The sequence below is a fragment of the Lacticaseibacillus suibinensis genome, assembly GCF_003946175.1.
In the GTDB taxonomy this organism is placed as follows: domain Bacteria; phylum Bacillota; class Bacilli; order Lactobacillales; family Lactobacillaceae; genus Lacticaseibacillus; species Lacticaseibacillus suibinensis.
Map to the genome: position 1 here is coordinate 1 of NZ_RHOK01000018.1, position 54,991 is coordinate 54,991.

62 protein-coding genes, 9 tRNA genes, 2 rRNA genes and 1 pseudogene are annotated in these 54,991 nt (G+C 50.0%); 7 read left to right on the forward strand and 67 right to left on the reverse strand.

The genetic code is table 11. The annotated features are described in order from the left end of the window. From EKM90_RS09320 to EKM90_RS09335, 4 genes and pseudogenes are all read right to left on the reverse strand, one after another. Positions 1–151 (reverse strand): annotated as a pseudogene (locus EKM90_RS09320) (IS66 family transposase); the annotation flags it as partial. Between the two features lie 138 nt (positions 152–289). Continuing rightward, entirely contained in the window at positions 290–496 is a 207-nt protein-coding gene (locus tag EKM90_RS09325) for a hypothetical protein (RefSeq protein WP_125581986.1), read from the reverse strand. Next, on the reverse strand, positions 493–1,251 hold the full coding sequence (gene istB, locus EKM90_RS09330) for an IS21-like element helper ATPase IstB (protein WP_125581988.1): 759 nt from the start codon (positions 1,249–1,251) through the stop codon (positions 493–495). The genes EKM90_RS09325 and istB overlap by 4 nt, the downstream gene beginning before the upstream one ends. Next, the gene (locus EKM90_RS09335; RefSeq protein ID WP_191987476.1) at positions 1,248–1,838 is read right to left on the reverse strand and encodes a Mu transposase domain-containing protein; all 591 of its coding nucleotides are present in this window, start codon (positions 1,836–1,838) and stop codon (positions 1,248–1,250) included. The genes istB and EKM90_RS09335 overlap by 4 nt, the downstream gene beginning before the upstream one ends. Before the next feature lie 241 nt (positions 1,839–2,079). On the opposite strand from EKM90_RS09335, the gene EKM90_RS09340 reads away from it, so the two are divergent. After that, positions 2,080–3,039: an IS30 family transposase gene (locus tag EKM90_RS09340; RefSeq protein WP_125581990.1), complete on the forward strand. Its 960-nt coding sequence runs from the start codon at positions 2,080–2,082 to the stop codon at positions 3,037–3,039. Between the two features lie 4 nt (positions 3,040–3,043). Here the strand turns inward: EKM90_RS09340 and EKM90_RS13245 are convergent, their stop codons facing one another. The 9 genes from EKM90_RS13245 to EKM90_RS09385 all read right to left on the reverse strand — a co-directional run bounded on the left by EKM90_RS13245 (position 3,044) and on the right by EKM90_RS09385 (position 14,714). Beyond that, entirely contained in the window at positions 3,044–3,376 is a 333-nt protein-coding gene (locus tag EKM90_RS13245; protein ID WP_125582096.1) for a transposase, read from the reverse strand. Positions 3,377–3,387: 11 nt separating this feature from the next. Beyond that, a complete protein-coding gene (locus tag EKM90_RS09350; protein ID WP_125581992.1) occupies positions 3,388–4,059 on the reverse strand; it encodes an ABC transporter ATP-binding protein in 672 nt (223 codons plus the stop codon). 4 nt (positions 4,060–4,063) lie between these two features. Further along, complete coding sequence (locus EKM90_RS09355; protein ID WP_125581994.1) at positions 4,064–5,110, reverse strand: ABC transporter permease; 1,047 nt, start codon at positions 5,108–5,110, stop codon at positions 4,064–4,066. Beyond that, complete coding sequence (locus EKM90_RS09360; protein WP_125581996.1) at positions 5,101–5,493, reverse strand: dsDNA nuclease domain-containing protein; 393 nt, start codon at positions 5,491–5,493, stop codon at positions 5,101–5,103. Before EKM90_RS09360 ends, EKM90_RS09355 begins: the two co-directional genes overlap by 10 nt. Positions 5,494–5,541: 48 nt before the next feature. Then, positions 5,542–8,514, reverse strand: coding sequence for a restriction endonuclease (locus tag EKM90_RS09365; protein WP_125581998.1), 2,973 nt, complete (start codon positions 8,512–8,514; stop codon positions 5,542–5,544). Positions 8,515–8,526: 12 nt separating this feature from the next. Continuing rightward, positions 8,527–10,395 (reverse strand): site-specific DNA-methyltransferase, encoded by a 1,869-nt coding sequence (locus EKM90_RS09370; protein WP_225422812.1) that lies wholly within the window; start codon positions 10,393–10,395, stop codon positions 8,527–8,529. A gap of 13 nt (positions 10,396–10,408) precedes the next feature. Next, positions 10,409–11,113, reverse strand: a complete 705-nt coding sequence (locus EKM90_RS09375) for a DUF4391 domain-containing protein (RefSeq protein WP_125582000.1) — start codon at positions 11,111–11,113, stop codon at positions 10,409–10,411. After that, positions 11,100–14,384, reverse strand: a complete 3,285-nt coding sequence (locus tag EKM90_RS09380; protein WP_125582002.1) for a helicase-related protein — start codon at positions 14,382–14,384, stop codon at positions 11,100–11,102. The genes EKM90_RS09375 and EKM90_RS09380 overlap by 14 nt, the downstream gene beginning before the upstream one ends. Before the next feature lie 117 nt (positions 14,385–14,501). Beyond that, positions 14,502–14,714 carry a helix-turn-helix domain-containing protein gene (locus EKM90_RS09385; RefSeq protein ID WP_025012558.1) on the reverse strand — a complete coding sequence of 71 codons (213 nt, stop codon included), beginning with the start codon at positions 14,712–14,714 and terminating at the stop codon, positions 14,502–14,504. Positions 14,715–15,177: 463 nt separating this feature from the next. Here EKM90_RS09385 and EKM90_RS09390 point away from each other — a divergent pair, with 463 nt between their 5' ends. From EKM90_RS09390 to EKM90_RS09405, 4 genes are all read left to right on the forward strand, one after another. Continuing rightward, positions 15,178–15,576: a sigma factor-like helix-turn-helix DNA-binding protein gene (locus tag EKM90_RS09390; protein WP_025012557.1), complete on the forward strand. Its 399-nt coding sequence runs from the start codon at positions 15,178–15,180 to the stop codon at positions 15,574–15,576. A 20-nt stretch (positions 15,577–15,596) separates the two neighbouring features. Continuing rightward, the gene (locus EKM90_RS09395) at positions 15,597–15,869 is read left to right on the forward strand and encodes a helix-turn-helix domain-containing protein (RefSeq protein ID WP_125582004.1); all 273 of its coding nucleotides are present in this window, start codon (positions 15,597–15,599) and stop codon (positions 15,867–15,869) included. 344 nt (positions 15,870–16,213) lie between these two features. Beyond that, the gene (locus tag EKM90_RS09400; protein WP_032958427.1) at positions 16,214–16,474 is read left to right on the forward strand and encodes a helix-turn-helix transcriptional regulator; all 261 of its coding nucleotides are present in this window, start codon (positions 16,214–16,216) and stop codon (positions 16,472–16,474) included. A gap of 61 nt (positions 16,475–16,535) precedes the next feature. Further along, on the forward strand, positions 16,536–17,804 hold the full coding sequence (locus tag EKM90_RS09405) for a site-specific integrase (protein ID WP_125582006.1): 1,269 nt from the start codon (positions 16,536–16,538) through the stop codon (positions 17,802–17,804). 209 nt (positions 17,805–18,013) lie between these two features. Here the strand turns inward: EKM90_RS09405 and rpsI are convergent, their stop codons facing one another. From rpsI to rpsJ, 36 genes are all read right to left on the reverse strand, one after another. Further along, positions 18,014–18,406 carry a 30S ribosomal protein S9 gene (gene rpsI, locus EKM90_RS09410; RefSeq protein WP_125582008.1) on the reverse strand — a complete coding sequence of 131 codons (393 nt, stop codon included), beginning with the start codon at positions 18,404–18,406 and terminating at the stop codon, positions 18,014–18,016. A gap of 13 nt (positions 18,407–18,419) precedes the next feature. After that, on the reverse strand, positions 18,420–18,866 hold the full coding sequence (gene rplM, locus EKM90_RS09415) for a 50S ribosomal protein L13 (protein ID WP_125582010.1): 447 nt from the start codon (positions 18,864–18,866) through the stop codon (positions 18,420–18,422). 174 nt (positions 18,867–19,040) lie between these two features. Then, complete coding sequence (locus EKM90_RS09420; protein ID WP_125582012.1) at positions 19,041–20,252, reverse strand: MFS transporter; 1,212 nt, start codon at positions 20,250–20,252, stop codon at positions 19,041–19,043. A 106-nt stretch (positions 20,253–20,358) separates the two neighbouring features. Beyond that, positions 20,359–21,102, reverse strand: coding sequence for a tRNA pseudouridine(38-40) synthase TruA (truA, locus tag EKM90_RS09425; RefSeq protein WP_125582014.1), 744 nt, complete (start codon positions 21,100–21,102; stop codon positions 20,359–20,361). A gap of 48 nt (positions 21,103–21,150) precedes the next feature. Beyond that, on the reverse strand, positions 21,151–21,945 hold the full coding sequence (locus EKM90_RS09430; RefSeq protein ID WP_125582016.1) for an energy-coupling factor transporter transmembrane component T family protein: 795 nt from the start codon (positions 21,943–21,945) through the stop codon (positions 21,151–21,153). Next, complete coding sequence (locus EKM90_RS09435) at positions 21,938–22,804, reverse strand: energy-coupling factor ABC transporter ATP-binding protein (RefSeq protein WP_125582018.1); 867 nt, start codon at positions 22,802–22,804, stop codon at positions 21,938–21,940. Before EKM90_RS09435 ends, EKM90_RS09430 begins: the two co-directional genes overlap by 8 nt. After that, entirely contained in the window at positions 22,780–23,613 is an 834-nt protein-coding gene (locus tag EKM90_RS09440) for an energy-coupling factor ABC transporter ATP-binding protein (protein ID WP_225422813.1), read from the reverse strand. Before EKM90_RS09440 ends, EKM90_RS09435 begins: the two co-directional genes overlap by 25 nt. A 322-nt stretch (positions 23,614–23,935) precedes the next feature. Further along, entirely contained in the window at positions 23,936–24,316 is a 381-nt protein-coding gene (rplQ, locus tag EKM90_RS09445) for a 50S ribosomal protein L17 (RefSeq protein ID WP_125582023.1), read from the reverse strand. Positions 24,317–24,337: 21 nt separating this feature from the next. After that, positions 24,338–25,276 carry a DNA-directed RNA polymerase subunit alpha gene (locus tag EKM90_RS09450; protein ID WP_125582025.1) on the reverse strand — a complete coding sequence of 313 codons (939 nt, stop codon included), beginning with the start codon at positions 25,274–25,276 and terminating at the stop codon, positions 24,338–24,340. A 113-nt stretch (positions 25,277–25,389) separates the two neighbouring features. Further along, positions 25,390–25,779 carry a 30S ribosomal protein S11 gene (rpsK, locus tag EKM90_RS09455; protein WP_125582027.1) on the reverse strand — a complete coding sequence of 130 codons (390 nt, stop codon included), beginning with the start codon at positions 25,777–25,779 and terminating at the stop codon, positions 25,390–25,392. Between the two features lie 21 nt (positions 25,780–25,800). Further along, positions 25,801–26,166 carry a 30S ribosomal protein S13 gene (rpsM, locus tag EKM90_RS09460; RefSeq protein WP_125582029.1) on the reverse strand — a complete coding sequence of 122 codons (366 nt, stop codon included), beginning with the start codon at positions 26,164–26,166 and terminating at the stop codon, positions 25,801–25,803. A gap of 24 nt (positions 26,167–26,190) precedes the next feature. After that, positions 26,191–26,310 carry a 50S ribosomal protein L36 gene (gene rpmJ, locus EKM90_RS09465; protein ID WP_125582031.1) on the reverse strand — a complete coding sequence of 40 codons (120 nt, stop codon included), beginning with the start codon at positions 26,308–26,310 and terminating at the stop codon, positions 26,191–26,193. 54 nt (positions 26,311–26,364) lie between these two features. Next, positions 26,365–26,583, reverse strand: coding sequence for a translation initiation factor IF-1 (gene infA / locus EKM90_RS09470; protein WP_054717703.1), 219 nt, complete (start codon positions 26,581–26,583; stop codon positions 26,365–26,367). A 131-nt stretch (positions 26,584–26,714) separates the two neighbouring features. After that, the gene (locus tag EKM90_RS09475; RefSeq protein WP_125582033.1) at positions 26,715–27,371 is read right to left on the reverse strand and encodes an adenylate kinase; all 657 of its coding nucleotides are present in this window, start codon (positions 27,369–27,371) and stop codon (positions 26,715–26,717) included. A 25-nt stretch (positions 27,372–27,396) separates the two neighbouring features. Continuing rightward, entirely contained in the window at positions 27,397–28,710 is a 1,314-nt protein-coding gene (gene secY / locus EKM90_RS09480; RefSeq protein ID WP_125582035.1) for a preprotein translocase subunit SecY, read from the reverse strand. After that, a complete protein-coding gene (gene rplO / locus EKM90_RS09485; protein ID WP_125582037.1) occupies positions 28,710–29,150 on the reverse strand; it encodes a 50S ribosomal protein L15 in 441 nt (146 codons plus the stop codon). The genes secY and rplO overlap by 1 nt, the downstream gene beginning before the upstream one ends. Before the next feature lie 30 nt (positions 29,151–29,180). Further along, positions 29,181–29,366: a 50S ribosomal protein L30 gene (rpmD, locus tag EKM90_RS09490; protein WP_125582039.1), complete on the reverse strand. Its 186-nt coding sequence runs from the start codon at positions 29,364–29,366 to the stop codon at positions 29,181–29,183. A gap of 11 nt (positions 29,367–29,377) precedes the next feature. Beyond that, positions 29,378–29,887 (reverse strand): 30S ribosomal protein S5, encoded by a 510-nt coding sequence (gene rpsE / locus EKM90_RS09495; RefSeq protein ID WP_125582041.1) that lies wholly within the window; start codon positions 29,885–29,887, stop codon positions 29,378–29,380. A 21-nt stretch (positions 29,888–29,908) separates the two neighbouring features. Next, positions 29,909–30,268 carry a 50S ribosomal protein L18 gene (gene rplR, locus EKM90_RS09500; RefSeq protein WP_125582043.1) on the reverse strand — a complete coding sequence of 120 codons (360 nt, stop codon included), beginning with the start codon at positions 30,266–30,268 and terminating at the stop codon, positions 29,909–29,911. A 92-nt stretch (positions 30,269–30,360) separates the two neighbouring features. Beyond that, complete coding sequence (rplF, locus tag EKM90_RS09505; protein WP_125582045.1) at positions 30,361–30,891, reverse strand: 50S ribosomal protein L6; 531 nt, start codon at positions 30,889–30,891, stop codon at positions 30,361–30,363. 27 nt (positions 30,892–30,918) lie between these two features. Next, complete coding sequence (gene rpsH / locus EKM90_RS09510) at positions 30,919–31,317, reverse strand: 30S ribosomal protein S8 (RefSeq protein ID WP_125582047.1); 399 nt, start codon at positions 31,315–31,317, stop codon at positions 30,919–30,921. Between the two features lie 30 nt (positions 31,318–31,347). Further along, positions 31,348–31,533, reverse strand: coding sequence for a type Z 30S ribosomal protein S14 (locus EKM90_RS09515; protein ID WP_125582049.1), 186 nt, complete (start codon positions 31,531–31,533; stop codon positions 31,348–31,350). A gap of 12 nt (positions 31,534–31,545) precedes the next feature. Then, positions 31,546–32,088, reverse strand: a complete 543-nt coding sequence (gene rplE / locus EKM90_RS09520; RefSeq protein WP_125582051.1) for a 50S ribosomal protein L5 — start codon at positions 32,086–32,088, stop codon at positions 31,546–31,548. 6 nt (positions 32,089–32,094) lie between these two features. Further along, positions 32,095–32,436, reverse strand: coding sequence for a 50S ribosomal protein L24 (gene rplX / locus EKM90_RS09525; protein WP_125582053.1), 342 nt, complete (start codon positions 32,434–32,436; stop codon positions 32,095–32,097). A gap of 26 nt (positions 32,437–32,462) precedes the next feature. Then, the gene (rplN, locus tag EKM90_RS09530; protein WP_125582055.1) at positions 32,463–32,831 is read right to left on the reverse strand and encodes a 50S ribosomal protein L14; all 369 of its coding nucleotides are present in this window, start codon (positions 32,829–32,831) and stop codon (positions 32,463–32,465) included. A 30-nt stretch (positions 32,832–32,861) separates the two neighbouring features. Further along, entirely contained in the window at positions 32,862–33,125 is a 264-nt protein-coding gene (rpsQ, locus tag EKM90_RS09535; protein ID WP_125582057.1) for a 30S ribosomal protein S17, read from the reverse strand. Positions 33,126–33,145: 20 nt separating this feature from the next. Then, entirely contained in the window at positions 33,146–33,340 is a 195-nt protein-coding gene (rpmC, locus tag EKM90_RS09540; RefSeq protein WP_125582100.1) for a 50S ribosomal protein L29, read from the reverse strand. After that, on the reverse strand, positions 33,330–33,764 hold the full coding sequence (gene rplP, locus EKM90_RS09545; protein ID WP_125582059.1) for a 50S ribosomal protein L16: 435 nt from the start codon (positions 33,762–33,764) through the stop codon (positions 33,330–33,332). The genes rpmC and rplP overlap by 11 nt, the downstream gene beginning before the upstream one ends. A gap of 3 nt (positions 33,765–33,767) precedes the next feature. Next, the gene (gene rpsC, locus EKM90_RS09550) at positions 33,768–34,430 is read right to left on the reverse strand and encodes a 30S ribosomal protein S3 (protein WP_125582061.1); all 663 of its coding nucleotides are present in this window, start codon (positions 34,428–34,430) and stop codon (positions 33,768–33,770) included. A gap of 3 nt (positions 34,431–34,433) precedes the next feature. Beyond that, complete coding sequence (rplV, locus tag EKM90_RS09555) at positions 34,434–34,796, reverse strand: 50S ribosomal protein L22 (RefSeq protein WP_125582063.1); 363 nt, start codon at positions 34,794–34,796, stop codon at positions 34,434–34,436. 18 nt (positions 34,797–34,814) lie between these two features. After that, complete coding sequence (rpsS, locus tag EKM90_RS09560) at positions 34,815–35,096, reverse strand: 30S ribosomal protein S19 (protein WP_125582065.1); 282 nt, start codon at positions 35,094–35,096, stop codon at positions 34,815–34,817. 39 nt (positions 35,097–35,135) lie between these two features. Next, the gene (gene rplB, locus EKM90_RS09565) at positions 35,136–35,975 is read right to left on the reverse strand and encodes a 50S ribosomal protein L2 (protein ID WP_125582067.1); all 840 of its coding nucleotides are present in this window, start codon (positions 35,973–35,975) and stop codon (positions 35,136–35,138) included. Positions 35,976–36,006: 31 nt separating this feature from the next. Continuing rightward, positions 36,007–36,294: a 50S ribosomal protein L23 gene (gene rplW, locus EKM90_RS09570; RefSeq protein WP_125582069.1), complete on the reverse strand. Its 288-nt coding sequence runs from the start codon at positions 36,292–36,294 to the stop codon at positions 36,007–36,009. Next, positions 36,294–36,917 carry a 50S ribosomal protein L4 gene (gene rplD / locus EKM90_RS09575; RefSeq protein WP_125582071.1) on the reverse strand — a complete coding sequence of 208 codons (624 nt, stop codon included), beginning with the start codon at positions 36,915–36,917 and terminating at the stop codon, positions 36,294–36,296. The genes rplW and rplD overlap by 1 nt, the downstream gene beginning before the upstream one ends. 22 nt (positions 36,918–36,939) lie before the next feature. After that, complete coding sequence (rplC, locus tag EKM90_RS09580; protein ID WP_125582073.1) at positions 36,940–37,575, reverse strand: 50S ribosomal protein L3; 636 nt, start codon at positions 37,573–37,575, stop codon at positions 36,940–36,942. Between the two features lie 25 nt (positions 37,576–37,600). Beyond that, a complete protein-coding gene (gene rpsJ / locus EKM90_RS09585; protein ID WP_125582075.1) occupies positions 37,601–37,909 on the reverse strand; it encodes a 30S ribosomal protein S10 in 309 nt (102 codons plus the stop codon). A 371-nt stretch (positions 37,910–38,280) separates the two neighbouring features. Here rpsJ and EKM90_RS09590 point away from each other — a divergent pair, with 371 nt between their 5' ends. Continuing rightward, positions 38,281–38,829, forward strand: coding sequence for a cysteine hydrolase family protein (locus EKM90_RS09590; RefSeq protein ID WP_125582078.1), 549 nt, complete (start codon positions 38,281–38,283; stop codon positions 38,827–38,829). 112 nt (positions 38,830–38,941) lie between these two features. Here the strand turns inward: EKM90_RS09590 and fusA are convergent, their stop codons facing one another. From fusA to rpsL, 3 genes are all read right to left on the reverse strand, one after another. Continuing rightward, entirely contained in the window at positions 38,942–41,032 is a 2,091-nt protein-coding gene (fusA, locus tag EKM90_RS09595; RefSeq protein WP_125582079.1) for an elongation factor G, read from the reverse strand. A gap of 101 nt (positions 41,033–41,133) precedes the next feature. Next, positions 41,134–41,604, reverse strand: coding sequence for a 30S ribosomal protein S7 (rpsG, locus tag EKM90_RS09600; RefSeq protein ID WP_125582081.1), 471 nt, complete (start codon positions 41,602–41,604; stop codon positions 41,134–41,136). Positions 41,605–41,654: 50 nt separating this feature from the next. Then, the gene (rpsL, locus tag EKM90_RS09605; RefSeq protein ID WP_125582083.1) at positions 41,655–42,068 is read right to left on the reverse strand and encodes a 30S ribosomal protein S12; all 414 of its coding nucleotides are present in this window, start codon (positions 42,066–42,068) and stop codon (positions 41,655–41,657) included. A 263-nt stretch (positions 42,069–42,331) separates the two neighbouring features. Between rpsL and EKM90_RS09610 the strand changes: the two genes are divergently transcribed. Continuing rightward, positions 42,332–42,814: a hypothetical protein gene (locus EKM90_RS09610; protein ID WP_125582086.1), complete on the forward strand. Its 483-nt coding sequence runs from the start codon at positions 42,332–42,334 to the stop codon at positions 42,812–42,814. Between the two features lie 257 nt (positions 42,815–43,071). Here the strand turns inward: EKM90_RS09610 and rpoC are convergent, their stop codons facing one another. The 15 genes from rpoC to EKM90_RS09685 all read right to left on the reverse strand — a co-directional run. Beyond that, positions 43,072–46,734: a DNA-directed RNA polymerase subunit beta' gene (gene rpoC / locus EKM90_RS09615; RefSeq protein WP_125582088.1), complete on the reverse strand. Its 3,663-nt coding sequence runs from the start codon at positions 46,732–46,734 to the stop codon at positions 43,072–43,074. A 12-nt stretch (positions 46,735–46,746) separates the two neighbouring features. Then, positions 46,747–50,358: a DNA-directed RNA polymerase subunit beta gene (rpoB, locus tag EKM90_RS09620; RefSeq protein ID WP_318530985.1), complete on the reverse strand. Its 3,612-nt coding sequence runs from the start codon at positions 50,356–50,358 to the stop codon at positions 46,747–46,749. Between the two features lie 245 nt (positions 50,359–50,603). Next, positions 50,604–53,087, reverse strand: a complete 2,484-nt coding sequence (locus EKM90_RS09625; RefSeq protein WP_125582092.1) for an ATP-dependent Clp protease ATP-binding subunit — start codon at positions 53,085–53,087, stop codon at positions 50,604–50,606. Between the two features lie 53 nt (positions 53,088–53,140). Continuing rightward, positions 53,141–53,608, reverse strand: coding sequence for a CtsR family transcriptional regulator (locus EKM90_RS09630; protein ID WP_125582094.1), 468 nt, complete (start codon positions 53,606–53,608; stop codon positions 53,141–53,143). A 152-nt stretch (positions 53,609–53,760) separates the two neighbouring features. After that, positions 53,761–53,834: transfer RNA gene (locus tag EKM90_RS09635), tRNA-Pro, on the reverse strand. Between the two features lie 4 nt (positions 53,835–53,838). Next, a tRNA-Gly gene (locus EKM90_RS09640) sits at positions 53,839–53,910 on the reverse strand. A gap of 24 nt (positions 53,911–53,934) precedes the next feature. Then, a tRNA-Arg gene (locus tag EKM90_RS09645) sits at positions 53,935–54,008 on the reverse strand. A gap of 10 nt (positions 54,009–54,018) precedes the next feature. Continuing rightward, positions 54,019–54,104: transfer RNA gene (locus EKM90_RS09650), tRNA-Leu, on the reverse strand. A 10-nt stretch (positions 54,105–54,114) separates the two neighbouring features. Next, positions 54,115–54,186, reverse strand: a tRNA-Gly gene (locus tag EKM90_RS09655). A gap of 16 nt (positions 54,187–54,202) precedes the next feature. Then, a tRNA-Thr gene (locus tag EKM90_RS09660) sits at positions 54,203–54,275 on the reverse strand. Between the two features lie 4 nt (positions 54,276–54,279). Further along, positions 54,280–54,361: transfer RNA gene (locus EKM90_RS09665), tRNA-Leu, on the reverse strand. A gap of 32 nt (positions 54,362–54,393) precedes the next feature. After that, positions 54,394–54,466, reverse strand: a tRNA-Lys gene (locus EKM90_RS09670). 2 nt (positions 54,467–54,468) lie between these two features. After that, a tRNA-Val gene (locus tag EKM90_RS09675) sits at positions 54,469–54,541 on the reverse strand. 8 nt (positions 54,542–54,549) lie between these two features. Next, positions 54,550–54,666: ribosomal RNA gene (gene rrf / locus EKM90_RS09680) — 5S ribosomal RNA — on the reverse strand. 181 nt (positions 54,667–54,847) lie between these two features. Continuing rightward, positions 54,848–54,991: ribosomal RNA gene (locus EKM90_RS09685) — 23S ribosomal RNA — on the reverse strand; the annotation flags it as partial.

Consider the following 54,991-nt stretch of genomic DNA (forward strand, 5'->3'; position numbering starts at 1 on the left):
CACGGTTGAGCATTTGGCGCTGATTCAAGGCGTAGGTCAAAGCGACGCCCAATCGCGACTTTGGCGCTGGAGCGGCTTGTTCACACCATGCCCAGAACTGATCGATCAGCGGTTTCAGGTCGGTCTGTCGACACTTCAGACGCTCCTCTTGAAGGCGGCGAAGCCAATTGCCCAACCCGGCGATTTTTTTACCCCACTCGGTGCTAAAATTGACACCACTCGGCGAAAGAATTGACCAAGAATTTCAAAAGTGGCACCGCTGAACGTTTTCAGCGGTGCCACTTCAGTTTTATGGGAGCTTATCACCTCGACCTTTTCCTAGATATTTCAAGATGACTTCCTTTCCGTATTCGAAGAGCTCGTCATCTGTCAATTTATCGTCATGTTCCCAGATGATATCCACCAATGCGTCGCCAAGCACATTCTCCCAGTCTTCCATTGCGTCTGTATGTGCGTAGAACATCGCTAATCTTTGTTCCAGTTCAACTGAAATCATGCAAATTCGCCTCCAATCCCATACCGCTCGCGCATCGATTTATCGCCTTGGATAAGGAGCTTGTAGGAATCATGGACGATCCGATCAAGGATCGCATCCGCAATCTGTGGGTTTCCCAGCTTACTATGCCAGCCTTCCGGCGCGAATTGAGTACAAAAGATCGTTGAACCACGCTGGCTTCGATACTCAATCAACTCAAGAATGGTTTGGGATTGTTCATCGTTGACTGGCGTCAATAGCCATTCATCGATAATCAAAAGTTCGATTTTCTTGTATCGTTCAATAATCTTATGAAAGTCTCCGTTGGCCTCATGCTTCGCCACAATCAGGTCATCAATTAGTTCGGGCAGACGTACATATTTAACTTTATGGAACTGATGACAAGCCTCAATTCCCAAGGCTGTCGCTAACCATGTTTTCCCATTGCCTGAAGCACCCATCAAGATGACGTTATGATGCTCTTGAATGTACGTCCCAGTCGCAAGTCGTTGAATCAAACCCCGATCCAATTTACGATCGGGTAGGTAATTGATATCTGCTACACATGGTTCATTCGTTCGAAAATTTGCACTTTTGATCAATCGATTCAGCTTATTCGATTGAAGACTTGCGTATGCCGCATCGACGAGTAGCTTAAACCGATCGTCAAAATTCATTGATCGATATTCGGCGTTACTTTCTTGCACCTCTAGGGCATCCGACATCGCAGTAAGTCGCGTCTTACGTAGTTTGCGTTGCGTTTCATCATTTGTCATTGATCGTTTCCTCCAAAGTAGGCTGCCCCGCGGGTGAATCCATAGTCTGGTTCATTGGTCGGCTTCTGTACTGGAATCTTCTGACTCCTTAGTACTCGCTCAACTACCGACACCGTCGGTGCGGTCGCAATCTTCATTACGGTCGTACATGCGGCTTCGATTTCAATGCCTGCGTATTTTCGATCTAGGCCTTTGAATCGAAAGGCCGCGCTTAGTCCTTGTTTTTCGCTTGCGGCAGACTGGAGAAGATACCGCATTACACCAAGCGTGTTGATGCCAACCGCTTCCGCCCAAGCTAATGCATTCTCTGGTGTATGATCAACGAACAGTTTATGTTCTGCTGGCAAATGGTCATGATTGGTTGAAAATTGCCCGAATTTACCACTTAGTCGTTTATGAGAGGCAATCCGATTACCTTTATAGAAAACCTCTACGATATCTTTCGTCACCTTGATATCCACTTTGGATGAGATATACTCGTAAGGAACAGAGTAAAACTGACTTTCCACGTTGATGTGGTAGTCTAATTGTACGGTGGCAGTCCGCCAACTGGCCATCGTGTAAGCTTGAACTGGTAGTGGTCGCAAGGCAAAGCTTTCTTCATCCTGAAACGCCGAAAGGCGACTACCTTGTTTGTATTTCTTCGTAAACGGTCGTTCGTTGAACTCCTTGAGTTTGATACGAACGGCCTTATTTAATTCCTCGAGGTCAAAGAACGTTTCATTCCCTCAATTTTCAAGTCAAGTGCAACACCTTAGCGACTAGACCAAAAAGGCCATGAAGACCTATTCTTGTTAGTGCTAGCTAAACAAGAAAGCAGGAATCTTCATGACCCACTCTCAGACTAACACCCACAAGCATTACCAACAACTCAGTTTTAGCGACCGTGCTACAATTCAGGCCCTTCGGGCTGCTGGTGACACCGCGACCGTGATTGCACAGAAGCTTCATCGCAGTCGTCACTCGCATCAAGTCTATCTTGCGGAAACTGCCCAAGCCATGCACGACCGTAAACGCGATAGAACCGGTCACTACGCCTTTCTTAAGACCGGCCGTGCGTTCTTCAAGGCTCTCGCCAGGGAGCTTACTCGTAAGCCGCGCGTACACAGCGTTGATAGCTTCGTACACTTCTATCGCGACCAGGGCAAGGCTTGCCCTTCAACGACAACTGTGTATCGCTACATCGACGCCGGGCTGCTTGAGCTAGACAACATGACACTTCCCAAGAAGCTCCGACGCCGCATCAAAGGCTATAAGAACGCCCACAAGCGCAAGAATAAGAAGATATACGGCGACTCAATCGAGTTGCGTCCTGCGGCCGTGAATGACCGCACAGGCGTGGGACATTGGGAAGGCGACTTGGTCAAAGGTATTCGCTTAGCTGATGAGCCAGCATTAATGACGCTCACAGAACGGTACAGCCGGACTGAGATCATCGTCAAGATTCCTGACTATCATGCGGGCACCTGCCTTAAAGCCTTGCAGGACACGATCGACGACTACGGGGCCAAGGAATTTGAGAGTATCACTTTTGACAATGGTTCCGAGTTTGCCAAGTTATCAGAGATTGTTGGAACCCAGATTTACTTCGCACATCCGTACTCGCCTTGGGAGCGTGGCACAAACGAGAACGCCAATGGACTGCTTAGGGAGTACTTCCCGAAGGGAAAGTCTCTCAGGGACGTTACGCTGGTTGAGATCCAAGCAGTCCAATCCGCACTGAACCATCGTCCCAGACGTATTCTGAACTATCTTCGACCATGCGATTACTACCGACGCATGGCTTAACAACCTAGACCACTATCAAGGATTCGTTATCATCGTTGCACTTGACTTGAAAATTGAGGGAAGATTTTTTCTTTTGCAAGTAGTAGTCTGCGATGTGGCACTGATGGTAGTGACTAGCTGAAGCCATTTGGCCAATGGTTCGGTATAAGATTTTACGAGCCATTGTATTACCGCGTTTACTAATATGGTCAGCCGTAATAAATTGTCCGGATTCATAATGACGCAAATCCACTCCAACAAAAGCATTTAAGGCATTCGGGTTCCGAAAGCGTCGAATGTCACCTAAGGTGCCTAAGAGTAAGACAGCGGTTGTGTTTGAGATTCCTGGAAGTAAAATTAAGACAGTAGCTAATTTATCATTTGCATCTTACCATCAATTATCTGATAAACTTTGTCTGCCGTATTTTTTAACCTTAAGTCATGAGTAACTACAATAATAATTTTATTTCTCTTATGTGCTAAATCTCTGAGTAACTCGATTACTTTCATAGATCTATCCGTATCTAAGGCGGCTGTGGGTTCATCCGCTAAGATATAGTCAGGATCAGTGTATAATGCTCTAGCAATTGCCACACGTTGCTTTTGTCCACCAGAGAGTTGATTAGGATATTTTTTTAGGAGTTCTAAAAGTCCTAAATTAGATAGAAGTTCATGCATTTTTTGCTCAGTTAAATTTTGTTTTTTTAGTTTATCTACTAATTTAAACTGTTCTTCGACCGTTAAAAATGGAACTAAGTTATAAGATTGTAAAACAAATCCTATTTTTTCCAATCTTAATTTTGTTTGCTGTTTTTTGGATAAACTTTTAATTGTGCTGTCATTTATTTTTACGTCACCCTCAGTTGGTGTCTGCAGCCCGCCGGCTATAGTCAAAAATGTAGTTTTTCCTGATCCTGATGGCCCTACAACTAAAATAAGCTGACCACTTTCTGCTTTAAAATTAATATTTTCCAGCGCTACGTACCTACTACTCCCTTCTCCGAAAACTTTTGTCACCGATTCAAAAATTAGATTTGACATGCAATTAACCTCCAATAATTTTGTAAGGATCAACTTTGGCGATTTGACGAATAGGTATCAGTGCACCTAACAAGGACATAACGATAATACCAACTCCAGTTACAAAAACGTTACTTTTGTCAATCACAATTGGAACCTCGCTTGGTAATGTAAGAGCCGTTATTTCACCCAACATAATGGCTATGATAACGCCAACAATCGACATGACAAATGATTGAAATAACGTACTCAAAATAAGATATTGCGTTGAGACTCCTTGCGCCTTCAAGACACCTAAGTTGGGTAATTTTTGAACAGTCAGAATATACAAGAAAATTGAAATAACAATTAGAATAATAATATACAAAAAAGCAATCATGAAGTCGAATGTGAGTTGTTGTGCGCTATATCCAGGTAATTTCTTAATAAATGAGCTAATGCTCAATTGATTGGTCCCTTTTGGTATTTTTGAATTCTTTAACTTATTCTTGAATACCACAGCATTTGTTACACCTTTATTCAATGGTTGAATAGTATCTTGTGAAATATAAACCACGGGAAGAGCACTTAAAGTTGCCCTGGGTGTAAAACCTGTAATTTTAATCTTCAATGATGAATTAGCAACTAACAAGTAGTCACCAATTTTGAATCCATCATTTTTGAATTTATCCGATACAACACTGTTATTATTTCTGATATTTTTACTACCACTTGTTATTTTCAATTTTTTAAATATGAATGATTTGGAATCAAGAGCTACTAATTGAGCATTCTCTTTTAATCCGTTTTCTGATTTTACAAGGGTACTATACTGTGAAATTCGGGTTCCATTATTTGGTAAACTAACAACCGTATCCTGTGAAAGAAAAGATTGTGGTAAACGTCCTTCAGAATCACTATTTAAGACAATACTTGAAGCATTCCACTCGTTAATTGCCGCTTTGTTTAGGTCAGCTAAACCAGTAGCTAAACCAGTAAGAATAATCAGAAGATAACTTACTAAAAATATAAGTGCCACTATTAGGCTATAACGCAATTTTTCATGTAACATTTCTTTAATAGCTAAAAACATAATGATCTCCTGTTATTAATTATATTTATTATTGACGAATCAAAGACGCTTTCTGAAGTCTTACCAGAAGGTTTACTTGTATTTGTTACGATGGCCAGTTCAGGAATTTCATTGTTTATTTGCCCAGATTCAAGGTCGTTTGAGAGCACTCTAATTGCGTCTCTTACTGAACTTGCTGGGATTTGAGCGGCTATATTCTTTACCTCCTTAACCTGAAAGTAATGCATTGAGCCATCCTCGTATCTTATATCTATATCATCTTGGCCCTCCACGTTGATCCACTCAACTTCCTTTATCCTTAAAATTAGCAAATACAGCGCAGCAAAGTCTTGATAATGAAAGCCTCTCTGAGTCCCCGAAGCGTTTGTACTGCCCACACTCATTCCGCCACCTCCAATCCGTAATGACAATTGACTTAAGCCAGGCGCTTTCTATCTTGCCAACCCTCGTTCGTCTCTTAACACCTTAAACGTCACCCCTGTATCCAGAGCCTCAAAATGCGCCTTCCCAGACCGAAGCTGCAACCGCTCGCGACCACGCAATGCTTCCTCATCAGAATTGGCTTTAGTATCCGCAACAAAATAAAGCCGCGTTCCGGCATCTTCCTCATACAAGATCGCCCAGTCAGGATTGTATGTTCCAAGCGGTGTCTTCACCTTGAACCAGTCAGGCATCTTAATATAGAACCTGACATTATCATCCTGCTCACAGTCCCGCGCGAATTGCTTTTCAGTGTCGGAGTCAGTGACGATGTAATTATAGACGGTTTTCCCGCCATCAACGGCCACGGCGTTACCTTCTTGTCCGTCGTGGTCCAAATAAGCATAAAGCGTCTCTGCCGTGAATAAGCGCTGTTCGTACTCGTCTCCGGTCTTTCGGTATTCAATCCCGTCAACCATGAGCTGACGTTTCTCCCAGTTAATCAACTTGGCAGCCTGCGTCATGTAGCTTTGTGGGTTCGCCTCAAACGCAGCTAAACTATCAACTCCGTTCAATATTTTGGCTAATGTTCGCCGAGTCAATTGTGTCTCATTCTGCAGGAATGTAAGAATATCAGGAAGCTCATATGGCGTCTGATCACTGCTCGATAGGCGTCGTTCGTGCGGATCATGTACTTCCATCCCGGCAGCAGTATTTTGAATCAGTGCCTTGGAGTAAGTGAAGTTTCCTTTGTGAGTCGTGATATTATTTAGTTTTTTCACTGCGCGATCAATCAGAGCTTCTGTGTCAAAATGCACACGATAAGTCGTCTTTTCCTTTATCCGGTCCCAAAGAGCAAGAAAATCATCACTCAGTGCTTCCTTATTCACATCCACCTCATGCCGATCAGCGCGATTCCGAATTTCTAGAGACTTGACGTGTTTCTCTGCAATCGCCAGGACGGGTGCCTCAAATGGTGCATATTCTTCTGGTAGTTCTATTTGCTTATTCTTAATCGCACTTCTTAGCTTATCAGTGGCCTTGTGAGCGGTGTTCAAAAAGCCATCGTCTGTTAAGGCTTGCACTAGAGCTTTGGAACGTTTTTTACCGAGCACTTCTTGTTCACCAGTAAATTCGTCTTTACTCAGAACAATCGTTGCAAATGTGTCTGGCCCAAATACGCCGAACTTAACACCATCGTCGGCATATTCTTTCTGTAAGGTCTCGGCAAAGTCTTTATAGCTCTCGTTCGCCATCACCGTCAGCGTATTGACTTCGAAACCAGGGATTCGCCGCCCGGATTGATCAACAGCAATGCGCAGACCACGACCCACTTTTTGTCGCTTAGTCATCGTGTCCTTCGTGTCCGCCAACGTACAGATCTGAAAAATATTAGGATTATCCCAGCCTTCACGAAGCGCGGAGTGAGAAAAGACGAAACGTAATTTGTTAACGCTTGCCACCGCCCCAGTATCGGGATCGTATGCTGTCAGCAACCCCTCTTTGTCTTTCATAATCATACTGTACGTTGATTCATCCGCTGCCGTATCTCCACGCGTATTTTTGAAGCGTTTCTTACCGTCACGCGAAAAATATCCATCATGTACTTCTGAGACTGGCACCTTGGCATCACGGAGGCCGCTAAATTTTTTGGAATGAATTAAGGCGTTATATTCTTCTTCGAAGATCTTCGCATACTTACCAAGACTCGTGGTGCCATCATCGTTGTATTCACGGTAGTTCTCGACCTTATCCAAGAAAAACAGGCTGAGCACCTTTACTGGAATCTTGGCCTTCTGAAAGCGCAGTTCCTTCTCTAAGTGTTCCTGGATTGTCTGTTTGATTTGGTCGCGTTTCAAAGCTTCATCTTCTGCATTCGAAGAGGCTAAGGTTATCTCACTTGGCTCGCCAGAAAAATAGACGGTTTCAGCCCCCGGAGTCGTATCTATATCAGTGACAAATCCAACTTTACTGTATGTCTGAAGTTTAGTCTTGCTGGCAATATCCGTATCCTTCTTCACGGTTATGATTGCCTTATCAGCGTCTTGTTTAGTCTTCTTATAGACCTCAATTCGGGCAGAGATAGCGCCTTTCTTATTGTTCGTACTTACGAGACGCAAATATGCTCGATTGCCGTCCTCATCCATCTGGACACCAGCAACCTCAATTTGTTTAACCAATTGTTGGTCGTACGCCTCTACCGGCCCTAGTCGGTAAATAGTTGGATAACTTTCCTTGTGAGTGGCTGAGTACCTGAAACCAATACAAGGATTGAGCCTATTAATCGCAGCCTTCGCATTGGGAGTCCCATCTACCGACTGTGGTTCGTCAATAATCAATATAGGCCTGGTCTGTGCCAGAAAGTCAATCGGACGATCACCACCCAGCTTGTCGTTCTCCTGATTCATGACGTTAGTATCCTTATTGAACGCTTGAATGGTCGTGATCATGATTTGAATGTTGCTCGAGCTTGCAAACTCCCTCACTCGGTTGAGATCATTGCTGGAATAGACAAATGAGTCATAGATTGCACCATTGTATTGCGATGATAGATAACCACGCGTTATCTCGATAGACTTCTGCACCCCTTCACGTATGGCCACTGAGGGTACCACAATGATAAACTTCAAGAAGCCGTATTGTTTATTGAGCTCAAGAATCGTCTTCAAATAAACCAGCGTCTTCCCTGTGCCAGTCTCCATTTCAATATTGAAAGACGGGAATTGTTTATTCTCGCCCGTCAGTTCATCATCTGGGGCAATTCCGTTGCTAATCTGAATCTGCTGCATGTTCTTAATTAATTCAGCACGAGTAATATTGACGCTGTTGCCGACCCCAACCCCGTCTTCAGAAAAGAATGCGCCTTGTGCGTTTGAATTCGACAAAGTGAAATTAGCTTGCCGAACCGTTTGACCTTTGAATAATAGGGTGGCAGCTTGGACTGCCTGAAGCTGGTACTCCAGCTCATCAAACTTAATCTTCATTACAAGCACCCCCTATATCGACTGAATATCTGCATATTGAAAACCCGCATCGTTTAAAATTTCAATCGCGTTTAGTTTTTCACTATCGTCTTTGAAACCATTGTCTTGAAATACAACCGTAGCCCGTTCCATGTTAGAACGGCGAAAGTCGTCAGCGACTGCAGCGGCAGTAGATAACGTAATTGTTTGATTACCGAGAACAACATAAAGTACACCACCTGCGACAATGTACAGGTCAGCCCCATCAATGTGTCGCGTCTCAACCGGATAACTAAGATCAAGGCCTTGTTTAAGTATGACTTCAGTTAAAATGTCTTCACTAGAGCGACCTGTCACGAAATTTTCTTCTAAGAAGTCGATGCTGAAAACGGATGACTTTGCATTCCAACGAACAAGATTTGAATTTGCCACGGAATAAACCCTTACGCCACAATCAAAGGTTACCTCAGGATGTTCTTTAGCAATCGCCTCTCCAGCCAACTGAATACGTTTTTCGCCGATCTCCGTCAATTTACGATATCCATCTTTGTAGGCTTCACTTTTCTCACCTAGTTCTTCCGGTAACTGGACAAGAATATAACGCCTTGTCCCAGCATCTGCAGCATTCAGACGCATTGTTGCCTCCGCCGTAGTAGCTGAACCCGAGAAAAAGTCCATCACAATGGAGTCCGGATTTGAGTACAGTTGGAGCATTCGCTCAATGAGCTCAACCGGTTTGGGATAACTAAAGTAGGCTTTACCCGAAAATAGCTTTTTCAAATCTTGACTTGCTTTTTGCGAATGGCCAACGTCCTCATATTTCCAAATAGTCATTGGTGTTATGCTATCTTTAACTTCTGATAAAAAACGCTTGATTGCGGGAACATTTGAGCCGTCGGTTCCAAACCATATACGATTGTCCCGAACAAACTCTTCGAATCGGTTCTGTGACAAGCGCCAGCTATATCCACTAGGAGGAAACACTTTACGACCGCTCGGTGTGGTAATTGGGTAAATATTGCTATCGATAGCCGGTCCAACGGATGCATCACTTGGCTTCCACGGCCCACGGGGGTCATCGTCAATATTCTGATATCTGGAATTAGCATCTGCAGTTCTTGGAATTCCATGACTTTCAACCTTGCCTGCCGCCCGGGCATAGACCAAAATATAATCATGACTCTCCGAAAAATTCTTTTTTAAATTGACAGGTGAATACGCACGCTCCCAGATAACCTGTGCAAGAAAGTTCTGCTCGCCGAAGATTTCATCCATCATCTTCTTTAAATTTGCTTGTTCGCTGTCATCAATACTGACAAAAATCACACCGTCATCTCTCAAAAAAGTCTGCGCCAATTTCAACCGGCTATACATCATATTTAACCAATCAGTGTGGAACTTCCCGTTTGATTCTGTATTGGTTGCGTAATGTGAACCCAAAGAATCAGTCTGGTTAGTCTCAGCCAAATAAGAATCTGTATCAGTGGAAAAATCATCGTGATACACAAAATCTTTGCCCGTGTTGTAGGGTGGATCAATATAGATTACCTTCACCTTGTGAGCGTAACTCTTCTGAATAATCTTTAGAGCGTCTAAGTTATCTCCCTCAATGTAGATATTGCCTGTATTTTCCCAGTCTAACGACGATTGTTTATGCGGTAGAAGTGTCTTCATCGTTGGCTGTTGGGCGGTTTGCATTGAGGCAAGCTTCCCATGCCACGTAAACTTGTACTTCTCTTCAGATTCATCCACTTCTTCACCGAGAATCGTTTTCAACACGTCAAAATCAATCTTTCCCTCAGTAACAACCTCCGGGAAGAGGGTCTTTAATTGACTAATATTCTCTGCTGTGAGATTAGATGAAGTTCCCTCCATCGGCTTAAAGCTACGATCTTTTGTCATAATTTGCTCCCTTTTAGTTTGACAATAATTGATTAAGTAATTTTTTCTTCTCAGCAATCTGTAACTGCAATTCGACTCTCAGATTAAGCTGGTTCTCTTTTATAACTTCGGTTTGAAGCGTTTCGACCTCAGACTGTAAGCGCAAAATTTCAGAGTAACCCTTAATATCGATGTCCATCGGTGATTTATTAAAATTGGCTTGAAGCGTCACCGATAAGACCCGATTTTGAATTCCCTTATAATATTCAAAGAGCGTTGTTCCAGGTTCTTTTGTAGGGACCAGCATTGAATCCATAAAATGATTACTCAGGATGCTTGAAATCACGACTCGTTCTATGCCCATCTCATGAGCCTTGCCATAACTATATTCTGCAACACCAACTGTGATTCGATTGTCAAGGTCAAAGAAAATGATTAGTGGATACGGAATAGCAGAATTAATCTGGCGAAATATTGCTTCTTCTCTGTCACTGTTCCTGACCCGGACGTAGAACACTTCGATTTCTTCAAATGATGTCTCGCCATCATTAGTAACCGTAAATCCGCTATTATTCGGACGCACACTACTCAACCAATAGACTGTGTCTACATCTTTCTGTATTAGTCCTTGCCCCTTTGATGATGACAAATGTTCATAAAACTGACGCTTAGGAACGTTTCGGTTGATTATTGTTGGCTGCGGAAGGCGCAATATCTTAATTAGATCACTTGTTTCCATCGATGGCCCCCTCAACAATCAAAAATGAAATCAGTTCAAAGTCGCTTTCCTGTGCAACTGCTTCGGCAGCATCCATAGCAGTCCCACCTGGGCTAAAGAGCGAATTAATGCCCACCTCAATTTTCTTTCCTTTAATTGACTGGATTGCCTCATTCAGCAGTTCAGAGTAGTGACTCATATCGCGCCCACCATTGGTCCCGGCATTAAAACGCGTAACTGCGTCCTCTAAAATACTAGTTTGGCCCAGACACAAACGTTTAAAGTAATCAAGAATCTGCTTTGCATACATGTAATTTAACTTCACTTTTCCGTCCGTCGACATGTATACCAGCAAGAATGGGGCAAGACTATTATCCTGACGTTGAATTTCACCAGATTGACGCAACACAAGAATCACCCCGGTTACAGCCTCATTTAACAGGCTTGCAGAGGTGACGGCGTACATCCCCTTGGGGGCGCGGTTTAACTCCGCTTCGTGTTCCTTTAAGGCCCCCGTCAAGTCCTGTTTGAACTCATTGAAAGTTAAATCTGTGATCGAGATGGAGCCATTCATGTCTTCGAGATCCACCACTTCATTCTGCAATTGTTGCAGCTGCTCTCGCCGATAATCGAGGTCCGTATGTTCGCGTTCAGTCTGCAGAACATTATCGTCCCCTGTCGCAGACACATCCAGCAGCGTCATTCTGCTCCGTACTCTGTCTTCCAAATCAAGATAGACGTCAAGATCCACATCTGGCCAGAAATTAACAAGTTGGATTTGAGAATTCTTAGATCCGATTCGATCGATTCGACCAAATCGCTGAATGATTCGCACCGGGTTCCAATGAATGTCATAGTTCACGAGGTAGTCCGCGTCCTGCAAATTTTGGCCTTCCGAGATAGCATCGGTAGCAATCAGGACATCGATTTCTTCCGGCGCACGCCTGTCGTCGGCATCGCGCTGCTTCGCTAACGGAGCAAAGTTAAGCAGTATGTCGTTCATGTCCGCCACTTTCACGCCAGTCATATTCGTCTTATTCTTCGACTGACCACCTGTAATCAGTGCTGTGTTAAGTCCGTACTTTGATTTGATAGTTGTCGCTAAATTATCGTACAAATAAGCAGCCGTATCCGCGAAAGCCGTAAAAATAATAATCTTCTTATTATTGACGTTGAGCGGGTGCAGCCATTTTTCTTCCATCAGTCCGTATAAATCGGCGAGTTTTGCATCGTTCTCTGGTTTAACTGCGGTTGCATCGTTTGCAAGGTTTCGAAGAATGTCACGATCATCCTCGAGATCCTGACGCCAGCGAATTCTATCAATATCGCCTATTAAGATTTTGACCTTTTTACCTACCGCTTCAGCATCAAACGCATCCGCGATATCGTCATCATCTTCGAAAGCCGTAATACTAGCCAGTTCGTCAACGTTCTGGTTAGCCTCATCAATTTTTCTGATTGCATCGTCAACGGAATCCAGCATTCTCTGAAGTGTCAGTCCGAATGAATTGACTGAGCTTTCAAGCCGCTTCAGCAAGTTAGTGCGAATTAAACCCGTTAAGGCCTGCTCACGATCTTCTTGCCGGAATGTGGCATTGCCTCTTCCAGTCTTAGTATCGTAAAGAGCGGCATACTTAGCCTTTTTATTCGGCATAACGTATGCCATTGGCTGAAATAATGCTAACCGCAACCGTCCAATCGATTCGTACGTATCGTTGAGTGGCGGGAACTGTCCTGATAAATCGATTTGAGACTTGATGGTCTTTGGTCGTAGTCGTATTGGAAAGCTGCCGAGTGCGGAAGAATCATAGAATTTTTCAATATGCTTCCGACTACGGGCAATCGTAAATCTATCTAGTATCTCAAAATAGCCAGGATTAACCATGTCTAGGAAACGCTGGGTGGTGCGCTTGCTCGGCTGAAGTAGTGACCACTCGTTAAAACGCGTTTGAGCGCGACGCAACTCCTCGTCGATATTTGCAACCCCGTACTTACGTAGTGCATGCTCGTCGCCCTCTGTAATGAAGTTAATCTGGTTTTTAATGTCATTCATGCGATTGTTGACCGGTGTTGCTGATAGCATCAGTACCTTCGTCTTTGTGCCTTGCTTGATGATGTCTTCCATCAAACGCTCGTAGCGACTCTGACGGCCATCGTAATGATTATTGTTACGGAAATTATGTGACTCATCAATCACGACAAGATCATAATTCGCCCAGTTCAACGTGGACAAATTGATATCCCCAGAATAACCCGAGGTGCGACTTAAATCGGTATGATTCAGAACGTCAAAACCAAATCGGTCAGCAGCAAGGAAGTTCGTCTTAGTGTTCTGCGTCCACGTCACCCAGTTCTCGCGTAAACGTTTCGGTGCCAGTACCAAGACGCGATCGTTTCTCAATTCGTAATACTTAATAACTGCTAGGGCTGAGAAGGTCTTCCCCAAGCCAACCGAATCCGCTAACAGTGCACCGTTGTACTTCTCTAGTTTTTCAATCAGGCCAACAACACCATCTCGCTGAAATGGATACAGGGCATTCCACACCTTTGTCTCTTTGAAACCGGTACCCTTTCGAATGATATTGTCTTCGTCTAATTCGTCAAGGCGATCGTTAAATAAATGGTAGAGCGACACGAAATAGAGCCACTCCGGGCTCTTCTCCTGTGCCATTTTTTGAATCCTATCGATGACGGACTGGTCAACTGAGACAGTTTTGCTTTTGTCGTTCCAGGCTGCATTAAACGAGTCTGTCATGCTCGCATTCACCTCAGACAGATTCATTAATGCTGTCATTGGCGTAAGATTGCTCGACTCCGTTAAACCGATGCCATCACCCGTAAAGCTAAAAGTGCTCTGAATGACAAAGGAGCTTGCACCCTCTGTATTACCATTGAGAATCAACATCGGGGCCATTGTCGTTTGCCCTTTAATCTTCTTGAACTCAATCTTTCGTTTAATCATCTTTGAAATATCTTTAGCGATAGACGCATTCATCATCTGATTGCGAAGTCGAATCTCATAATTATTGCCAGCAATCTGATTCCGTTTCTGGGCAATCTCATAACGCCGTAAATAATCAGATACTGGTTGTTCAAAAATATCTTCGGTGAGGATGATCCTAACCCGACTCAAATTTCTAAGCTGATCCATCAACGCATTTAAGGCGAAGATAGAAAAGGCTGGCGTTACAATGTCTAGGGAGCTCCCTGAGGCAATACTGGTCTGCAACAAATGTAGAACAGTATTGTCACCTTGATTTGTAATAACTTTAACTGGGTTACTCTCTGACATACGCTTACCTCTTTCCGACTAATTTCTACTTGTTGGTGTAAACACTAATATGTGCTCGGTACGCGACCCATTGAATATCGGGAAGTACAATTCACAACAGAATGCAAACCCGAGTATTTATTTTCGGTTCTCGGACTTAATACTAACGATGTCGCCGATATCAACATTTAGAGCTTCACCAATTTTAATGAGTGACTCCATCGAAACAGGCTGATCTTTTCCTAACTTTGCGATGACATTTGCGCTCACACCAGCTTGCTCTTTCAACTGTGTTTTATTGATGTCTTGGTCAATTAAGGTCTTCCAGAGTCCTTTATATGAAATCGTCATCATGCCACCTCACTTATCATTTTAGTATATCATTAACTAGCAATATTAGCTCACGGATTCGTGATGTAACCTTTTATTTTATGTAGAAATATTTGCATATTGGATTCCCATGTACCTCATCCGATTTAGAATCGATTAAATCTATAAAAATATTCAGCTCGGCTGCGCTGTGACCATGAATCCAAGCGCACATTTAGCTCACTGTAACGTGTTACCAACAGGAACACCGTTTTAGTAAATGGGGCGCATTGAATTGGATCCTCACCAATGCTGGCTCTATCGCAGTATCTGTTACGCTGTATCTCAACCCGGTTCTATAGGTTACGCACTCAAACCATCGGCATTTTTACCGATGGTTTTTATTTTGTGTCATTTACACAAAAATATATTGAAACCGGTTTCACATCTCGATTTTTTTTCGTCTGTTATTAAGAAGAGCTCAAAATATTAGGAGGTTATCACGATGAGTAGCGAACGTGAAGTGTCAAAGATGTTCATCAGGTATGTTCAAGACGGGTTAAGAAACGAACGCATCGATCGATACCGCGCCGGTCTTAGACTGATTAATACAACACCGCTTGAAGACTGGCTACTTGAAGAAATCCGGGAGCCTTACCATCTCCAAGATTTCACCTTGACCCTTGAGGAAATTGCAGAGTTGGAGAATTTTGTTGACGACGAGCGGTTGTCAAAGGCCGTCGCAACTCTTTCAACAGCTGATAAGATGGTTTTGTATCAGTATTACTACGATGAACTCAACGACGTGGAAATCGGTAGTCAGGTAGGTATAACTAGCCAAGGAGCAAATAAGCGCAGGCGGCGCGCATTGCAAAGGATTAAGGCAGCATACGAAAATATGTAGCGCGTGCGGAGGAGTATTCAATGCATTACACACAGATCGATAACCTGATCCCGGTTATCTTGGCAGCGCAGGGTGGAGATGATGAGGCAATGTCCCAACTACTAATAATGTTCAATCACGACTTCAACCGTGAGGCGGCATTTGGAAAAAGCTATGTCGATCCGGATTTGAAGCAAGAACTTCAAATTAAATTTGTGTACATCGTCAAACACTTCGACGTTGAAAAGCATTTGGCAGAGTCGCCCACAAACTCAAGTCGGAAACTCAAGTTCACGTCATTAAATAATAATTAATTTCGGATATGGTTTCATTTCCGAACTCACCTGTCGTCTGATATATCAGAGGCAGGTTTTTATTTGGCCCGCCATGTCCTTTGATAACTTAATAGCATCATTCAGCAACGAAGGCTCCGCAACGCCATGACCTCTCACGAGCGAGCGACTAACCCAGTGAGCCGGATACTTGTACGTCACCCTGACGAAACGAGGGAAAGAGGCTCTCTTTGAGATTCTCGATAGCCGATTGGAATCGGGCTGAATGATGAACTGTTCTTCACAACATCAGTTTCGCCAACACTGCGAAGAAGGAGGTGTGTCATATTTCAGCGCAAGCAATAGAAGCGCCAATCGATTTTCCAATGGACGATCAGAACGTGATTGCGATTCGTAACGCTCTGTCTACCTTGTTTCTCGATGAAGTTAACAGGGCTCGCGAAGAACAATCACAGCATGATCGGTACCTGTTGAAGATGGAGTTGTGCGCGTACTTGAAGATTTCTAACAATACCTTGGACAAGTGGATTGAGCTTGGCCTACCAAGAATCAACATCTGTGGTGTTGTTCGCTATGATCGCGACGCAGTTGATGGATGGCTTCGCAAACGCGTTGAAGGATGGTAATATGTCGATGTAGCTTTACATCCTGTTCAAGCTCGTTGACAAACAACAGGAGGTAAATATCATGTCTATTACTAAAACTGATGCAGGCACTTACTTTGTGGAGGTGTTCTACCCTAAAGATATTCGCGGCATTCTTGGCGTGAAAGTTCCACGTTACCGTAAAACCGTAGCGACAAAGTTGGAAGCCAGAACGCTGCAAAAACAGGTCGATGAGAAAATTAAGGAGGCTCAAAAAACACAATCAGCAAGTGCTATCAAGAAGAACGGGGAAATGCTATTCAAGAACTTTTACCGCGAAGTCTGGTGGCCGCTATACGCTGCTGGCGCAACCGGACGTATTCGTATTATTCCTTCAGAGGAAACTCAAGCGAATACACGCAATATTTTCCGACTTCACCTGCTTCCAATGTTCGGCGAGTATTCAATGACTTACTTAAATCTCAATAAGCAGTTCGTCATGCAAGAACTGGCAATTCTGTCAGAGAAGTACGCAAACATTCGCACAGTCAAGTCTTACGTCAGTCAGATGTTTGATACCGCCGAAATGGTGGACTTCATCGATGTGAACCGGCTAGAAAAAGCTATTTCCTCCATCGGCAGTCCCAAAAAGGAACGGCTCGCCACTCGTCGCAAGATGACTGGCGAATCACTTTCCGCTGATGAAATGGTGGCTTGGCTCGACGCTGCCAACACAGATCACGAAAACGGCAAGTTAAGTGATCAAGATTATCTGTTACTTCTCCTTACACTCCACCTCGGAGATCGCAAGGGTGAATCATACGGATTGCAATGGAAGCACGTTGACTTCAACACCGGCTATGTTCTGATTATTCAAGCACTCAAGAAAAGCGGTAAGGTCGGTCCAACCAAGGCCAAGAAGGAAACCTCCCACGCTTTACCGCCGATTTTGATCCCGATGTTGAGAGAATGGCACGACAAACAAGCCATTGAACTCGCAGAAGTAAACCTAGAGTCTGGGCCAAACCAGTTTCTGTTTACCTACACGAACTTCCAAGGTGGGATCAACCAACCGTTACATGCCGACTATCTCAACTATCGTCTGAATTCAATCTATAAGCGCCACCCTGACCTCGTTCGGGTCACACCGCACAAGTTGCGGCATACGTTCTCAACACTTGCACGTCAAGGTGGTGCCAGCTTACAGCTGATCTCCGAAGCACTGTCACATTCCAGCATCAAGACCACGCGCGTGTATGTCAACACGCCTGATATTGTTGGTCTGGATGTTCATGATAAGTTCGCTGAACGAATCGCACAAGCAAGAGCTAACTCACTCGCACAGGAAATGAAACTCAACGAAATTCATTAAAATTGACGCACAAAAGAACGTAAGACTAGGACACGCGCCCCAAAAATTCTTGGAGCCAGGATTTCTCAAGCGAAAGACGCGCACAAATTACGCCCTAATTGAGGGGTCAAAAAAAGTGGCTCGCCCTAATTGGGAGAACCACTTTCCGAGTCCGAGATATGCTTGAAACGTTGTCGTAGCAACGTTTCCATCTCGATAGCATAACACTATTACCGTTTGCTAAATTGTGATGCTTTACGTGCCTTCTTGAGACCGTACTTCTTACGTTCCTTCATCCGTGGGTCACGGGTGAGCATGCCGGCACGCTTCAGTGGGCCGCGGAAGTCCGGGTCTACATTGAGCAATGCACGAGCGATGCCGTGACGGGTTGCGCCGGCCTGGCCGGTGAAACCGCCGCCGTTAACGTTAACCAGAACATCGTAGGCGCCAGTCGTTTCGGTGATACCGAATGGCTGGGTCAAATCGAGGATCAGGTTTTCGTATGGAAGGTAATCGTGAACGTCTTTGCCGTTCATCGTAATCTTACCGGTGCCAGGAACCAAGCGGACCCGGGCAACCGAATTTTTGCGGCGACCTGTGCCGCTGTATGCTACTTCTGCCACAGTTGTGTCCTCCTTAAATTAGGTTCGTGATGTCGAGTACTTCTGGCTTCTGCGCGGTGTGTGGGTGTTCCTCACCTGCATACACGTGAAGCTTCAAGAACTGCTGGTGACCAAGCGTGTTCTTGGTTGGCAGCATCTTCTTAACGGCGTATTCGACCAAGCGAGTTGGGTTGTCCTTCAACAGGTCACCCGCAACTTCATGCTTCAAACCACCTGGATGTTGACTGTGGTGATAGTAGATCTTGTCGGTCGCCTTGCGGCCGGTAAGCTTCAGCTTGCCTGCATTGATCACAATCACGTTGTCACCAACGTCAGTATGAGGGGTGTAGGTTGGCTTGTTCTTACCGCGTAAAACGGTCGCAACAACTGAGGCCAGACGACCAAGACTGATATCAGTCGCGTCGATCAGGACCCATTTACGTTCGATTTCATCTGGCTTAGCCATAAATGTTGTACGCACGATTTGTTTCCTCCAATATTCTGTGCTGTTTGACACCTATAAGTTTCCGGGGCTTATGTGGGGCAAACAATACCAGGTACTAATCTATCAAAAATACCCTTGAAAGTCAATCTTCCAAGGGCAACGATTTCAGAAAAACACGAGCGCGCTGCTTCAACAACCACCGGTGGCAATTTAGTCGAGCTGCTTGCCCATCGTTTCCTGACCTAAACCAAACACCGCCGCCACAGCAATCAAAATCGCCACGGTGAAAATGGTGAAAATCACCGACAACGCCACATGGCCAATCAAGCTACCCACCAACAGCGGCCCAACAATCCCCCCGATCCGACCAATCCCGGCTGACAAGCCAGAACCACTGCTGCGAATGACACTCGGGTATTGCTCTGGCGAATACGCGTACAAAGCCCCCCATGCCCCCAGGTTGAAAAACGAAAGTAGCATGCCTGACGCCAACAGCATCGGTAAACTCGTCGCCAAGCCAAAACCTAACGCGGCCAGCGCCGTGCCGAACAAAAAGCCGCCCAGCACGGGCTTGCGCCCCCACTTTTCAATCAACCACGCCGCCACAAAGTAACCTGGCAGCTGGGCCAGCGTCATCACGAGCACATAGCCGAAAGAATTAATCAGGGAAAAGCCCTTTAGCACCATCACGCTGGGCAGCCACAGGAACATGCCATAGTAGGAGAAGACCACCATGAACCATACCACCCACAGCATGAGCGTCGCCCGCCGATACGGTGGCCGCCACAACTTCAAGAAGGTGGGCCAAAAGCGCGGCTTAGCCTGGATATTTTTGGTCAGGTACACCGGCGACTCCTTAATCCCTTCCCGAAAGTAGAACGCATAAACGGCGGCCAAGCCAGTGATTACCATGGCGACCCGCCAGCCCCAGTGCGGAATGACAAAATAGGACAGCAGCGCCGCCAGCAGCCACCCAGCGGCCCAAAAGCTTTCCAATAGCACCACACTGCGCCCACGATGCTCAGGGGCGACGCTTTCCGACACCAGCGTCGACGCCACTGGCAACTCGCCGCCCAGCCCCATGCCAATCAATAGCCGCAGCACCATGAAAAACGCGTACCCCGTGGCCAGCGCTGACAAAGCCGACCCCAGTGAGAAAATCAGCAGTGTGACGATTAACACGGTTTTGCGGCCGATCCGGTCCGCCAGCATGCCGAAGACAATCGCTCCGAGCGCCATGCCAATGCTACCGATACTGCCGATCCAGCCCATTTGCACCGGATTCAGCTGCCACTCTTCATGCACCGCCGCAATCACGAACGAAAGCATCCCCACATCCATGGCATCAAACAGCCAGGCTACCCCGACCCCAGTAATCAAACGCGCATGGGCCCGAAGCCCTGCCGGTTTGGTTGTTTCCATCAGCAAAAATCCCCCTTTTAATCAAAAAGCGCCAGTGTCAAGACACTAGCGCTGATGGGACTTATTTTGCCGGATAGGGGGTGTCTTGTCAATAGAAAACTGCCGGCTAGTAATAGACTTCCTTCAGATAAAGTCCTGACGCCGGCGCGGTGCCGCGGGCTTGCTGGCGGTCTTTGACCTGATACAGCCGCTGAAAATCATGGACGTCCCGCCGCCCGTTGCCAATTTCCAAAAGCGTCGCCACCAGAATGCGCACCATGTTGTACAAAAAACCATTGCCGTAAAACTCGAAGCGAATTTCATTGTGGGCAGGGTCGTCCTGCACCGTCGCTTCATAGATTGTGCGCACCTTGTCTTCAATCACGCCACCGCTGGCCGCAAAGCTGGTAAAGTCATGGGTGCCCACGACATCTTTCAGCGCCGCTTGAATGCGGTCCAAGTCCAGTGGATACGGATAGTGCCCAGTATACAGGCGGTTGAACGGATCGGTGAACCGGCCGCGCGCCACACGGTACACATAGCGCTTGCCTTTGGCGCTGTACCGAGCATGAAAAGTTGCCGGCACAATTTCCGCCTTCAAGATTTCCACGTCCAGCGGCATCAAGGAATTCATCGCCAGCATCATTGAGCGTTCAGGAATATTACCCGGGTAATCAAACGAAATCACCTGGCCCAAGGCATGCACGCCAGAATCAGTGCGGCCGGAACCATCGACATGGATATGATCGACCTTGGCCATTTTGCCTAACGCTTTTTCCAGCACGCCTTGCACCGTCCGCTGGCGGGGCTGAATTTGATAGCCCGCAAACTTGGTGCCGTCATAGGCCAAGGTTAATTTGTAATGTGTCATTGTTTCCCCTCTAAAAAGACGTGAGGGCTGCCCCTCACGTCAAAATGATCAAGCTCTTAAGAACACGAGTCCCACGGTCAGCAGCACCATCGCCAGACCCGCCACGATATCGGGCTGGTGATACTGCAAAATCCGGAATTTGGTCCGACCATCACCGCCTTGGTACCCTCGCGCATCCATCGCCGTCGCCAAATCTTCAGCAATGCCAAAGCTATCCACGAACAACGGAATCAGCAGCGGCACCACCGCCTTCATCTGCTGGAACAAGTTACCGGAGCCAAAATCGACCCCACGCGCGCGCTGCGCATTCATAATCTTGGTGGTTTGATCCATCAAGGTCGGCACAAAGCGCAAGGCAATCTGCAGCACCAGTGCCAGCTCGGTTACCGGCACGCCGATCCGGCGCAAGGGCTTGAGCAGCGACTCCACCGCATCCGCTAAGGACAGCGGCTGGGTGGTCAAGGTCAAAAGCGTCGACACGAAAATAATCAGCACGAAGCGCATGAAGATGAACGCCCCGTTGGTCAGGCCATACTGGGTAATCGCCAGCCAGCCCCAAGACCAATACACCGTGCCGCCTTTGGTAAAGAAGATCTGCAAGGCCACCGTGAACAAAATCAGCCAGATCATCGGGCGCACGCCGCGCAAGAAGAAACCGAGCTTGATTTTGGACAACGCCACCATCACCATGGTGGCCACGAACATCAGCAAATAGGATTGCCAGTTATTGGCCAGAAAGATAATGCCAATGTAGTAAAAGCTGGCCATTAACTTGGTGCGCGGATCCAGGCGGTGCACCCAAGAATCACCAGGCAGATAGCGCCCGAGCAGCAGCTTAGTCATGCGCGCCACCTCCGATTTGCGGCAGCAGCTGCTGCGCGAGTTCTTCGGTGGTCAGCGGCTGCGGGTCAAACTGGAAGCCTTTAGCGGTCAACGCCTGCGCCATTTGGGCCGTTTTCGGCAAGCCCAACTGGTGCGCCGTCAGCCACGCCGGATCAGCAAAAATCGCCCGGGGACTGCCAGTTTTGATCAGCTGGCCTTGGTCCATCACCAGCACCTGATCCGCAAAATCGGCGACATCATCCATCAAATGCGTCACCAGCACAATGGTCAGGCCTTGCGTTTCATGGAGCTGCTGAAACATCGCCATCATTTCATTACGCCCTGCCGGATCTAAGCCGGCAGTCGGCTCATCCAGCACTAACACCTCTGGCTGCATCGCCAGCACACCGGCAATCGCCACCCGGCGCATTTGGCCACCTGACAAATCAAACGGGGACTGTTCGAGCACGGAATCCGGCAAGCCCACCAGTTTGACCATCTGCGCCGCCAGCTTCAAGGCCTCTTCTTCACTCACACCGAAGTTCTTTGGCCCAAACGCGATATCCTTGGCCACGGTTTGTTCAAACAGCTGATTTTCCGCGAATTGGAACACCATGCCAACTTTTTGCCGCAACGGCTTGAGGTTTTTGTTGGAGGTTTCATTGGTGATTTTGAAATCCCCAATGGTGACGGTGCCACTGGTGGGTTTAAGCAAGGCATTCAAGTGCTGCAGCAACGTGCTTTTCCCACTCCCGGTATGACCGATGATGGCCGTGTAGCTACCATCTTTGATGGTGACGGAAACATCTTTCAACCCATCACCAGCAAAAGGGGTCCCTGCCTGATAGGTAAAGCTTACATGGTCGAATGTAATGTCCACAGGTAGTTCACCAGCCCTTCTTCATCGAGATAGTCCTTCGGCATCGTGGCCCCAGCGCGGCGCAAAGCGGCCTTAAGCCGTTCTGGATAAGGCACGTCCAATCCTAACGCAAGCAGTTCCTCACCATGGGTAAAGATCTCAGCCGGGGTGCCAGACTCCACAATTTCACCATCGTTTAACAGCACAACCCGGTCCGCCGAGGCGGCTTCGTCGACATCATGGGTGATCGACAGCACGGTCATATTGGTTTGCGCCCGCAATTGTTGGATCAAAGTCAGCACTTCCGCCCGCCCCGCCGGATCCAGCATCGAGGTGGCTTCATCCAAAATAATGATCTCCGGCCGCTGCGCAATGATGCCAGCGATCGCCACCCGCTGTTTTTGCCCACCAGAAAGGCGCGCAGGCTCCCGCGTGGCAAAGTCCAACATGTTCACTTGCGCCAAGGCATCGTGAACGCGCGTGACCATTTCTGGTCGCGGCACCGCCCGGTTTTCCAAACCAAAGGCGACATCATCTTGAACCGTGGCACCGACGAACTGGTTATCGGGATTTTGGAACACAATGCCAACTTTTTCGCGAATCGCCCAGACGTTGGCTTCGGTCAACGGTAACCCGGCCACGGTCACCTGCCCCGAAGCTGGGGCGAGCAGGCCATTGATATTCTTGGCCAAGGTACTTTTACCGGAGCCGTTATGGCCAATGATGGCCACCCACTCTCCGGCGTTCACCTGCAGCGAGACATCGCGTAAGGCCGGTTTGGTTTGATCCGGATAAGCAAAATTCAGATGTTCGATGTCGATCAAAGCCACGGCGCTGCCTCCTTGAGCGGTTTGCAAACAATCACAACTGTCAATCATGATACCATATTTTAACGCTGCTCGCTGGGCCTGGAAACGTTCGGCCACTAAAAAAGCTGAGGCATCTGCCCCAGCCGATTCTATGTATAAAAAAATCATTTGAGATGGAGACACCGGTTGCCCGGTGCTCGCAAGCTAGACTCGGCAGGGTCGCCCCTGGGACAAATGTCCATACCCTTCGGTAGCCAACATCGTAACGCTCCATCGATCAAATGATCAAAGTGAACCGGCCACTAGGGTCGATTCGGTTTTGAAATTCGGTTCATCAAATGGTTTAAACCATTTCGATAATCACCAGTTGTGCGCCATCACCGCGGCGAGCACCCATCTTCAAGATGCGGGTGTAGCCACCGTTGCGTTCAGCATAACGTGGGGCAACATCACTGAACAGTTTCTGCAAAGCAGACTGAACAACAACATTGTCACCGTCTTCCTTCACGTCAGCAATCTTGTTGCGAAGGAATGCAGCCGCCTGACGACGAGCATGGAGATCGCCACGCTTGCCCAGTGTGACCATCTTATCAAAGGTGGAACGAATTTCCTTGGCGCGGGCTTCGGTCGTGGTGATACGTTCGTTCACGATCAGATCCGTCGTCAAGTCGCGCAGCAACGCTTTACGTTGTGAGCTTGTGCGCCCTAATTTCCGGTAACTCATGGATTGGCCTCCTTTTGTGTATTAGTCTTCCTTACGTAGGCTCAGACCCAGATCAGACAGCTTGTTTTTAACTTCTTCAAGCGACTTGCGGCCCAAGTTCCGTACTTTCATCATATCGGCTTCGGTCTTGTTGGTTAACTCTTGAACCGTGTTGATACCAGCACGCTTCAAGCAGTTGTAAGAACGAACAGACAAGTCGAGCTCTTCGATGGTCATCTCGAGCATCTTTTCCTTGTGGGTCTCTTCTTTTTCGACCATGATCTCGGCGTTCTTGGCTTCATCAGTCAAGTTAACAAAAATGTCGAGATGTTCGGTCAAAATCTTAGCCGCCAAGCTGATGGCTTCACGCGGAGAGATCGAACCGTTCGTCCAAACATCCAACGTCAGCTTATCGAAGTCATTCCGGCGACCGACGCGGGTGCTTTCAACTTGATAATTGACCCGGCTAATTGGGGTAAAAATCGAGTCGATTGGGAGCACGCCGATCGGCATGTTTTCGGTCTTGTTTTGATCTGCAGCCACGTAGCCGCGACCCGTACGAACGGTCATGCGGACATGGAAGTGGCCCCCTTCGGCAACGGTACAAATGTACTGTTCGGGGTTCAATACCTCAACATCACTGTCTGTGACGATATCGGCGGCGGTCACGGTAGCCGGACCTTCAACGTCGATCTCGACGGTCTTATCTTCATCCGAATGCATCTTCAAAGCAAGCTTCTTGATGTTCAGGATGATCTGCGTAACGTCTTCCAGCACCCCGTCAATCGTGGAGAACTCATGGAGCACGCCATCGATTTGGATGTTAGAAACCGCAGCACCTGGCAAAGAAGAGAGCAGAATCCGCCGCAGCGAGTTGCCCAATGTGGTGCCGTAGCCGCGTTCTAGCGGTTCGACCACAAACTTGCCGTAGTTGGTGCTTTCGTCAACCTTTGTGATGTTCGGCTTTTCAAATTCGATCATCTAGTCTGTACCCCTTTCAAAACGAGAAGTGAACCTTGTTTCCCAGCACGTGGCAAACCGGTGCGGTTTGCCGCAATTTTGGCGACCAAGCGTTGCCAAAATAGGGTAAACAATTACACACGACGACGCTTCGGAGGACGAGAACCGTTATGAGGCACTGGGGTCACATCGCGGATCGCGGTCACTTCAAGACCGGTTGCCTGGAGCGAACGAATCGCAGCTTCACGACCGGAGCCTGGGCCCTTGACGGCAACTTCAACAGACTTCATGCCATGTTCCATGGATTCCTTAGCCGCCGCTTCAGCAGCCATTTGCGCAGCAAATGGCGTGGACTTACGGGAGCCTTTGAAACCGAGGGCACCAGCAGAAGACCAAGCAATCGCGTTACCGCGAGGATCTGTGATCATGACCAACGTGTTGTTGAACGTTGAGTGGATGTGCGCAACGCCACTTTCAATGTTCTTACGAACGCGGCGCTTGCGTGTGGTTTTTCTTACAGCCATCGATACTTACCTCCTTTTTAATTATTTCTTCTTCCCGGCGATGGTAATCTTCTTACCTTTACGGGTCCGGGCGTTGTTCTTGGTGTTTTGACCACGAACAGGCAGACCGCGACGGTGACGCATGCCACGGTATGAGCCGATTTCTTGAAGCCGCTTGATGTTCAGGCTAACTTCACGGCGCAGATCGCCTTCAACTTTAACGTTGTCGACGGCTGCACGGATCTTGTCTTCCTGGTCGGGAGTCAAGTCTTCTTCGCGGACGTCTTCAGGAACGCCTGCTTCTTTCAGAATCTTCTTGGCGGTCGTGTTGCCGATCCCAAAAATGTAGGTCAGCGCAATGACGATTTGCTTACCACGTGGTAAGTCAACACCTGCGATACGAGCCATATGATGACACCTCCTATTAGTGAATTATGAACCTTGGCGTTGCTTGTGTTTCGGGTTAGCAGAGCAGATGATCATGACGCGGCCTTTGCGGCGGATGACCTTGCAATGCTCGCACATCTTTTTAACAGATGGACGTACTTTCATGATTAGTAGCCTCCTCTTGGAAACGTGCTTGCAGAATGCATGCACTCTGGCAAATTACTTGAAACGGTAAGTGATCCGGCCTTTGGTCAGATCATATGGCGACAATTCTACAGTCACACGATCCCCAGGCAAAATGCGGATGTAGTGCATCCGAATCTTCCCTGACACATGCGCAAGAATCGTCGCGCCATTTTCAAGCTCGACTTTGAACATCGCGTTCGGTAAAGTATCGACCACGGTGCCCTGAATTTCGATCACATCGTCTTTTGCCACGAAATATATTCCTCCTAATTGTTTGGATCACACGCGAAAACGTTGAAGCCACATCTGGCCTCAGCGCATACCGCGATATTGTAACATAATTCGACCACTTTGAAAACAGTCAGGCCGTGGCCAAAAGACGATTACTGGGCGATCGTCTCCAGGATCTTTTTGATCTCGGCGAAAACCAGATCGATGTCTTGGTCGCCGTTGACGTTGAACAACAGGTGCCGCTGATCATAAAAATCAAGCAGCGGCGTGTTCATTTCGATGTTCACCTTCAACCGATTTTTCACGGTTTCAGGCTTGTCATCGTCACGCTGGAAGAACTCGTGGTGACCACAACGATCACAGGTGTCAGCCACCTTGGTCGGGTTGTACAGCTTATGGTAGGTCGCGCCACAGTTTTTGCAAATGTAGCGGCCAGATAAGCGTTCAACCAGGACATCCGGCTTAACGTCAATATTGATCACCGCGTCGATCGGCTTGGCCAATGTTTTGGTGATGGTTTCAAGTGCTTCAGCTTGTGCAATGGTCCGTGGGAACCCATCCAGCATGTAGCCTTCATCGGTATCCTTCTCACCAAGGCGGTCCTTGACGATGCCATCAACGACTTCATCAGGTACCAGTTGACCCTGGTCGATAAATGCTTTGGCTTGCTTGCCCATTTCGGTGCCAGCAGCCATCGCGGCGCGGAACATGTCCCCCGTACTGATGTGGGCAACGGGATAGGCGTCCTCAATGCGTTCGGCCTGCGTCCCTTTACCTGCACCTGGAAGTCCCATTAAAATGAGATTCACGTTGCTTCCTCCTATTAATATGACACTAGTCCTTCACGAGATCGTCGCGGATAAACCCGACGTATTCCCGCTTCATCAACAACCCATCCAACTGGCGGACCAGTTCAATCGCAGTCATGACCACGATGAGAAGACTTGTCCCGCCCAGACCGATTGATTGTGGCAGACCCCAAATGTTGGCTGCCAGCTGTGGCAGCAAGGCCACGAAGCCGAGGAACAAAGCCCCAACTGTGGACAAGCGCATCAGCAGGCCAGAAAGATACTTTTCAGTTTCTTTCCCTGGCCAAACCCCAGGAATATAACTGCCTTGCTTGATCAAGTTTTCCTGTACCTTTTCCGGGTTAACCTGGACGAAAGCATAGAAGAACGTGAACAAAACGATCAAGATTGTGTACAAGGCCGTCCCGGCTGGCTTTTGCATGTTGAAGACGCTCGTCAAGGCGTTATACCAGCCGGCATCTTGAAACTTGTTCGCAAAAGCCATCAAAATGGTTTGCGGCGTGATGATGAAGGACGATGCGAAGATTACCGGAATAACCCCGGCAACGTTAACCTTGAGCGGCAGGTAGGAATTGCTACCGGCTGCCGTCACGCGGCGTGTATATTGAATCGGAATCTTCCGGTTCGCTTGTTGGACCCAGGTAACAAACGTGATGACCAGCACCAAAATGATGGCCAATGCAACCAGGAACAGCACCCCTTGCCAGCGATCACTGGCATTGTTGTTGGCGATGTTGTCTTGCCACAGCTGCTGGATGCCGCTTGGGAGGCGGGCGATGATCCCGGCAAAGATGATCATGGACACGCCATTACCGATCCCTTTGTCAGTGATCTGTTCACCCATCCAAGTGAGCAACATCGTGCCACCGGTTAAGATAATGCCGATGACCACGTAAGTCTGGACGGTTGGGTTTTTCACCAACCCCAACGCGGAAAGCTGCTGGAAGCCAGCAGTAATCCCGACGGCCTGGAAGAAACCGAGGAAGATGGTCAAATAGCGGGTGACTTGGTTCAGCTTGCGCCGACCAACTTCACCTTGTTTGCTCCATTCAACGAATTTCGGCACAATGTCCATTTGCAATAACTGGACCACAATTTGTGCCGTAATGTACGGTGAGACCCCCATTGAGAAGATCGAATAGTTCGCTAATCCACCACCGCTGACGGTGTCCAGCAAGGAGATCAAGCCGGTCGAGCCGACCTGTGTCAACGCTTTGGCGTCGACCCCCGGTACTGCGATTTGCGCCCCTAGACGATAAACCAATAAAACGCCTAAAGTAAAAAGAATCTTGTTGCGGATGTCTTTGACTTTGAATGCGTTAACGAGGGTTTTCAGCATTACATCACCTCAAGCGAACCGCCTGCTGCTTCAACTGCGCTCTTAGCAGCTTCGGAAGCCTTGTTGACTTTAACGGTCAGCTTCTTGTCGAGCTTGCCGTTAGCAAGCAACTTGATGCCGTCCTTTTCGTTCTTAACCAAGCCGGATTCAACCAGCACGGTTGGCGTTACTTCGGTCCCATCATCGAACCGGTTCAGGTCTTGCACGTTGATCACGGCAAAGACTTTACGGTTGATGTTCTTGAACCCACGTTTTGGCATGCGCCGGAACAGTGGCATCTGGCCACCTTCGAACCCAAGCCGGGTCTTGCCGCCTTGGCGAGCTAATTGACCCTTCGTCCCTTTACCAGCCGTCTTACCTTGACCGCTGGAAGTTCCGCGGCCGAGTCGCTTACGGCTTGAGCGTGCACCGTCGTTAGGCTTTAATTCATGCAACTTCATACGTTAGGCACCTCCGTTTCTTTAGTGTTTTTAGTCCTTAACTTCCTCAACGGAAACTAAGTGAGAAATCTGGAAAATCGCACCCCGAGTGGCTGCGTTGTCAGGCTTTACAACAGAGCTGTTCACCCGACCAAGACCGAGTTCCTTCACAATTTTACGTTGCTTAGGCAACCGGTGAGCAGCACTGCGAGTCAGAGTAATTTTTAACTGAGCCATTATGTGCCCTCCTAGTCTTGTTCTTGTAAGTGAGAAACGGACACGCCGCGCAAGTCAGCAACTTCTTGAGCCGTCTTGAGCTGGGTCAAGCCGTCCATCGTTGCGCGAATCATGTTGATTGGGGTGTTACGGCCGAGTGACTTGGAGGTCACATCAGCGATCCCAGCCAGTTCCATAACGGCACGAACGGCGCCGCCGGCTGCGACCCCGGACCCTTCAACGGCTGGCTTAAGCAGAACTTCACCAGCGCCGAAGTGACCGATCACATCATGAGGGATCGTGGTGCCAACGATCGGCACTTCGATCAGGTTCTTCTTCGCGTCTTCAACCGCTTTGCGAATCGCTTCAGGCACTTCCTGCGCCTTACCGGTCCCAAAGCCGACGTGACCATGCTTGTCGCCGACGATCGCAATCGTTGCAAAACGCAGACGACGGCCACCTTTGACAACTTTGGTGACCCGGTTGATCGACACAACGCGGTCTTCCAAGTCTAGTTGGTTTGGATCAATGTATGATGCCATGTGTTGGTTATCCTCCTTTGATTAGAATTCAAGGCCGTTTTCACGTGCGGCTTCAGCTAAAGCTTGCACGCGACCATGATAGAGATAACCACCACGGTCAAAGACCACTACTTTGTGACCAGCAGCAACGGCACGCTTGGCTACCAATGCGCCAACTGCCTTTGCTTGCTCAGTCTTGTTGTCATCAGCAGAAACTTCTTTATCAAGAGTGGAGGCACTTGCTAGCGTCACACCCGCTACGTCATCAATTAATTGCGCGTAGATGTTTTTGTTAGAACGGAAAATGTTCAAGCGTGGGCGCTCGCTCGTACCAGAAATCTTACCCCGGACGCGCGCGTGACGCCGTTGCCGAGTTTTGTTTTTATCTGGCTTTGAAATCACAATGTTCACTCCTTTAATAGACTGCGTTAACGGGCCTGATGAGGCCCAGATACAATTGCCGCAGCCAGTTACCTAGTTGCAGCTTAGTAAGACTATTTACCAGTCTTACCTTCCTTACGCCGAACGTATTCGTCGACGTAACGAATCCCTTTACCTTTATAAGGTTCTGGGCTGCGGACCGCGCGGATCTCGGCAGCAAATTGGCCGACGACCTGCTTGGAAATGCCGCTGACGTTGATTTCGGTGTTGCTTGGCACGTCAATCGAAACGCCTTTTGGTGCTTGCATCTCAACTGGGTGAGAGTAGCCGACGTTCAAGACCAGCTTTTCGCCTTGCTTTTGCGCACGGTAGCCGACCCCGACAAGCTTCAATTGCTTGACGTAGCCTTCGGTCACACCAACGACCATGTTGTTCAAGTTAGCGCGCATGGTACCATGCAAAGCCTTGAACGAGTCATCTGGGCGGCTGAAAGAAATTTCAGTGCCTTCTTGCTTCATTTCGATCTCAGGGGCAAAAGCACGAGTCAATTCGCCCTTGGGGCCCTTAACGGTGATGTTGTCGCCATCCTTGGTGACGGTCACACCTGCAGGCACGGTGATTGTTTTATAACCAATACGACTCACAGTTGCACCTCCTTTTGTTTAAATTGATTACCAGACGTAGGCGAGAACTTCGCCGCCGACGTTCTTGGCGCGTGCTTCTTTATCCGTGATGACACCTTCCGGAGTCGACAGGATGGCAATGCCCAGGCCGTTCAAGACCTTCGGCACAGCATCTGCCTTCACGTAGGAGCGCAAGCCTGGCTTGGAAATGCGCTTCAAGCCGGCAATAACGCGTTCGTTGTTCTTCCCGTATTTCAGGAACAGACGGATCACGCCTTGCTTGTCGTCTTCGATCACTTCATAGTCGCGAATGAAACCTTCGCGCTTGAGGATCTCGGAAATGTTGATTTTCATCTTTGATGCAGGTACGACCAGAGATTCGTGACGCACCATGTTGGCGTTACGAATGCGGGTCAAGTAATCTGCGATTGGATCGGTCAAGACCATTGATTTAACCTCCTTTGACTGGGTTTCGATTTACCAGCTAGCTTTGCGCATACCAGGAATTTGACCGGCATGAGCTAATTCACGAAGGCAAATCCGGCAGAGTTTGAACTTACGGTAAACTGAATGTGGACGACCACAACGTTGGCAGCGTGTGTATTCTTGCACTGCGTACTTTGCAGGCCGACTGTTTTTCACGATCATAGACTTCTTAGCCAAGTGTGACCCTCCTTATTTTGCGAAAGGCATGCCGAGTTGACTGAGCAACTCGCGCCCTTCTTCATCCGTGTTAGCAGTGGTGACAATAACAATGTCCAAACCGCGTACGCGGTTAACCTTGTCATAATCGATTTCTGGGAAGATAACCTGTTCCTTAAGGCCCAAGGTGTAGTTGCCTCGGCCATCGAAGGACTTCGCAGAAATACCGTGGAAGTCACGCACCCGCGGCAAGGAGACGTTGATCAGCTTGTCCAGGAAGTCATACATGCGTTCGCCGCGCAAGGTCACCTTGGCGCCGATGGACATGCCTTCACGCAGGCGGAAGTTCGCGATACTCTTCTTGGCCTTGGTGATCAGTGGCTGCTGACCAGCAATCAATGCCAATTCAGCAACGGCTTCGTCCAGGTTCTTGGCGTTTTGCGTTGCATCACCGACACCCATGTTCAGCACGATTTTTTCAACGTGTGGGGTCTGCATGGTGCTCTTGTAGTCAAACTTCTTAACCATCGCTGGCGCGATTTCTTTGTTAAAACGTTCTTGTAAACGATTAGCCATCTGGAATTAGTCCTCCTTTCCGTCGGTTTTTGGTGCCGCTGCGGTTAATTCTTTGCCGGACTTTTTGGCAATGCGAATCTTCTTGCCATCTTTGATCTCGGCGCCGACGCGCGTTGGCTTGTTGGTTTCTGGATCCAGCAGCATTACGTTAGAAACGGCAATGGCTGCTTCTTTGTCGACAACGCCACCTTGTGGGTAGTCGTTATTCGGCTTTTGGTGTTTCTTGATCATGTTGACGCCTTCGACAATAACCTTGTCTGCCTTAAGCAAGACCTTGGTTACTGTGCCTTCTTTGCCGGCGTCTTTACCACGCATGACCCGAACCTTATCACCAGTTTTGATTTTCATGTCGCACCTCCTATTTGGTCAGAATGTTAAAGGACTTCAGGCGCTAAGGAAACGATCTTCATGAAATCGCCGTCACGCAGTTCGCGTGCGACTGGTCCAAAGATACGAGTCCCCCGAGGGCTCTTGTCTGCGTTGATGATGACTGCAGCGTTCTCGTCAAACTTGATGTATGAACCATCAGTACGGCGAGCACCAGACTTCGTGCGCACGATAACAGCCTTAACGACTTCATGTGCCTTGACAACGCCACCTGGTGTAGCCTGTTTGACAGTTGCCACAACGATGTCACCGATGTTACCAGTCTTACGGTATGAACCGCCAAGGACTTTGATCACCAGGAGCTCGCGGGCACCAGAGTTGTCTGCTACTTTAAGACGACTTTCTTGTTGAATCACGGGTTGGTCCTCCTTTCACACGTATTTGGATTAAATACGAACTGCCTTTTCGACAACGTTCAATAAACGGAAACGCTTGTTGCGAGACATTGGACGAGTTTCCATGATCTGAACAAGATCGCCGACTTTAGCAACGTTGTCTTCGTCATGTGCGTAGAACTTCTTCGAGTACTTCACACGCTTGCCGTAGACGGGGTGCGTCTTTGTCGTGTTGATTTCGACGGTAATGGTCTTATCCATTTTGTCTGAAACGACGCGACCTTGATAAACTTTACGAGAATTACGTTCTTCCAAGGTGATTGTCTCCTTTCCGCTTATTTATTGAGCGCTTGCTGCCGAAGGACCGTTTTGATCCGTGCGATGTTCTTCCGCACTTGCTTCAAGCGAGCAGTGTTTTCCATTTGGCCAGTAGCTTGTTGGAAGCGCAGGTTGAAGAGCTCTTCCTTGTACTGCTTTTCTTTGTCGAGCATTTCCTCTGTGGTTAATGCTGAAATATCCTTAGCCTTCATTAGATTGCTCACCTACTTCCTCGCGAGTCACGATCTTGGTGCGGACAGGGAGTTTGTTGGACGCAAGGCGCAAAGCTTCGCGTGCAACTGCTTCCGGAACGCCGCCGACTTCAAACATCACTTTTTCGCGTTTAACAACTGCGACCCAGCCGGATGGTGCACCTTTCCCGTTACCCATCCGGACGCCGACGCCCTTAGATGTGTAAGACTTTTGAGGGAAAATGCGGATCCAAACTTTCCCGCCACGCTTCATGTAACGCGTCATGGCAATACGAGCCGCTTCAATCTGACGGTTAGAGATCCAGTGTGATTCCAAGGCTTGCAGCCCGAATTCACCGAAGGAAACTTCCTTGCCGCCCTTGGCTGCGCCGCGCATCTTCCCACGGAATTCGCGACGGTGCTTTACACGCTTAGGTACTAACATGGATTATTTCCCTCCTTTCGCATTCTGACGATTTGGCTTGTCAGGCAAAACTTCACCGCGGTAGATCCAGGTCTTGATCCCGATCTGACCGTAAGTAGTCCGAGCTTCTTCCCATGCGTAGTCGATATCGGCCCGCAAGGTGTGCAAAGGCACGGTGCCTTCAGCATAGTGTTCACGACGCGCAATGTCGGCACCGTTCAAACGGCCAGCCGCCTGGGTCTTGATCCCCTTGGCACCAGCGCGCATGCTACGCTGCATGGCTTGCTTCATCGCGCGGCGGAAAGCCACACGTTGTTCAAGCTGCTGGGCGATGCTTTCGCCGACCAGCTTAGCGTCGAGATCAGGCTTCTTGATTTCCACGATGTTGATGTGGACTTTGCGGCCTGTCAGGTCGTTCAATTCCTTACGCAAGCTTTCAACTTGGACGCCACCTTTACCGATGACCATACCAGGTTTTGCGGTGTGGATGGAGATGTTCACGCGGTTTGCGGCCCGTTCGATCTCAATGGTCGAAACAGATGCGTCCGCGAGCTTCTTGTTGATGAATTTACGGATTTCAATGTCTTCGTGAAGGTAGCTTGCAAAGTCTTTTTCAGCGTACCATTTGGATTCCCAGTCACGGATGACGCCAACACGGAAACCGATTGGATTGATTTTCTGACCCACGCTTTATCCCTCCTTTGTTTCTTTCTCAGCGACCGTCACGGTGATGTGTGAGGTGCGCTTGTTGATTGGTGATGCAGAACCCTTAGCACGCGGACGGAACCGCTTCAAGGTTGGGCCTTCGTTAACGAACGCTTCCTTGACGTAAAGGTTTTGGGCATCTAAGTCAAAGTTATGTTCTGCGTTTGCAATAGCAGACTTCAGAACTTTTTCAATGATTGGAGAACCCGCGCGTGGCGTGAAGTCCAAGATTGCTAATGCTTCTGCGACTTCGCGGCCGCGGATCAAGTCGATTACCAGACGCGCTTTGCGAGCAGTAATCCGAACTGTTTTTGCCGTCGCTGTTGCAGACGTAATTTCTTCAGCCATGAATTATATGCTCCTTTCTTAGCGTGCTGCTGACTTTTTGTCGTCCTTGGCGTGACCCCGGAAGGTCCGTGTCGGAACGAATTCACCAAGCTTGTGGCCGACCATATCTTCAGAAATGAAAACTGGGACATGCTTGCGGCCATCGTATACGGCGATGGTGTAACCAATGAAACTAGGGAAAATGGTAGAACGACGAGACCATGTCTTGATGACGGTCTTCTTTTCGCTGTCAGCCTGAGCATCGATTTTCTTCATCAGATGAGCATCGGCGAAAGGTCCTTTTTTAAGACTGCGACCCATTGTGTGACCTCCTTTATACGGTGTAATTCAATGGTGAGTTTACTTGTTCTTACGGTGACGGACGATGAACTTCTCGGACTTAGCCTTGTGATCACGCGTCTTCTTACCCAAGGTCTTCTTACCCCATGGTGAAAGAGGTGATGGACGACCGATTGGGGCTTTACCTTCACCACCACCATGCGGGTGATCGTTAGGGTTCATGACTGACCCACGGACGGTTGAACGGAAGCCCAACCAGCGCTTGCGGCCAGCCTTACCAATGCTGATCAGTTCGTGTTGTTCATTGCCGACGGCACCAATCGTGGCGCGGTTAACCGAAAGGATCATGCGCACTTCACCGGAAGCCAGACGGACGGTAACGTATTTGCCATCGTCGTTTTTACCCAGCAGCTGAGCAGAAGCACCGGCAGAGCGAGCCAGCTGGCCGCCTTTACCAGGCTTGAGTTCGATGTTGTGGATGGTGGTCCCATCAGGAATGTTCTTCAGTGGCATTGCATTGCCGGGCTTGATGTCGACACTATCGCCAGAAACGATCTTGTCGCCAACGTTCAGACCCTTAGGTGCCAAGATGTAACTCTTAACCCCATCTTCATAGTGAAGCAGTGCAATGTTAGCCGTGCGGTTAGGATCGTATTCGATGGCCTTAACCGTTGCGACCACGTCGTCTTTTTGACGCTTGAAGTCGATGGTGCGGTAGAACTGCTTGTGGCCACCGCCGCGGTGACGCACAGTGATGTGACCTTGTGCATTACGGCCAGCAGTGTGGCTTTGACTTTCAAGGAGCGTCTTTTCCGGCTTGGTCTTGGTGATTTCAGCGAAATCCGAACCAGACATGTTCCGCCGGCCGTTTGACGTTGGTTTGTATTTAATAATGCCCACGCTTGTTTCCTCCTATCTGAAAATTTTGAAGCTAGTCTTCAAAAATCTTGATTTCGTTTGAATCGGCGGTCAAAGTAACGATGGCCTTCCGGCGCTTGCGGGTGTAGCCCACGTAGTTACCTTGGCGCTTCTTTTTGCCGCGAACGTTGGCAATGTTGACCTTAGCGACCTTCACGTCGAAGATTTCCTCAACGGCGCGACGGACAGCGGTCTTTTCGGCATCACGAGCAACTTCGAAGGTGTACTTCTTGTTGTCCATGTCAGCCATTGATTGCTCGGTCACGATCGGGCGTAAAATGATGTCGCGTGCTGCTGCCATTATGCGAGCACCTCCTCAATCTTTTGAAGCGCAGATTGGGTCAAGATCAGTTTGTTGTAGTTCACAACATCCAATACGTTGATGCCATCTGCGACGATCGTCTTGACATTCGGCAGGTTGCGGGCAGCCAAAGCTGCGTTGTCATTGCCGTCTTCAAGGACGATCAAGGCCTTTTCTTCAATCTTCAAGGAAGCCAGCGCAGCTGCAAAGTCCTTGGTCTTAGGTTGGTCAAAGCTCAAAGCGTCGACCACAACTAATTCCTTGTCCAGCACTTTTTGAGAAAGCGCTGATTTGATTGCTAAGCGGCTAACCTTCTTGTTGATCCGGTAGCTGTAGGAACGAGGTGTTGGGCCAAAGACCACACCACCGCCGCGCCATTGTGGGCTACGGATGGAGCCTTGGCGGGCACGACCAGTACCCTTTTGGCGCCATGGCTTCTTACCGCCGCCAGAAACGGCGGAACGGTTCTTAACGGCGTGAGTACCTTGACGAAGGGAAGCGCGTTGCATCAGCACTGCGTCAAACACGGCGTTATCGTTGGGTTCGATTGCCCAGATTGCATCGTTCAGATCAACGGTGCCATTTTCTGTGCCATCTTGCTTGAATAAAGTAACGTTTGCCATTAGTTAATGTCCTCCCTTCGTGTTATTTAGCCGCTGACTTAACAGCGGAACGAATTGTAACGAATGACTTGTTGGCCCCTGGGACATTGCCCTTGATCAAGATCACATTGTGGTCCAAATCGGTGGAAACAACCGTCAAGTTTTGCATTGTGCGCGTATGGTTACCCATCCGCCCAGGCAATTTCTTACCCTTGAAGACTTTGTTGATGATTGCCCCAAGAGAACCAGGACGACGGTGGTAACGAGAACCGTGAGCCATAGGGCCACGGGACTGCCCGTCCTTCTTGATGTTACCTTGGTAACCATGCCCTTTGGAAGTACCGGTGACGTCCACGATGTCGCCAGCTGCAAATTCGTCAGCAGAAACAGTCTTGCCAACTTCATAGTCACTAAGCGCTACATCACGGATTTCCTTAATGAAGCGCTTAGGGGTCGTGTCCGCCTTCTTGGCGTGACCGACGCTTGGCTTGTTGCTAAGTACTTCACGCTTGTCGCCGTAGCCCAGTTGAACTGCTTCGTAACCGTCTGATTCAACGGTCTTAACTTGCAGGACAACGTTAGGGGTGACGTCGATCACGGTAACTGGGACCAGTTCGCCGTTTTCGGTGAAGACCTGCGTCATGCCAATTTTCTTACCTAAGATTCCTTTACGTGCCATGGGTACACCTCCAATTTCCTATAGATTATAATTTGATTTCAATGTCGACGCCGCTCGGCAAGTCGAGCTTCATCAAGGCATCAACAGTTTTTGGTGTCGGGTTAACGATATCGATCAGGCGCTTGTGTGTGCGCATTTCGAACTGTTCCCGAGAATCCTTGTACTTATGCGGGGAACGCAGCACCGTGTAGATGGTCCGTTCCGTTGGCAGAGGGATCGGGCCAGAAATTGCAGCACCTGTGCGCTTTGCAGTTTCAACGATCTTATCTGCTGATTGATCTAGAATCCGGTGTTCGTAAGCCTTAAGCCGGATCCGAATCTTTTGTTTTGCCATTGTGTAACCTCCTTCGTCCATTATCAGTTAGTAGACTAGCTCCGTGAAAATTCCCGTCGCGCCCCCGTGGCAAAGCGGCCGGGCGTGTCGCAACCTCTCACATCCACGCTACCCTAGCTCAGCTTGAGCCAGAAGTGCATAGTAACCCCTTCGGTTTACACAGCACTCTTGATAGTATACAAAAAAGCGCGGTTTAACACAAGACTTTTCGCCGGCTTTTTCAAAAAAGCTGGCGCGGCAAAGATTGCTATAGCGGCTTTTGCTCGCTCACCCCCGCACATTCACCCGCCGTGTTTTCATGGCAGGTGAACTGTCTTGACACCTAACAAGGAACCTTCTACAGTTAACCTAAATCCCTAAGGAGGTCCCTCATGCCAAAAGCCCTTTTGATTATCGACTACACCAATGACTTCGTCGCGGCCACTGGTGCCTTAACCGCTGGCAAACCCGCCCAACTGATTGAACCGCGCATCGTGGCGCTGGCCGACCAGTTCGCTGAGGCCGGCGACTTTGTCTATCTGCCCACCGATGTGCACACCCCAGGTGACCCGTATCACCCCGAAACCAAGCTCTACCCGCCGCATAACGTGCGCGGCACCTGGGGCCGGGCACTTTACGGGGCGTTGGGCCCTTGGTATGCGGCCCACCAGGCCGATGCGAATGTGACCTTGTTCGATAAAACGCGGTATTCGAGCTTCGCTGGGACGCCGCTGGATCTGTGGCTACGCGAGCGCCAAGTCGATGAGCTTCATCTCGTCGGGGTCTGCACCGATATCTGTGTACTGCACACCGCGGTCGCCGCGTATAACCTCAATTATCCCCTCACCATCCACCAAGACGCCGTGGCCACCTTCACGCCAGGCGGCCAGGATTGGGCGCTCAATCATTTCAAAACCGTTCTCAATGCCACGTTAGCCTAGTGGCATCCCCACCGACGCAAAAGTGGGTCTGATCAAAATGACTGATCAGGCCCACTTTTTTGACTCCACCCACCAAAAAAGCCACGCTCCAAGCGTGGCTTCAGGCAGCGAATTAAGCTTCGCCACCGTTTTTCTTGATGATCTCGGCTTGGATGGACTTCGGCACTGCAGTGTAGTGATCGAAGGTCATCGTGAAGGTCCCACGGCCCTGGGTCGCGGAACGCAAGGTCGTCGCATAACCGAACATTTCGGCCAGCGGTACCTTAGCATTGACCAGCTGCGCATTACCGCGCTGCTCCATGCCTTCAACGTTCCCACGACGAGAGTTGATTTGACCCATAACATCGCCAAGGTATTCTTCTGGGGCAACCACTTCAACGTGCATGATTGGTTCGAGGATCACCGCACCGGCGTCCTTAACCGCATTGCGCAACGCCAGGGAAGCCGCAACCTTAAAGGCCGCTTCAGAAGAATCGACTTCGTGGTAAGAACCATCGTAAAGCTTGGCTTTCACGTCGATCAATGGGTAGCCCGCAAGCACACCATTGGCCATCGCTTCTTTCAGGCCTTGTTCTACGGCTGGGATGTATTCACGTGGCACGACCCCACCGACAATGGCATCTTCGAATTCGAAGCCCTTGCCTTCTTCGTTCGGGGTAAATTCAACCCAAACGTCACCATATTGACCTTTACCACCTGACTGGCGAACAAAGCGCCCTTCAGCAGAAGCGGTCTTGGTGAAGGTTTCACGGTAGGCAACTTGAGGTTCACCAATCTTAGCGGCAACCTTAAATTCACGCTTCATCCGGTCAACCATGATATCCAAGTGCAATTCGCCCATGCCGGCGATCAAAGTTTCGCCAGTTTCAGGGTTGGTTTCAGCTTGGAAGGTTGGATCTTCTTCAGACAGCTTCTGCAAAGCAATATCCAGCTTGTCCTGGTCTTCCTTGGAGTCTGGCTCGATGGAAACCTGGATAACCGGTTCTGGCACTTCAAGGGATTCAAGAATCAGGGGGTGGTTAACGGCCGTGAGGGAATCCCCGGTCGTGGTGTTCTTGAGCCCGATCGCCGCAGCGATATCACCAGAAAAGACTTCTGGGATTTCTTCACGGTGATTGGAGTGCATTTGCAGCAGCCGGCCGACGCGTTCACGGTTGTCCTTGGAAGCGTTCAAGACGTATGAACCGGCTTCCAAAGTCCCACTGTAAACCCGGATGTAAGTCAAACGACCAACGAAGGGATCGGTAGCAATCTTGAAGGCCAACGCAGCGAAGTCCTGATCATCGCCGGCGCGCAGTTCAACCGCTTCGCCAGTTTCTGGATCTTGGGCGTTGTATGGTTTAACGTCCAGTGGTGATGGCAAGTAGTCAACCACCGCATCCAGCAGCATCTGAACCCCTTTGTTCTTGAACGCAGAACCAGCCAGCACTGGGAAGAATTCAAGGGCGATGGTCGCCTTACGGATGGCCGCCTTGATTTCATCGTTGCTGATTTCTTCGCCTTCAAGGTACTTGTCCATGATGCCATCATCGACGTCAGCGACAGCTTCGATCAAGTCGGCACGGGCAGCTTCAGCTTCTTCCTTGTAGTCGTCGGGAATGTCAACGACATCCCACTTCGTCCCCAAGTCATCTTCGTCGTACAAGTCGGCCTTCATTTCGATCAGGTCGATAATGCCTTCGAAGTTGTCTTCAGCGCCGATTGGCAGCTGAACCGCATGGGCGTTAGCACCCAAACGATCATGCAGGGTCTTCACGGAGTACTTGAAGTCGGCCCCGATTTTATCCATTTTGTTAACAAAAACGATCCGCGGCACGCTGTAAGTGGATGCCTGACGCCAAACGTTTTCAGTCTGAGGTTCAACCCCGGACTGAGCATCTAAGACGGTGATGGCACCGTCAAGGACACGCAAGGAACGTTCAACTTCCATAGTGAAGTCCACGTGCCCTGGGGTATCGATGATGTTGATCCGGTTGTCCTTCCAAAAGGCAGTCGTCGCAGCGGACGTGATGGTAATCCCACGTTCTTGTTCCTGCGCCATCCAGTCCATTTGGGAAGCCCCATCATGGGTTTCGCCGATCTTGTGGATTTTACCGGTGTAGTAAAGAATCCGCTCAGTCGTCGTGGTCTTACCAGCATCGATGTGGGCCATGATCCCGATGTTGCGGGTCCGGTCCAGCGGAAATTCACGCTTGTTGGCCATGTGAAAAAATAACTCCTCTCATTGTTGATCGATTATCTAAAAGTTTTAGGTAAAACAATTGGCTACTATATGCCAAGTGACGGATATAATAGCCAACCTTCTTACCAACGATAGTGTGCGAACGCACGGTTGGCATCTGCCATCTTGTGCGTATCTTCGCGCTTCTTCACAGCTGCACCAGTGTTGTTGGCAGCATCCATGATTTCACGAGCCAAGCGATCGTCCATCTTGTGTTCACCGCGTTGACGGGAATACTGAACAATCCAACGAAGGCCCAACGTCGTCCGCCGGTCTGGCCGGACTTCGATTGGCACTTGGTAGTTCGACCCACCGATCCGACGAGCCTTAACTTCGAGGACAGGCATAACGTTCTTCATGGCCTGTTCGAAGACTTCCAAAGGTTCGTTGCCGGTTTCCTTCTTGATGATGTCGAATGCATCATACAAAATGGTTTGAGCCTTACCGCGCTTACCATCAACCATCAGGTGGTTGATCAAGCGGGTAACCAGCTTAGAGTTGTAAACTGGATCAGGTAAAACATCGCGTTTTGAAACATTGCCTTTACGTGGCATGCTGATTGCCTCCTTATTCCTAAATACCGCACAAAGCGGGGATTATCTGACTACTTCTTAGGACGCTTTGTACCGTACTTGGAGCGGCTTTGCATCCGGCCGTCAACACCGGCGGTATCGAGGGTCCCACGGATGATGTGATAACGCACACCAGGTAAGTCCTTAACACGGCCCCCACGGATCAGAACAACCGAGTGTTCCTGCAAGTTGTGGCCGATCCCAGGGATATAAGCGGTAACTTCAATCAGGTTCGACAAGCGAACACGAGCGTACTTACGCAAAGCGGAGTTAGGCTTCTTTGGGGTCATGGTGCCGACACGAGTGGCAACCCCACGCTTTTGAGGAGCGGGATTGTTCGTCAGTGACTTCTTCTTACTGTTGTAACCGAAGTTCAAAGCAGGTGAGTCGGACTTCGTTACATTACTTTTACGACCTTGGCGTACCAATTGGTTAATGGTTGGCATTCTAAGGTTCCTCCTTCCTGATACTTGGGTAATTCATCTTCTAAGTCCACACATCCAGGCGGTTCTTTTTTGCGAATAAAAAATGGCCGGCCCGGCGGCGAAATGGTATTTCACCAGTTCGACGTCCGGGCAAACCCGAATTAACTGGAAAAAACAACCTTAAACAGTGTACTATCCGCTGCCCGCCTCTGTCAAGCGTCTTTCCGGCGTTTGCACCAGTATTTTCACGCCTTGGCGAAATCTGGTGATAGAGGTGATGGCATGTGGTTCATTCTATCATAGTAGCAAGCGCCGTGCTGGGCCTAATCAGCTTGCGGCCGACGCGCTGGCAATTCCTGTATCAACTGGGCTTAGTCACGCTCGCGGTACTCTTCGCCCGCTCACAGTTGCTAGCACTGGCAGGACTGGGGTATTTTGCCTTGAGTGACTGGCAAAGTCAAACCGTCCCGGCGCTTGGGTTTGACGGCTGGTGTTTGCTTGTTGCTTTAACCACCCCGGCGCATTGGTTGGTGGGGCTTTGCTGGCTGGTCGCTTTGTCTGGATTGAGCATTGTCACCCAGGGGCTAGGCAGCGCCGATGTCCTTGCCATTAGTGTGCTGACTTTGGGCATGTCGGCGCTGGCAAGTTTGGTGTTCGTACTGCTGGCCTGCGTGATCGGATTGGGACAAGGCCGGCTGCGGCCTGGGCCCATCCCCTTTTTGGTGGATCTGCAGCTGGCGTATTTGCTGATGATGATTGCGAGTTGATGCACGCTGCTTTGGCTAGGTGCGGCTACCGCCACAGCCTGTGTCGCTGCGCTGCGGTTGGCCAACGCCCAAAGCCTGTTGTAGTTGCGCTGCGGTTGGCCAACGCCCGAGCGATTAGCTACGCGTTGAGCCTCATCGGCAAAATACGCCGATAAGACTCAGCGCTAGGCTAATCGTCGGGCTAAGTGCGGCCATCCTCCGCTGCCTGAACCCAAAAAAGCCGGCTGGGCAAATGCCCAGCCGGCTCCTTTTCGTGCTTAGTCTTGCTTTGGTTCTGCGTTAGCGGCGTCTTCTTCCTTCATCTTCTTTTCAAGATCAGAGATGGAGTAGACGCTGTCGGAAACTGTGCCGACCGTCTTTGGTTCCATGTGACGGTAGGTGGCCATCCCGGTCCCAGCAGGAATGATCTTCCCGATGATGACATTTTCCTTCAAGCCGACCAGCGGATCGTTCTTCCCGCGGATGGAAGCATCCGTGAGGACCCGAGTGGTTTCCTGGAAGGAAGCGGCCGACAAGAAACTGTTGGTTTCCAGCGATGCCTTGGTGATCCCCAGCAGCACTGGGCGACCAGTAGCAGGAATCCCACCGGCAATCAAGGTCTGCTGGTTGCGATCCTTGAAGTCCGCAATGTCCAGCAAGGTCCCTGGCAGAATGTCGGTGTCGCCTGGATCCATGACGCGGATCTTGCGCAGCATCTGCCTGACCATCACTTCGATATGCTTATCGCCAATTTCAACCCCCTGCATCCGGTAAACTTTCTGGACTTCCGCCAGCAGATAGTTTTCGGTGGTCAAGACATCTTGCACCTTGATCAACTGCTTAGGATCAATCGAGCCGCCGGTCAAACGGCCGCCACGATCAACATGGTCGCCTTCAGCAACAGCAACAGAGGAAGCGTATGGCACGCTGTAAGTCCGCGTATCGGTTTGGCCTTCAACCGTGATTTCACGGCTGTGTTCAGCTGGATTTTCATCGATGGCTGAAATCGTCCCGTCAACTTCACTGATCACCGCCAGCCCTTTAGGATTACGGGCTTCAAAGATTTCCTGAACACGAGGCAACCCTTGCGTGATATCTTCGCCGCCGGCAACACCGCCGGTATGGAAGTTACGCATGGTCAGCTGCGTACCAGGTTCGCCGATTGACTGCGCCGCCACGGTCCCAACGGCTTCGCCGACTTCAACCTGTTCGCCAGTCGCCAAATTACGGCCGTAGCACTTTTGGCAAACCCCATGACGGGTATTGCAGGTGAAGATGGAGCGGATGGTGACGGTTTGGACGCCAGCATCAACGACGGCTTGCGCCTTATCTTCGTCGATCATTTCGTTCTTCTTGACGATGACTTCACCGGTTTCAGGGTTAACGACTGACTTTTGCGCGTAACGGCCAACTAAGCGGTCGTACAGCGGTTCGATCATTTCGTTTCCTTCGCGAATGGCAGAAACGACCAAGCCGCGATCGGTGCCACAGTCTTCTTCGCGGACAATGACGTCTTGCGCCACATCCACCAGCCGCCGAGTCAGGTAACCTGAATCGGCCGTCTTCAGGGCGGTATCAGTCATCCCTTTACGGGCCCCGTGAGTGGACATGAACATTTCCATAACGGACAAGCCTTCACGGAAGTTCGACAGCACTGGCACTTCCATCATCCCACCGTTTGGCGCCGCCATCAGGCCACGCATCCCGGCAAGCTGAGTAAAGTTTGAGATGTTACCACGCGCCCCGGAATCACTCATCATGGAGATTGGGTTATTCGGGTCAAAAGCGTCGATCAGCTTTTGCTGAATTTCGTCTTTGGCGTCGTTCCAAATGGAGATGACCCGATCATGGCGTTCCTGGTCGGTAATCAACCCCCGGCGGAACTGCTTGGAAACAGTGGCAACCTTCTTGTGGGCCGCATCAACGATGGCTGGCTTTTCGGCCAGTTCAGGCACGTCGGCCACCCCGACGGTGATCCCAGAGTTCGTGGCCTGGGTGTAACCCAAGGTCTTCATGTCATCCAGCAGATCAGAGGTCCGCTGCACTTTGTACGTTTTGAAGACTTCAGCAATGATGTCAGACAAGAAGCCCTTCTTGAACGGTTCGTTAATTGGGGCATCTTGCAGGTAAGCATGAATATCCTCACCTGGCTTCAAGAAGAAGCGGTCTGGCACGCCATTGACGATGTTGTCTTGCGTCGCCACATTCAGATATGGGAAGTCTGCCGGCATGATCTGGTTGAAGATCACACGGCCAACTGTGGTGACCATGATCTGGTGACGCTGGTCATCGGTGAATGGCTTTTCTGGCAAGGAAGCCACCGCCAAGCCGATGCGGCTGTGCAAGTGGACATAGCCATTTTGCAGCGCCATCAGCACTTCGTTAGCATCCTTGAAAATCATGCCTTCGCCTTCGCGGCCTTTTTGTTCCATCGTCAGGTAGTAGTTACCCAAAACGATATCCTGAGAAGGCGTTACGATTGGCTTACCATCACGAGGCGCCAAGATGTGGTGCGCCGCCAGCATCAGCAGGCGCGCTTCGGCTTGGGCTTCGTCGGACAGTGGCACGTGAATCGCCATCTGGTCCCCGTCAAAGTCAGCGTTGTAGGCTTCACAAACCAGCGGGTGCAGGCGGATGGACTTACCATCAACCAACACCGGTTCGAAGGCCTGAATCCCTAAGCGGTGAAGCGTAGGGGCACGGTTCAGCAGCACTGGCCGTTCCTTGATGACATCTTCGAGTACATCCCAGATGTCTTCATCTTCGCGGTCAATCTTGCGGCGGGCGTTCTTGATGTTGCTAGCCAGCCCGCGCGCCACCAATTCATGCATGACAAATGGCTTGAACAATTCCAAAGCCATTGGCCGTGGCAAGCCACATTGATAGAACTTCAACGTCGGCATAACGTCGATAACGGAACGACCGGAATAGTCAACCCGCTTACCGAGCAAGTTCTGACGGAACCGGCCCTGCTTCCCTTTGAGCATGTGGCTCAAAGACTTCAGTGGGCGATTGCCTGGCCCGGTGACCGGCCGGCCGCGGCGGCCGTTGTCGATCAAGGCGTCAACGGCTTCCTGCAGCATCCGCTTTTCGTTTTGCACAATGATGCTTGGCGCATTCAGGTCAAGCAGCCGCTTCAACCGGTTGTTACGGTTGATGACCCGGCGGTACAAATCGTTCAGGTCAGAAGTGGCAAACCGGCCGCCTTCAAGCTGAACCATTGGCCGCAGATCCGGTGGGATAACGGGAATGGTATCCATAACCATCCAAGCCGGGTCGTTGCCAGAAACCAAGAAGGCATCCAAGATATCCAACCGGCGAATGGCACGCGTGCGCTTTTGACCTTGCGCAGACTTCAAGTCTTCCTTCAGCTCAGCGACTTCTTTGGCGAGGTCGACTTGCTGCAGCAATTCCTTAACCGCTTCGGCCCCCATTTTGGCATTGAAGCCTTGGCCGTATTCGTCCCGCTTTTCACGGTATTCGCGTTCAGTCAGCAGTTGCTTCTTCTCCAAGGCGGTGTCGCCTGGGTCGATCACAACGTACGAAGCGAAGTAGATCACTTCTTCGAGGGCGCGTGGTGACATGTCCAAAACCAGACCCATCCGGCTTGGAATGCCCTTGAAGTACCAGATATGAGAAACTGGTGCTGCCAATTCGATGTGGCCCATGCGTTCACGGCGGACCTTGGACCGGGTGACTTCAACGCCGCACCGGTCGCAAACGATGCCTTTATAGCGGATCCGTTTGTACTTCCCGCAGGCACATTCCCAGTCCTTGGTTGGCCCGAAGATGCGTTCGTCAAACAGCCCATCTCGCTCTGGCTTCAGCGTCCGGTAGTTGATCGTTTCGGGCTTTTTAACTTCCCCGTAGGACCAGCTGCGAATTTTGTCAGGCGAGGCCAGGCCGATTTGCATGCTTTCAAATTTATTGACATCAATCAAAGGGCTAACCTCCTATTTGTTAGTATCGTCGGTCGAGTTAGCGTTCGTGGCAGCGGTGGCTGCTTCTTGCGCCTTCTTTTCTTCTTGCTGCTGGGCAAATTTCGCCAAGGCATCAACGGAAACAACGTCATCGTCGTCATCGTCCATGTCGCGCAGTTCGATTTCGTTCTTGTCTTGGTCGAGCACTTTCATGTCCAGACCCAAAGCTTGCAGTTCCTTGACCAACACGCGGAATGATTCTGGCACGCCTGGTTGTGGAATCTGTTCGCCTTTGACAATGGCTTCGTAGGTCTTGACCCGGCCCACCACGTCATCAGACTTGTAGGTTAAGATTTCTTGCAAAGTGTAAGCCGCCCCATATGCTTCAAGGGCCCAAACTTCCATTTCCCCGAACCGCTGGCCACCAAACTGGGCTTTACCACCCAGTGGCTGCTGCGTAACCAAGGAGTATGGTCCAATAGAACGAGCATGGATCTTATCATCAACCATGTGGGCCAGCTTCAGGTAATACATAACGCCGACGGAAACACGGTTTTCGAATGGTTCCCCGGTGCGACCATCATAAAGCACAGACTTGCCATCGCTGGCCATGCCGGCTTCCTTAATTGTGGCCCAGAGGTCGTCATCATTGGCCCCGTCAAAGACTGGGGTGGCAATGTGAATCCCCAGTTTGCGGGCCGCCATCCCCAAGTGCAATTCCAGCACCTGACCGATGTTCATACGTGATGGCACACCCATCGGTGACAGCAAAATGTCAACTGGCGTCCCATCAGGCAGGAATGGCATGTCTTCTTCAGGCACAACCACTGAAACGGTCCCTTTGTTCCCGTGACGACCAGACATCTTATCACCGACCTGAATCTTACGCTTCTGGGTGATGTAGACCCGGACCATCATGTTAACGCCTGGGGACAATTCGTCGCCGGCTTCACGCGTGAAGATCTTGACGTCTTGAATGATCCCGCCGCCGCCATGAGGAACCCGCAGTGAGGTGTCACGCACTTCACGCGCCTTTTCCCCGAAAATGGCATGCAGCAAACGCTCTTCAGCGGACAGCTCGGTGACCCCTTTAGGCGTCACCTTGCCGACCAGGATATCGCCATCGCGGACTTCTGCCCCGATGCGGACAATCCCAAACTCATCCAAATCCTTCAACGCGTCTTCGCCGACGTTCGGGATTTCGCGGGTGATTTCTTCCGGTCCGAGTTTGGTGTCACGCGCTTCGGATTCGTATTCTTCAATATGAATCGAGGTGTAGGCATCATCACGCACCAGTTTTTCAGACAGCACGATCGCGTCTTCGTAGTTGTACATGTTCCAAGTCATGAAGGCGATGACTGGGTTTTGTCCCAGAGCCAGTTCGCCGTTTTCCATGGCTGGGCCATCGGCAATGATTTCGTCTTCATCGACTTTATCGCCGATGCGGACAATTGGCCGCTGGTTGTAGTTCTTACCAGCATTGGACCGGCGGAACTTCATCAGGGAATACTTGTCCACGGCGCCATCGTCGCGGCGAATGCGAATCGTCTTCGCATCCACGTAATCAACGGTCCCAGCATGTTCAGCCAAAACAGCGATCCCGGAGTCATGCGCGGCCTTGTATTCCATCCCGGTCCCAATCAATGGGGCATGCGGGTTGATCAAAGGCACGGCCTGACGCTGCATGTTCGCACCCATGAGGGCCCGGTTGGAGTCATCGTTTTCCAAGAACGGAATGCAAGCCGTTGCGACCGCAACTACCTGCTTAGGCGAAACGTCCATGTAGTCGATGTGTTCTGGCGTGGTTTCGATGTTGACATCCTTCGCCCGGGCCAAAATGGCTTCTTCAGCAAAAGAGCCATCATCGTTCAGCTTGGCGTTGGCCTGCGCAACAACATAGTTATCTTCTTCATCGGCGGTCAAATAGTCGATCTTGTTGGTCACCTTGTGGTCGGTCCAAGAGACACGGCGATATGGGGTTTCGATGAAACCATAAGGATTCACCACCGCGTAGGAAGCCAGACTGTTGATCAGCCCGATGTTCGGGCCTTCTGGGGTTTCAATGGGACACATCCGGCCGTAATGCGTGTAGTGCACGTCACGCACTTCATAACCGGCGCGGTCACGCGTCAAACCACCAGGCCCAAGGGCAGACAGACGCCGCTTATGGGTCAATTCGCCCAGCGGGTTAGTCTGATCCATGAACTGTGACAGCTGAGAACTGCCGAAGAATTCCTTAATGGAAGCCACTACCGGGCGAATGTTAATCAACTGCTGCGGGGTGATGGTGGCCGTATCTTGAATCGACATCCGTTCGCGGACCACCCGTTCCATCCGGGACAAGCCGATGCGGAACTGGTTTTGCAGCAATTCACCGACGGAACGAATCCGGCGGTTGCCCAAGTGGTCGATATCATCGGTTGCGCCCAGGCCTTCTTGCAAGTTCAAGAAGTAGTTCATGGAGGCAATGATGTCGGCTGGGGTCAAATGCTTGGTCTTCTTGTCAATGTGGCCATTGCCAATCAACTTGATTTCCTTTTCTGGGTTGACCTGGGAGTACACCTTGATCACTTGCACAGTCATCGGGTTGGTCACAACGCCTTGGTCAGAAGGCTGGAAGGTAACGGTCTTGAAATCGTCGCGGTCCAAAAAGCCGCCCAGCGTTTCCATGATGTGCCGGTCAATTTTGGTGCCTTTTTGGACGATGACCTCGCCGGTATCAGGGTCAGCCAGCGTTTCCGCCAGGGTCTGGCCCAGCAGGCGTGTCTTCAGGCTCAGCTTCTTGTTGACCTTGTAGCGGCCAACATTGGCCATGTCATAGCGCTTTGGATCGAAGAACCGCGCGTACAGCAAGGAACGCGACGAATCAGCGGTCTTCGGTTCGCCAGGACGTAGCCGTTCGTAAATGTCCTTCAAGGATTCATCGGTGCGCGAGTCATCGGTGTTCTTGTGGACGTCTTTTTCCAGCGTCAACATCAAGGAATCGTTGTCGCCAAAAATGTCGAGGATGTCTTGGTCAGCGCCAAAGCCCAGAGCGCGCACCAGTTCGGTCATTGGAATCTTCCGGGTGCGGTCGATGCGGACATACGCCAAGTCCTTGGCGTCGGTTTCGTATTCCAGCCAAGCGCCGCGGTTAGGAATCACCGTGGTGCCATAGGTCACACGGGAGTTCTTATCGGTTTCACTGTTGTAGTAAACCCCAGGCGAGCGCACCAGTTGGGAAACGATAACCCGTTCGGCCCCGTTGATGATAAAGGTCCCTTGCTTGGTCATCAGTGGGAAGTCACCAAAGAAGACGTCTTGCGACTTGATTTCACCAGTTTCGTGGTTGGTCAAACGCAGCGTCACATGCAGCGGTGCGGAATAGTTGGCGTCATGCTGGCGCGCTTCCTCCACTGTGTACTTTGGTTCCAGCAGCTGATAATCAACGTATTCCAGAGACAGTTTCCCTTGGAAGTCTTCGATTGGCATAATGTCATCGAACATTTCCTTGAGCCCTTCGTCTAAGAACCATTGATAGGAATTGGTCTGAATCTCGATCAAGTTAGGCAGATCGAGTACTTCTTTAATGCGGGAATAGGAACGGCGAGTGCGATGCTTACCGTAATTCACTAAATGTCCTGCGTGTCCTGCCAAATTGTTCACCCCTCATTGGATTTTTCGGCCATCTTGATTGTAAAAAAAACGTAACGACGGTTAAATTAAAATTACAATCGGTGGTTGACGAACATTTTGAGCAAAAAAAAACGAAAAGTAGAAAGTCAAAATCCCTCTGCTACTTTTGCGTTTTTTTATGCGTTGCAACGGACAATAGATCGCCGCAACTGATGTCCTAACCGAAATGCAATTGCACTAACTATACTGCCGTTTAATTTAAATGTCAAGCGCTGCTAGGCGTGCACCGGTGCCTCTGGTTGGGTCGCCTTCTTCACATGGAACGTCAGCTTGCCTTTAGTGGCCCCGATGGTAATGGTGTCGCCGGCGCCGGCTTGGCCGGTCAGCAGTAGTTCACTGAGCTGATCCTCGACGTCCCGCTGCAAAGCCCGGCGAATTGGCCGCGCGCCGTATTCTGGGTCAAACCCAGCTTTCGCCACCGCGTTGATGCCAGCTGGGGTAATTTTGACAGTGACGTCTTGATCACTCAGGCGGTGCAGCACTTGCTTCGCCATGATCTTCACGATTTCGTGCAGTTCTGGCGCCGTTAAGCTGTGGAAGACCACGGTTTCGTCGATCCGGTTCAAGAACTCTGGCCGGAACGCCCGCTTGAGTTCTTCCAGCATCCGACTTTGCATCGAAGCGAAGTCCTGGCTAGCGGCTTGGGCGCCGAATCCGACACTCTTGTCATCGCGCAGCGCGGTGGCACCGATGTTCGAAGTCATGATCAAAATCGTGTTCCGGAAATCGACCCGCCGACCTTTGGAGTCGGTCAGGAAGCCATCATCCAGCACCTGAAGCAAAATGTTGAAGACATCTGGGTGCGCCTTTTCGACTTCATCCAGCAACACCACAGAGTACGGCTTGTTGCGAACCTTTTCTGTCAGCTGACCGCCTTCATCATAGCCCACATAACCTGGAGCAGCCCCAATCAGGCGGCTGGTGCTGTATTTCTCCATGTACTCCGACATGTCAACGCGGATCATCGCATCTTCGGACCCGAACATAGCCTCCGCTAAGGCCTTCGCCAGCTCGGTTTTCCCGACCCCAGTAGGGCCAAGGAACATGAAGGAGCCGATTGGTCGCGTGGGATCTTTCAACCCGCTACGAGCCCGGCGAATAGCGCGGGACACCGCGGAAACCGCCTCTTCTTGGCCCACGACCCGTTCATGCAGAACCTTTTCGAGGTTAACCAGCCGTTCGCTTTCCTTCTTTTGCAGCTGGGTGACCGGCACCCCAGTCCACTGCGAAACCACTGCCGCCACGTCTTCCGGTGTCACTTTGACATCAGTGCGGACGCCATTTTCGTTCACGGGTTCTGGAGACGCTTCAAGCTTAGCCCGGAGCTTTTGTTCCTTTTCACGAATAGTTGCGGCGGCTTCGAAGTCCTGATGCATGATGGCATCATCTTTCGCCTGCACGGTTTCCCGCAACTGCTTTTGCAGCTTGTCGGCTTTGGTTGGCTTATCGGATTCATCCAGCCGCACCTTGGCCGCACTTTCGTCAATCAGGTCAATCGCCTTATCTGGCAAGAACCGGCTCGAAATATACCGGGAGGACAAGGTGACGGCTTCATGCAGCGCCTCATCGGTAATCGTCACACCATGATGGGCTTCATACCGCGGCCGCAAGCCACGCAGAATTTCTTCGGCCTCGGCCTGACTCGGCTCGTTGATTTGAATGGTGGCAAAGCGGCGTTCCAAAGCGGCATCCTTTTCGATGTACTTTTGGTATTCATCCAGAGTCGTGGCCCCAATCAGCTGCAACTCGCCACGGGCCAAGGCCGGCTTCAAGATGTTGCTGGCATCAATGGCGCCTTCTGCCCCACCAGCGCCGATTAAGGTGTGCAATTCATCGATAAAGAGGATGACATTGCCATCGGCGTAAATTTCATCAATCACTTTTTTCAGGCGGTCTTCGAATTCACCACGGTATTTCGTACCCGCCACCAAGGAGCCCATATCCAAAGCCATGAGCCGCTTGTTTTGCATGTCGGCCGGGACTTGACCGGCGACGATTTTTTCGGCGAAACCTTCGGCAATGGCGGTTTTACCCACCCCAGGTTCCCCAATTAAAACTGGGTTGTTCTTGGTGCGCCGGGCCAAAATCTGGATCAACCGGCGCACTTCCTTGTCGCGGCCGACGACGGGATCCATTTTGTTTTCCCGGGCCAGCTGCGTCAAATCCCGGGCCAGATTGTCCAGCGTCGGCGTGCCTTGGCTGGCCGGCTTGGCCTGCCGCTGGGCGCCGCTACGATGCTTAGCTGCTGATTCGGTGATGCCCATTTTCTTAAGCACCAACTGCCGCACCTTGGCCAAACTCAGCTCTAGGTTTTGCAAAATGCGGGCCGCCAAAATGTCGTCTTCGCGAAGCAGCCCCAGCAAAATGTGTTCGGTGCCAATTTTCAGCGCGCCAAGCCGCTTGGCCTCGTCACCAGCAAAGCTCAAAATCTCTTTGCCTTTTGGTGAGTATGGCAAATAACTATCGGCCGCCTGCCCCGCATCAACGGTGCCATAACCGGTAAAACGTTCGATTTCGTCATGAATGTCTTCTTCAGTAATGCCCAATTGCCGCAGCGTCTTACCGGCGATGCCTTCTTGCTCAATCACCAGCGCCATCAGCAAGTGTTCTGTGCCCACAGCATGGTGATGGAAGTACTTCGCCTGCTCCTGCGCGATCAGTAACACGTTTTTTGCACTTGGGGTAAATAGGTTGTCCATAAGCACACTCCTTTGGCGGCCATTTGGCCAAAATGGGAAATCCCATCTAAGTTCTATCTTTCATACCGCAAACTGGCAAGAAAAGCAAGCAGCAATCGTGACCGCAGTTCGTCTTCGGCTTGGCGATCGCCCTGCTGCAAGGTGTGATGGCTCAGCACCGTCAGCATCATATTGCCTTCTTGGCGGTCGATCACATCAGCATCATACAGCTGCTGGATCAACACCTGCGCATCCCGCTCGCGGATGGCTGGTGGCATATTGGCCACCATCATCGTCAGCAAGTCCTGGTCATCGCGCAAGTGCACTTTCAAAATGCGGATGTAGCCGCCGCCGCCGCGCTTGCTTTCCACGACATAACCGCGTTGCGGGGTAAATCGCGTTTTGATCACATAATTGATCTGTGATGGCACGCAGTTGAACTGCTGAGCAATTTCCGCGCGACTGATTTCCACCTGGCGCGTTGACCCCAGCATGGTCTTCAAATAATGCTCGATCACGTCAGAAATATTCTGACCTTGCATTCGCCTCACCCCTTTGACTTTGACTAATCTTGACTTTTATTATACTGAATATCACCAGAATTACCAGCAGCCTAGCCAAGAGACGTTTTTCACATACCGTGATACGCGAATGAGAATAAAAAAAACTGACGTCAATGACGTCAGTTCTACGATCGGGAAAACAAGATTCGAACTTGCGACCCCTACGTCCCGAACGTAGTGCTCTACCAAGCTGAGCTACTTCCCGATGAAGCGGAAGACGGGATTCGAACCCGCGACCTCCACCATGGCAAGGTGGCGTTCTACCACTGAACTACTTCCGCATAGTTCTCTCCGGTGACCCGGAATGCACCCAGTAGGAGTCGAACCTACAACCTTCTGATTCGTAGTCAGACACTCTATCCAATTGCGCTATGGGTGCAAAATAATCATGCCGAGAGTCGGGTTCGAACCGACACGGTAATCACTTACCGCAGGATTTTAAGTCCTGTGCGTCTACCAGTTTCGCCATCCCGGCGGCTCGCAAAAGCGGAAGACGGGATTCGAACCCGCGACCTCCACCATGGCAAGGTGGCGTTCTACCACTGAACTACTTCCGCATGAAACTGATATTACTGCCGACTAGAGGGTTCGAACCTCCGACCCCCTGTTTACAAGACAGGTGCTCTGCCAGCTGAGCTAAGTCGGCGTGATGCGGGTGAAGGGACTCGAACCCCCACGGTATAAACCACTAGAACCTAAATCTAGCGCGTCTGCCAGTTCCGCCACACCCGCAGATCGAGAAACTAATGGAAAAAAGGAAAAAATGAGCCGTGACAGGCTCGAACTGTCGACCCTCTGATTAAAAGTCAGATGCTCTACCGACTGAGCTAACGGCTCAATGGAGGATACAGGGCTCGAACCTGTGACCCTCTGCTTGTAAGGCAGACGCTCTCCCAACTGAGCTAATCCTCCATGAAAAAGCGCGGCAGCTTCCTACCCTCGCAGGCAGTCACCCACCAACTACTCTCGGCGTAGAGAAGCTTAACTTCTGTGTTCGGCATGGGAACAGGTGTATCCTTCTCGCTATCGCCACCGCACTTCATATTCAATTACGTTGAGGGCTTTGCTTATGATGCCTTGAACGACGTATTTGTCGCTAGTCGTGCAATCTTGAGCACCGGATGCGTGTCTAGCTACGCTTTGGTCTTCACCGGCGTCGCCGGCAAAGCCCCAAGCTAGGCTAGCCATCATCCTCAGTGCGCTCAAGCTTGCGCTGTATTGGTCAAGTCCTCGACCGATTAGTACTGGTCCGCTCCATGCATCGCTGCACTTCCACTTCCAGCCTATCTACCTGATCATCTCTCAGGGGTCTTACTTCCATATAGGAATGGGAAATCTCATCTCGAGGGGGGCTTCACACTT

Excerpts from the sequence above, each read along its gene's own strand:
- EKM90_RS09355 (WP_125581994.1), bottom strand. The coding sequence starts at position 5,110 with ATGTTTTTAGCTATTAAAGAAATGTTACATGAAAAATTGCGTTATAGC.
- rplP (WP_125582059.1), bottom strand. The coding sequence starts at position 33,764 with ATGTTAGTACCTAAGCGTGTAAAGCACCGTCGCGAATTCCGTGGGAAG.
- rpsM (WP_125582029.1), bottom strand. The coding sequence starts at position 26,166 with ATGGCTCGTATCGCAGGTGTTGACTTACCACGTGGTAAGCAAATCGTC.
- rpmD (WP_125582039.1), bottom strand. The coding sequence starts at position 29,366 with ATGGCTCAGTTAAAAATTACTCTGACTCGCAGTGCTGCTCACCGGTTG.
- rplC (WP_125582073.1), bottom strand. The coding sequence starts at position 37,575 with ATGGCACGTAAAGGAATCTTAGGTAAGAAAATTGGCATGACGCAGGTC.
- EKM90_RS09430 (WP_125582016.1), bottom strand. The coding sequence starts at position 21,945 with ATGACTAAGCTGCTGCTCGGGCGCTATCTGCCTGGTGATTCTTGGGTG.
- EKM90_RS09365 (WP_125581998.1), bottom strand. The coding sequence starts at position 8,514 with ATGAAGATTAAGTTTGATGAGCTGGAGTACCAGCTTCAGGCAGTCCAA.
- istB (WP_125581988.1), bottom strand. The coding sequence starts at position 1,251 with ATGACAAATGATGAAACGCAACGCAAACTACGTAAGACGCGACTTACT.
- EKM90_RS09385 (WP_025012558.1), bottom strand. The coding sequence starts at position 14,714 with ATGACGATTTCATATAAAGGACTCTGGAAGACCTTAATTGACCAAGAC.
- EKM90_RS09380 (WP_125582002.1), bottom strand. The coding sequence starts at position 14,384 with ATGTCAGAGAGTAACCCAGTTAAAGTTATTACAAATCAAGGTGACAAT.
- rpsG (WP_125582081.1), bottom strand. The coding sequence starts at position 41,604 with ATGCCACGTAAAGGCAATGTTTCAAAACGCGATGTTTTACCTGATCCA.
- rpsJ (WP_125582075.1), bottom strand. The coding sequence starts at position 37,909 with ATGGCAAAACAAAAGATTCGGATCCGGCTTAAGGCTTACGAACACCGG.
- rplV (WP_125582063.1), bottom strand. The coding sequence starts at position 34,796 with ATGGCTGAAGAAATTACGTCTGCAACAGCGACGGCAAAAACAGTTCGG.
- rplE (WP_125582051.1), bottom strand. The coding sequence starts at position 32,088 with ATGGCTAATCGTTTACAAGAACGTTTTAACAAAGAAATCGCGCCAGCG.
- EKM90_RS09390 (WP_025012557.1), top strand. The coding sequence starts at position 15,178 with ATGAGTAGCGAACGTGAAGTGTCAAAGATGTTCATCAGGTATGTTCAA.
- EKM90_RS09405 (WP_125582006.1), top strand. The coding sequence starts at position 16,536 with ATGTCTATTACTAAAACTGATGCAGGCACTTACTTTGTGGAGGTGTTC.
- EKM90_RS09370 (WP_225422812.1), bottom strand. The coding sequence starts at position 10,395 with ATGACAAAAGATCGTAGCTTTAAGCCGATGGAGGGAACTTCATCTAAT.
- rpsH (WP_125582047.1), bottom strand. The coding sequence starts at position 31,317 with ATGGTCTTGACCGATCCAATCGCAGATTACTTGACCCGCATTCGTAAC.
- rpsK (WP_125582027.1), bottom strand. The coding sequence starts at position 25,779 with ATGGCTGTAAGAAAAACCACACGCAAGCGCCGCGTTCGTAAGAACATT.
- rpmJ (WP_125582031.1), bottom strand. The coding sequence starts at position 26,310 with ATGAAAGTACGTCCATCTGTTAAAAAGATGTGCGAGCATTGCAAGGTC.
- EKM90_RS09375 (WP_125582000.1), bottom strand. The coding sequence starts at position 11,113 with ATGGAAACAAGTGATCTAATTAAGATATTGCGCCTTCCGCAGCCAACA.
- EKM90_RS09360 (WP_125581996.1), bottom strand. The coding sequence starts at position 5,493 with ATGAGTGTGGGCAGTACAAACGCTTCGGGGACTCAGAGAGGCTTTCAT.
- rpsS (WP_125582065.1), bottom strand. The coding sequence starts at position 35,096 with ATGGGTCGCAGTCTTAAAAAAGGACCTTTCGCCGATGCTCATCTGATG.
- rplX (WP_125582053.1), bottom strand. The coding sequence starts at position 32,436 with ATGAAAATCAAAACTGGTGATAAGGTTCGGGTCATGCGTGGTAAAGAC.
- EKM90_RS09420 (WP_125582012.1), bottom strand. The coding sequence starts at position 20,252 with ATGGAAACAACCAAACCGGCAGGGCTTCGGGCCCATGCGCGTTTGATT.
- EKM90_RS09350 (WP_125581992.1), bottom strand. The coding sequence starts at position 4,059 with ATGTCAAATCTAATTTTTGAATCGGTGACAAAAGTTTTCGGAGAAGGG.
- EKM90_RS09590 (WP_125582078.1), top strand. The coding sequence starts at position 38,281 with ATGCCAAAAGCCCTTTTGATTATCGACTACACCAATGACTTCGTCGCG.
- EKM90_RS09400 (WP_032958427.1), top strand. The coding sequence starts at position 16,214 with ATGGACGATCAGAACGTGATTGCGATTCGTAACGCTCTGTCTACCTTG.
- rplD (WP_125582071.1), bottom strand. The coding sequence starts at position 36,917 with ATGGCAAACGTTACTTTATTCAAGCAAGATGGCACAGAAAATGGCACC.
- rpmC (WP_125582100.1), bottom strand. The coding sequence starts at position 33,340 with ATGAAGGCTAAGGATATTTCAGCATTAACCACAGAGGAAATGCTCGAC.
- truA (WP_125582014.1), bottom strand. The coding sequence starts at position 21,102 with ATGACACATTACAAATTAACCTTGGCCTATGACGGCACCAAGTTTGCG.
- EKM90_RS09450 (WP_125582025.1), bottom strand. The coding sequence starts at position 25,276 with ATGATCGAATTTGAAAAGCCGAACATCACAAAGGTTGACGAAAGCACC.
- rpsE (WP_125582041.1), bottom strand. The coding sequence starts at position 29,887 with ATGGCATCATACATTGATCCAAACCAACTAGACTTGGAAGACCGCGTT.
- rplO (WP_125582037.1), bottom strand. The coding sequence starts at position 29,150 with ATGAAGTTGCATGAATTAAAGCCTAACGACGGTGCACGCTCAAGCCGT.
- rplQ (WP_125582023.1), bottom strand. The coding sequence starts at position 24,316 with ATGAGTTACCGGAAATTAGGGCGCACAAGCTCACAACGTAAAGCGTTG.
- secY (WP_125582035.1), bottom strand. The coding sequence starts at position 28,710 with ATGCTGAAAACCCTCGTTAACGCATTCAAAGTCAAAGACATCCGCAAC.
- rplW (WP_125582069.1), bottom strand. The coding sequence starts at position 36,294 with ATGGCAGCAGCACGCGACATCATTTTACGCCCGATCGTGACCGAGCAA.
- EKM90_RS09325 (WP_125581986.1), bottom strand. The coding sequence starts at position 496 with ATGATTTCAGTTGAACTGGAACAAAGATTAGCGATGTTCTACGCACAT.
- EKM90_RS09630 (WP_125582094.1), bottom strand. The coding sequence starts at position 53,608 with ATGCAAGGTCAGAATATTTCTGACGTGATCGAGCATTATTTGAAGACC.
- fusA (WP_125582079.1), bottom strand. The coding sequence starts at position 41,032 with ATGGCCAACAAGCGTGAATTTCCGCTGGACCGGACCCGCAACATCGGG.
- EKM90_RS09625 (WP_125582092.1), bottom strand. The coding sequence starts at position 53,087 with ATGGACAACCTATTTACCCCAAGTGCAAAAAACGTGTTACTGATCGCG.
- EKM90_RS09340 (WP_125581990.1), top strand. The coding sequence starts at position 2,080 with ATGACCCACTCTCAGACTAACACCCACAAGCATTACCAACAACTCAGT.
- rpsL (WP_125582083.1), bottom strand. The coding sequence starts at position 42,068 with ATGCCAACCATTAACCAATTGGTACGCCAAGGTCGTAAAAGTAATGTA.
- EKM90_RS09395 (WP_125582004.1), top strand. The coding sequence starts at position 15,597 with ATGCATTACACACAGATCGATAACCTGATCCCGGTTATCTTGGCAGCG.